This window comes from Bradyrhizobium sp. UFLA05-153 (genome assembly GCF_054185185.1).
Window position 1 is genome coordinate 1 of the sequence record NZ_JBBIAM010000082.1, and the last position, 44,021, is coordinate 44,021.

Genomic DNA, 44,021 nt, shown 5'->3' on the forward strand with positions numbered 1-44,021 from the left:
ATGGATACTCTGTCGCCACCTATCGCAACCACACCTTGCGTAAAACGGTGCTCAGAAACGTTCTTCACAAACGACGAGTTAATAGATGGTAAATGGCCGGCGGATCATCTGCATCGGCCCATATCCCCGCAGGCTCGCATGCCCAGCTCGGTCGACAATGATGTGGTCGTGCACGGCGACCCTGACGACTTTGCGACGAGGTTCTATGCCCCCACCTTCGCCAGAACGTCCGCGCGCAGAAAGCGCTCGATGAAGAGCATGAACAGCACGGATGGCACCAGGAGGATCAGTGCCGTGATCGAGGCGACCTGGTAGTTTCCGCCCATCGCCGCATTGTAGAGCAAAAGCGGCAGCGTCGTGACTTGCGGAACGCCGACGAAGAACGTGCCGGTGAACTCGTCCAGTGATTCCAGGAAGACGAAGATGCCGCTGGCGATGACACCCGGCGCGGCCAGGGGGAGCGTCACCGTGAAGAAGGTGCGCAGCGGCGAGGCGCCGATGTTCCGGGCCGCGAGTTCGAGATCCCTGTCGACTGCCGCGAAAGCCGCGGCCGCGATCCACACGGAATAGACCAGGCCGTGAGCGGCGTGGACCAGCACGACGCCGAGCACCGTGCCGTTGATGCCGAGGCCATAGAAGATCCGCGCCACGTTGATGTAGATCGCCACCGAGGGAAAGGCCTGGGGCAGCAGGAACACGATCATGAACAGCGAACGCACCGGCAGCCTCAGGCGCGCCAGCGCGTAGCCGGCCGGCACGGAGAGCGCGAGCGCGACGACGACCGTCAACACCGCAATCGAGACCGAGGTCGCGAGCGAGGCCATAGCATCGCCGGTCGGGCGGAACACCTGCTCCCAGTAGCGGGTGCCGTAGGTGACCGGCAGCTTGTAGGGCGTATACCATCGCTCGGCCACCGACCACAGCGCCAGATTGGTGAGCGGACCGATCAGCGCAAAGGCGAAGGCCGCAAGAAGAACGGCCGCCAGCGCAGCGCGCAGCAAGGATGCGACGCGGCTCATGGCGCGCCCTCCTTCGCCATGCCGTGCCGGAGATAGAGGATCGCAGCGCCGGCGCTGATCAGGTAGGTGATGACGCCGAGTGCATTCGCCGTGGCATAGTCGCCATAGGCGTTGATGCGGAAGGCCATGTCGACGGTCAGCATGGTCGGTTGCGAGCCGGCCACCATCATCGGCACCGAGAGCACCGAGAGCATCGTCACGAACGACAGGACGAGCGCGACGAGCAGCGTCGGCATCGCCTGCGGCAGCGCCAGCTCGATCAGAACCCTGAGCCGCGAGGCGCCGAGATTGCGCCCGGCCTCGAGGGTCGCGCGGTCGAGCGAGGCCAGCGCGCCGGCCAGCAGCAGGGCGACGAACGGGGTCTGCTTCCACACGAAGGTGACGATGATCCCGCGCCAGTCGAGATAGCTCACTGCCTGCAACGGCTCCAGCAGGCCGAGCGAGACGAAGGTATTGTTCATCAACCCGTTTTTGGCGAGGAAGGTGCGCATGCACTGCGCGGCCACGATGAAGGGAATGAACAGGGGCCAGCGGTAGAGCGCGCGCAGCGTTCCGACGACCCATGGGTTCTCGCCGAGCGTCAGCGTGCCGGCGATGGCGATCGCCGCCAGCGCCGTCAACGCGCAGGAGCTCACCACGATGACGATCGTGAAGAGGATGTCGCCGGAATAGAGTTCGAAGGCCTTGCCGAAGGCCTGCAGGGAGAACCCTCCCTCAGGAGCGGTGAAGGCCGTGACGAGAGAGAAGCAGAGCGGATAGAGGAACAGCGCCGCGACGAGCGCGAGTCCCGGCGCGATCAGCAGCAAGGCGAGCTGGCGCTGGGACAGGCTCATGATATGGCGCGGCGTTCCGGACGCCATTCCGCAACGCGTCTCCTCAGTTCGCGACCTTCTTCTCGTAGCCCTCGAGAATGTCGTTGAAATAGGGCGCGATCGGGAAGGGTTTCGCGTTCTTGGACAGGTCGGCCGGGGTGATGTCGGTGAAGAGCTTGTCCCACGCCGCCTTGTCGAGCTTGCCTTCGAGGTTCTTGGCGTCGATGCCCGGATACCAGTTGAACTTCTTGACGATGCCGTCCGCCTGGACCTGCGGGCTGGTGGCGAGCGCGATGAACTCCTCTGCGAGCTTCGGCTGCGCCGCCTTCTCCGGCACGGCGTAGTACATCGGCTGCCCGGGCATGCCGGGCGAGGCGAGCTTGAGCTTCATGTTGGGCGGCAGCTTGCCGTCAGCCTGCCAGGAATAGAACATGTCGACCCAGACCGGGCCCATCGCGATCTCGCCGCGGTTGAGCATGTCGAGCGTGCCGGCATTGCCGGGCGTGATGACGATGTTCTTGTTGAAGTCCTTCAGCTCGCTGAAGGCTGTGTCCCACTTGGCCTTCTCGGCCGGGTCATACGGCCCCTCGATCAGTTTGCCGGCGTCGCCGCCGAAGGCATAGATCCAGCCGGCGACGAAAGCCACGCCGGACATGCCGCCCTTGATGCCATTGTAGCCGAACTGCTTGGGGTTCTTTTTCACCCACTCCTTGAGCTCGGCGAAGTTGTCGGGCGGGGTCTTGAGCATATCGGCATTGTAGGCGAGCGCGGTCTGCGACTGGAACATCGGGATGACGTAGCCCGAGACGTCGGCGCCGAGCGAGTTCTTGGCGGTCTCGCTGGAAACCAGTTTCGCGGTGTCGACCTTGTCCGTGTATTTCGCGAGCAGCCCTTGCTTCACCATCGTCCCGGCGGCCTTCTGGTGGATCACGACCACGTCGAAATCGGTGGTCGCGGCGCCTTTCTGCGCGTCGAGCTTCTCAAAGATCTTCTGGGAGCCGGCATCGCCGGGACCGGTGCCGACGGAGACGACCTTCACGCCGGGATGGCTCTTCTCGAACATCGGGCCGAGATAGTCCTTGACGTAGTCGACCATATTCTGGTCGCCGGCCGAGGCGACATTGAGGGTCTGTGCGGCGAGAGGCGACGCTGAGAGCAGCGCCGCAAGGGAGCAGGCTAGGTTGAGAATGCGCATGGGTCTGGCTCCTGGTCAGGCGGCGGTGGCGGCTTCGGCCGCGGGAAAGATGTGAAGACGTCGCAACGGGATGCGCAGGCCGACGGCGGCGCCCGGTTCATGGCGTGCTGCGTCGTCGACCGTGATCTGTCGCCCGACCGCCTCGACGCGATAGCGATAGAGGCCGCCGGGATAGCTGCGCGCGGCGATGCGCCCGGGCACGAGGAGATCGCCCTGTGGCATCGCATCGGGCGCCGCGAGGCTTGCGACGTCGTCGCGGAAATAGGCTACGGCCTCGCCCGTGGGCAGCGCCGTGGCATCGTCGTGCGCGAGCCGGGCGACCGCGTGTCCGGCACTGACGGCCGTCCCGTCCTCGTTGCGCACGACATGCACGGGCAGGACGTTCTCCGCACCCATGAAATTGGCGATAAAGGCGCTCGCCGGCCGATCGTAGACCTCCTCGGGTGTGCCGACCTGGGCGATCCGGCCCGCCTGCATGATGACGAGCCGGTCCGCCATGGTCATGGCTTCCTCGCGATCATGCGTGACGTGGATGGCCGTGACGCCGAGCCGCTGCTGAATCGCGCGGATCTCGTGGCGCATCGCCATCCGGATCTTGGCGTCGAGATTGGACAGCGGCTCGTCGAGCAGCAGGATGCGGGGGTCGACCGCAAGCGCCCGGCCGAGCGCGACGCGCTGCCGCTGCCCGCCCGACAGCGCCGTGACCTTGCGCTGCTCGTAGCCGCCCAGGCCCAGCATCGTGAGCAGCGAGGCCACCTTGGCAGCGATCTCGGCCTTGGCGGTGCCCCGTAGCTTCAGCCCGTAGCCGATGTTCTGCAGCACGGTCATATGCGGCCACAGCGCGTAGGATTGAAACACCATCGCCATGTCGCGCTTCTCCGGTGGCAGCAGAGCGACGTCACGGTCACCGACCACGATCGAGCCGGAGCGCACCGGCACGAAGCCGCACAATGCGCGAAGAAGGGTGGTCTTGCCGCAGCCGGAGGAGCCCAGGAGAGCGGTGAAGCTGCCGGGGGCAAAGTCGAGGCTGACGCCGTGCAGCACTGGCGTGCCGCCATAGGCAACGTGCAGGTCCCGCACCTGGATAGCCGCGCCGGCGCTCGACACGCCATGCGTTTCCGCCTGCACGATTCGTTCCCTCCACGCCGATGTCATTCTGCCAGAATGGAATTGTCCTTCCATTCCGCGACCGGCTTGGAATAAACGTATCGATCCGTAGCGTGCTGATGCAACAGATTTGTGAAACCCAAGATTTGTGAAGCCAGGATTTGTGAAACCATGCCTGCCAACGCGCAATCGACCTGGCTCATGCCAAACAGCGACGACGAAGTCTTGCTCCCGTGGTTGATCCCTGATCTTGCGGAGCGCTTTGGCACCCCGGTCCCCACCGAGGTTGTTGGACGATGACGCCGGCGGATCTTGCAATGCGGCGTTATGCCGTCCAGGGCCTTGTCGCCGAGGCCGGGCGACTGGCGCTGGACTATTTCGGCAAGCAGGACAGCCTCGGCGTCACCCTGAAGGGCGCTCAGGACTGGCTGACGGTTGCCGACGGAGCCGTCGAGGATTTCCTGCGGCAGCGGCTGGCCGTGCTCTTCCCGACCGATACGGTGATCGGCGAGGAGGGCGGCGGCGCAGCAAGCGATGCGGTCTGGATCATCGATCCGATCGATGGCACCGCGAACTTCGCCCGCGGCGACCGCAACTGGTGCATCTCGATCGGATTCCTGCACAATCACGTTCCCACCATCGGAATCGTGGCCGCACCGGCGCTGGACGAGCTCTACGTTGCCCGGCGCGGACAGGGCGCAACGCTGAACGGGCGGCCGATCACCGTCTCGGGCACCGAGGACCTCAAGCGCGCCTATGTCGAGCTCGGCTGGTCGACCCGCATTCCCTTCGAGCGCTACCTCGCCGTCCTCCAGCGCGGCAACGCCGCCGGCTGCGCGGTGAAGCGCTCCGGCTCGGGTGCGCTCGGGCTCTGCCATGTCGCGAATGGGCGCACCGACGCCTATCTCGAGCTGCACATCAATGCATGGGACGTCGCGGCGGGCATCGTCATCGCCGGCGAGGCGGGCGCATCGATCAATGATTTCTTCGCTGGCGACGGCATCAGCAAAGGAAATCCTATTCTCTGCTCCACTCCCGCGCTTGCTCCGCAGCTACGCGAAATCGTGGGGATTTCGTAAAGCAGGATCCAGAAAGCGCGATAAAATAAGGTGCGGCCGGCTGCCCGCTTCACCTCTCCCCAGCGGGGAGAGGTCGGATTGCGAAGCAATCCGGGTGAGGGTCCGCAGCGCTCAGTAGGACCGTAACCCCTCACCCAGATCGCATCTTGCGATGCGATCTGACCTCTCCCTTCGGGAGAGGTGAACTGTGTCCTCGGCTCGCACCCTCTCAAGGCTGCTTGTCCGGCTTCTCCGGCATGATCTGGAGCAGCGGCTCGGGTCCGATCGAGATCTGGCCTGCGAATGGCCGGTCGTGCGCGGCGATCAGGAGCACGGATGCCGAAACGCCGGTCGCAAACAGGCCCATCGCGATTGTCGCCGCGAGGCGGTTGTCGCAATGGACGAGGCCTATCACCACAAGCGCACACGCCGCCTGCAAATAAAGACACCACCATTTGACGGCATTCACCGCGGTAAGGCTGATGATGATGCGCTGCCGGCGCGCATCCAGCGCCTGCTCCAGCGCGTTGATGAGCTCGCGCTGCACGGTCGCCTGACCCGTGCCCTGCGGCGTCATCGCGACGACGAGCTGCAAGGCTTCGGCAAGCGCCGACGGCGTCGCTTTCAGGGAGACCTCCCGCTGCGCCATCATCGGCCACTCCACGGTGGCGGCCTGCCCGACATAGTCTCGCACCAGTCCGCGCAGGTGCGCGTCCTGCTCCGCTGGCAGGCCGGCGGCGAGCAGCTGACGCTCCTCAAGGCACTGGCCTCGCGGCTCACCGCGGCGCTGGCGCGATCGCTGTCGCCCCACACCTGCGCCGCCGTGAAGGCAACGAACAGGCCGAAGATGATGCCGAGCACCGGCAACATGCCCGGCGAGATCGTCTTCAGCGATTTCGTCCGCGCCTCCGTCGCGAACACCATGACCGCCGCGAACACCGTCGCGGCCAGAAAATAGGTGAAGCCGAAAATCACCAGCGCCATCCACGGCACCGGCAGGTTATGCAGCCAGTCGCTCATTTCATCTCATCACTTGTTTGGAAGGTCTTCAGATCAAGCGCAAGCCGCGCAGGCTCGCATGCCCGCCTTTGCCTACGATGATGTGGTCGTGCACGGCAATCCCCAGCGGCTTTGCGATCTCGATGATCGCCTTGGTCATCTGGATATCGGCCTGCGAGGGTGACGGATCGCCGCTCGGGTGATTGTGGACCAGGATCAGCGCAGTCGCCGATAATTCCAGCGCGCGCTTGATCACCTCGCGCGGATAGACCGGGGTGTGGTCGACGGTGCCGGTCTGCTGCACTTCATCAGCGATGAGCTGGTTGCGCTTGTCGAGAAAGAGCAAGCGAAACTGCTCCTTGTCGGCGAAGGCCATGCTGGAGCGGCAATAGTCGATCACCTCGTTCCAGGACGACAGCGCATTGCGGCTCTTTACCTCGCCCTTGGTCACGCGGCTTGCCGCTGCCGCGATCAGCTTGAGCTGGTTGATCGCGGCCTCGCCGACGCCCTCGACCTTGCGCAGCCGCGCCACCGGTGCGTGGATGACCTCGGCGAACGAGCCAAACGTCTTGATCAGCGTCTTCGCAAGCGGTTTTGTGTCGCGTCGCGGCAGCGCCGGAAACAGCGCCATCTCCAGCAGCTCGTAGTCGCTCAGCGCATCCGCGCCGGCGCTGTAAAAGCGCTCGCGCAGCCGCTCGCGATGGCCGTGATAGTGCGGCGGCTCTGGCGGTTCGGGCTTCTCGGAGGGGTCGCTGGACTTCGCGGGCATCGCACGCAGCTTCGCCGCGGAACCGCGATTTTGCAACCGTCAATTGCGATCGCGTTCAGCGGCCCGGCTTCAGCCCCGGCACCAGCGCGGCAAGCCGGTCCTTGATCTGACGGCCGAACATCGGCCCGCCTGACGGCGGAGGTCCGCCGCGTGCTCCCGGTGGAGGCGTCGGGCCGGCGCGCCCCATCAGCGAAGCGCTGGGCGAGTCTTCGTGATAGAAGCTCCGCGTAGTTCTTCTTTGGCTCGTGCGTGAGTACCTTTGCTCGGTCTCCGGCAGCGATTAGTTCGGTTGCGATGTCGTCAGGAAGTGAGAGCGCGTTGCGTCGAGCTATGAATTCCGCCGCTCGTGCGAATCGCCACGAGCAACGCAATTTTAGGACAGTGTGTCAGGGAGGAATACAAGCCAGACGAGAGTTTTTCACCGTCGATAGGGCCGACTCACGTTATGCTACGATCAGCCCTGCGCCTAAATTTTCTCCATTTTCCAGTTGCCACAATGAACTACGACGAATTCATACGTGATGGTCGCTCGCGTTACGATCTCTTCGCTAAAATGGTCGTCTCCATCCTCCGATCAGCAATAGATGCCGAGACGCGCACCTTCAGGGTGCAGCAGATTACCTCCCGTGCCAGGGACCCTGTATCGCTTAGGCGTAAGCTCACTGAGCGGGGACTACTAGCTAGCAACGGTATTGAAGAGGAGCTGAAGGATCTCGCGGGATGCAGAGTGATTTTTTACACCAATACCGACGTCGATCGGTTTCTTAACTCTCGATTGGTTCACGAGAATTTCGTTATCGATTTTGATGGTTCGAAAATCCACCATGCCGTGGGAAAAGAACGCTCGGCCGATCAGCTCTACTTCGGAATTCACTACCTGGTCTCATTGACTGAAACGCGCCTCGCGCTGCCAGAATATGCCCAATTCCGTGGTATGCGATGTGAGATACAGTTTCAGACGATTTTGAACCATGCATGGGCCGAAACGTCACACGATATCATTTATCACCCCGCTCCAATGCGGGGCTTTGGTACCGAGCACTTTGCTGACATCAAGAAGCGCTTGGAAAGGATTATGAACCAGTACCTTCTGCCTGCGGGATACGAGTTTCAGAAAGTACAGCATGACTACGAGCGCTTGCTTGCAGGGAAAGCATTGATTGATCGCGGCACATTCGAAGTGCTGGAGAATGCCAAAGACAATAATGAGCGCTACGAGCAGCTTTCACGGATTCGAAAGGATCTTCTCCCGCTCTACGACGATGTGCCCGCCATCACTCCCGAACTAATCCGTTTGGCGGCCGTCGCGATCAAAGCAGCCAGAGATACGCCTACAATCAAGATAGAGACTGAATTCGGTAGTTTCGACGGACGAACTGCCGAGCAAGTGGCCAATGAGGCCCTGCAGCTGATCGACAATGTCCGGTACGTTGATATCGACCTGACATTTGGTACGCTCTGCGATCTCTATATCACCGCGAGCTCAGATGAAGAGCGTAAGCGGATCCTCGAGTCGGTCGAAACGCTCGCCAAACACGATCTCAATGCATGGAGGCAGGTCGGTTTTGGTGTGCAGAAGGTGCTCTACGACGCTATTTGCGGGCTGCCTGACCCGCAGAAGCATGCGCTGCGGCCCGTGATAACCGCGGTGTGTCGTCAGTTCCTGGATACCGATCTGCAGGGTACAACATGGCACTTCAATTCCGTTAGCCTGGAGCGGGCGGCCGTACCTGCATCAACTGCGTACACGGACTTTCGCGCGGGTGTTTTGGCGCTCCTTTTCGACCAATACCGAACGGCAGACTCGCCCGTCGACAAGATGCAGATAGAGCAAGCTCTCAGCACGGCCACACGTTTCCCAATGGACGGTGGAAGTGATGATTTGATCGCAATGGTGTTCGACAACACCAAGGAGGTAATCGAGTTCTTCCTTGATCGCGTTAACGATGAGTCGTTCGAAATGCTGCAGCATATCGAGCATCAGTTCCTGTGGTTGTATCGACGCAGCAAGGAAATGGCGGCCGGCGAGCTTGGAAGTGGTATTCCGGCGAAAGCGCAGGCGCTCGTCGCGGCGATTGAGTGCTTCCGCGACCGCGTGAATGCGATAGACAAATTCGTGAAATTCAAAACGCTTGTTGGATATCAATCCGTGTTTCCGCTGGAATGGACCGGAGACGGAATGGATATTGAAGGTGCGCAGAAGTACCGAGCAGGTAAGATCACCGAATATGCAAACTCGGTCACGGCCGAAAATGCAGATGAGTGGTTCGAGGTCATTGAGTTCTGTGCGGCGGTCAAATCGAACGATGCTGCGACCTTCCCCAGCTTCGGAGAGTTTTTGAAGCAGGTTGCAGCTCGAAATCCCGACGTAATGGTCAGCTATCTCACACAGCATGAAGCGGTGGTGGGCAATTTTATACCTGGAATATTAGCCGGATTTGCCGAGAGTGACCGACCCCAGATTGCACTCTCGTTTATTGATCAGTGGATCGATCAAGGGCGCCACCTTCATGCCGTTGCTCGTTATCTTCAGTATGCGACAAATACTGCGGAAGAGTTGGTGGCGAAGGTCGGCGAGCAGGCCATCCAACAAAGAGATGCGATTGCGACTATCGGTGTGATCGTCGCGATAGTAGCGCGGCAGCTGACTTCTCTTGTTGATGTCACCTTTATTCCGTCCATCCAGAGGCTGACTGACATGAAGGATGCGCGATGGGTAAACGGCGTTTGGTATTTGCCAGCTCTCAGGCCCTTCCTTGAAGCCTTGGCCGAGGAGCAATGCAAAGTCTTGACTGAGAACTTAGTTCTGCGGGATCGAGTCGATCATCATGATGAACGTGTGCTCAGTGCGATTGCGCGCAGATATCCGCAGCTCGTTCTGAATTTCCTCAAAGCTCGATTGGATCGCGAGGAAAGAGGCGAGGGCGAGGGGCGCTATGAGGCGGTGCCCTACCACATGGTAGACTTGGGCAAGTTGCTTGCTCAAGAACCCAAGCAAGTCGTTCAAGCCGCGCAAAGCTGGTATTCTTCAGTTCACTTACACGGGTGGACGACTACTGCAGAACATCTTCCCCGGGATTACAAAAGACTACGAAGCAGAGTTGCTCGCGCTCGTTGAACGTGGTGTCGACGATGATATAAATTTTGTCTTGAGCCTTCTTCGGGCCTACAGCGGCGGAACGTTTTTGCACGACTTATGCAAATCTTTGATAGGCGTGCTTCCCGATGGCGACAAGAGAATTGGCCAAGTCCAGATGATACTCGATAGCACGGGCGTGGTAAGAGGCGAGTTCGGTATGGTTCAAGCTTACCAGCGCAAGAAAGACGAGATCCAGCCGTGGCTTTCTGACTCGCGGCCGAAGGTCAGGGCTTTTGCTGAAGCCCACATTCGCGCGCTGGATCGTGAAATCGCATCTGAGCAACGACGTTCCGAAGCCGAGTACGAACTTAGGCGCAGAGACTGGCCAGAAGACGAGAGTTGATCAGTTAAACCAATTGCGATCGCGTTCAGCGGCCCGGCTTCAGCCCCGGCACCAGCGCGGCAAGCCGGTCCTTGATCTGACGGCCGAACATCGGCCCGCCCGCGGGCGGAGGTCCGCCGCGCGAACCGGGTGGCGGCGGTGGCGGGCCGGCGCGCCCGACCGTCGCGTCGACGCGGCGGTCGACGCCGAGCGTCAAGCTCGCCACGTAACGGTCGCGCTCCTCCTTCACCGCGCAGAAGGCGCGATGCTCGGGATCGGAGCGCTCGATCACCATGTCGTTGGCGTTGATGATCGTGCGTTGCCGCGCGCGGTCCTTGTAGGCGGGCACGTTGGTGTAGATGAACTCGTTCAGCGCGTCGGGCAGGAAGGTCTGCCCGGTCAGCACGTTTTTCTCGTCGAGGAAAACCTTGAAATGGATATGCGTGGTGCGGCCGTCATACCAGCCGGGATAGATCGTGTTGAACGTGACCCAGCCGGCGTAGTCAGTCGCTTGAGTGCCGCGCAAAAACGTCTTGCCGGTCGCGTCCACGTTGTGGCTATCACTCTGGCCCGGAAACGCCGAATAGAGGCCCTTTGCGTCGCAATGCCAGATGTCGACGCGGGCGCCCCTGATCGCTGTGCAGGGCCCGGCCTCGATCACACGCAGCCGCAGCGTGAGGGGAATGCCTTGCTTGCCCTCGGTGATGTCTGTCCGCAGCAGCTTTGGATCGGCATAGAACGGCCCTTCCTCTGCCTGCGGCGTCAGGATGCAGGCCGGCTCATCCGAGGCCGCGGCGGGCTCGGACGCCGCCTGCGCGCGGGTTGGCAGCAGGCCTGCGGCACTGGCCGATACAAATCCGAGAAAGCCACGGCGCGTCGACGTGCTCACTTCGTTTCTCCTGTTGCGTTGACGGGCACTTCAACAATTCTGTTTTCGAGTTCGGTATTGTAGCCCATCTGCTTTTCTCCTTCGCATAGCCTTGAATATCTGGTTGCCAGCGCGAACGAAACGAAATCTGGCGGCTTGCAAGCGGCCCCCAGCCGTTTCGATGGACGATGCGTCTGATGTTGACCGAGAAAGCTCTACACGTCGCTCGTCACTTCACGCGCAAGGTCGTGATGCCGGATCACTTCTTTGATAATAAACGCGAGGAACTTCTGGGCAAAATCAGGGTCAAGATTAGCGTCTTGCGCTAGCGCACGCAGTCTTTCGATCTGCTGTTCCTCGCGAACTGGATCTGCGGCGGGCAATTGAAGCTGTGCTTTTAGTTCTCCGACCCGCCGAGTACACCTAAAGCGTTCCGCGAGGATGTGAACCAGCGCTGCGTCCAGATTGTCGATGCTGCTCCGAAGAGCGCTCAATTCAGATGGAGTAGTTTCCAAATCCTCATCTCCTTGCGATGCGAAGTATTCAGTCTCTCTCGGTCCACGACCTACTCACCAAAATCTCTCCTGTTGCTCTGACGACAGATTGTCATCGGCGAACGGAATGGCAAGATCAGGCTTCGAAGATGGCGATAATCAGCCCGGAGGTTTCCCGCTGTTTCGCGCCGGCAGGGGCACCGTGACGGCAACGACGCCGGTGAGAATGAGCGCCATTCCGGCAGCAATTGACCATGTAAAGCGCTCGCCGAGCCATGCGGTGCCGAGCGCCACCGCAAAGCCTGCGCGCAGGTAGCTCCCGCTGGTCGTGCCGAGCGGGCCGATCGTGTGGATCAGGTGGAAATAGATCACCATCGCGAAGGCCGTGCAGACCACCGCGAGCGCGATCACCGCCGCGATCGCCTGCGCCGGCGGCGACGCCAGCGTCCAGGGCCGTTCGAGGATGGCTGCGACGGGGAGCATCAGGAGCGCGGCGCAGCTCATGGCGCCGGCCGCGGTGACGATTGCGGGGAGGTTCGAGAATCGCTGGCCCCATATTGGCGCGAGTGCGTAGCAGAAGCTCGCGCCGAGCACGGCCATCTGCGCCAGTGGCGCCGCCGTGCCGATCCCGGACAGCGCATCGATGCCCATCGTCATGGCGACACCGGCGAGGCCGAGGCCGACGCCGATGATCTTCTGGCCGCTGATCGCCAGTCGTCCGCGCCCGGTCATTAGCGCGATCGCGAGCACGAACATCGGCGGGGTCGCATTGAGCACGCCGGCGAGACCGCTCGCGATGTGCAGCTCGCCCCAACTGATCAGGGTGAACGGCAGCGCGCTTTGCAGCAGCCCCTGCACGAAAAAAGCCGCCCACACCGATAGCTGGCGAGGAAGGGCGTGTCTCTGCGCGCGAGCGATCAGGACCAGGAGAATGGCCGCGATCGCCACGCGAACGGCAACCATCGTGAATGGCGGAATCGTGGGGATCGCGACCTTGATCAGCGTAAACGAGCTGCCCCAGATCAGTGAGAGAAGCAGCAGGAGCCCGATCTCGAACGCGAGAGAGGTTTGCCCCGACGTTGCCTGTTGCGCCTGTGTGCTCATGCCATTTGCTCCGGGATGTTTCGGCACCATGATCCCCAAGCGGCGGCGCAGGCTGGCTGGATTCGGACCTCATCGACCGATCGAGTCCGATTTCAGCTACTCGGCGGGCTGTGCTGAAACTATTATCCCGCCATGGCGAAGGCTTTGGTGCACCGGCAGACACTGCCACCGCATCTCGACTGGGAGACCTGCGATCGGGCGCGGCTGGCGCGTGCCCGCGCCTTCGACGGGTTGTTCTTTTCCGGCGTTCGCTCGACGCGCATCTACTGCCGGCCGGTCTGCCCGGTTCGTCCGGCGCGCTCCGAGAACGTCACCTTCTATGCGACCGCAGCCGCCGCCGAGCGAGCCGGCTTTCGCCCGTGCCTGCGCTGCCGGTCGGAAACGGCGCCGGGCTCGCCGGCCTGGATGGGAACAGCCACCACCGTGGCGCGCGGGATGCGCCTGATCAATGACGGCTTTCTGGATCGGGCGTCGATGACGGAGCTTGCCGAAGCCCTTGGCGTCGGGCCGCGCCATCTCCTGCGCCTGTTCATGCGCCATGCCGGCGCGAGCCCGAGCGAGATCGCAGCAACGCGCCGCGTGCAGGAAGCCAAGCGCCTGATCGACCAGACCGACATGAATTTGGCGGAGATTGCCTTCGCTGCCGGCTTCGGCAGCGTTCGGCGGTTCAACGATGCCTTTGCCGCGACCTACAAGCGGCCGCCATCGTCATTTCGTCGGCGATAGGCGATGCGGCGGAGGCGGTGGCGGGAGATCAGCCAATTTGCTTCTCGCCGTGTCGTTACCGCTCAAGACGTTGCCGGCTTTTGGGTCGCGATTGACTTGGTGGCCTCGATGCCTGGCTCGAAGTCCAGATATTCCGGCGGGCGCCGGGCGAGGCGCGCCCGCTTGATGCCGGCCTTTACGAATTCCTCGATATGCGCGGGAACGAGGTGCAGCCGCCCCAGGTCGCGGGTCAGGGTCTGTTGCAGTCGGCGTCTCGTCAATTCGTCGTTGACGTCGAATCGGTCCAGATAAAGGTCGAGGATGCGTTGCTTGTCGGCGTCGCTGGGATAGCCCATCCGGATATGCGCATCGAAGCGCCCGGCTCGCTTTGCCAGCGCTTCGTCGATTGCTTCCGGATGATTCGTCGTGGCGATTGTAACGATGTCGTCATACGCAGAGCCTCCGGACAGAACCTGAAGCAGCTCACCGGTGACGTCGTCCTTGTTGGTACCCGCAAGAGCATAGGGATTTTGCCGGCTCTTGGTCATGAGATCGAGGTCTTCGAGGATGACGACGGCCGGGGCCAGCGCTTGGGCCAGATGGTAAATCGCGCGGATGTGTTCGACCGCTTCGACGACCAGAATCGTGGCCTCGCCGGCGACGTCGTTGACGAAGCACTCGATCGCCGTCGACTTTCCATCGCCGGGCGGGCCCGAGAGAAGAAGTCCGCGCCTGATGCTGAGACCTTCCGTTTTCAACATGTCGCGGTTGCGGATCGACGCGGCGATGAAGTCGAGTTCACGACGGGCGTGCTCATGGGGGATCACATCGTTCCAGGAGCGGTCTGACATGCGCGAGCGGACAGTCCGAAGGTCGCGGTTGATGAGCACCACCCGGCCTTTGAATGGGTTCGACTCGCGCAGCAGCTGACGTACCAGCGACACGACGGCCGCCTCGTCCTGTTCGCGATAGATCAATCCGACGCTATCAAGGGGGGACTGGCCGTATACATGGCGGTCTGCCATCTGAACCACGAGCATGAACTGCGCGCCCGTTTCCGGGACCGTGCCCCGAAAAACGCTGCGCGGCCGTATCACCTGCAACTCGCCGTCGATGGTGAGGGTGATCTTGTTCGCGCGCCGGCCCGGGATGACGGCGTTGCGATCGGCAGAGCCGAAACCGGGAAGGTCGCTCAGCCACATCCAGCCAGGAAGATCTCCCAGTTTCCGGGTCAGGATTGCGATCGTGGCGTCGTCGGCGGGCAGCGACAGCGTGCTCGGGTCTTTGCCGCCGCAGAAGATGCGGAACAGGGCCGAATAGCCGATCTGCGGCGTCGCCGAGCGTTTGATCTGCTTATGCTGAGCCACGATGTAACCAAGGGCGGCGGACATTGTCGCAAAGCCCTTGATGGTGTCTTCCGGTATCTCGGTGAGTAGCTGGTCCTTCAGCGTCAACGATGCTGCGGCGGATTCGGCGTAGAGCCGCTTGATGAGCGGGTCGCTGGCTACAGCGGCGCCTTCGCTGACCTCGTAGACGCCATGAACGAACTCGCCGTCGGCATCGGTGCCATACACTGTTGCCGTCACGTTGAGCGACGATGCGAGAATTTCAGCGGCCTTGCGGGCCTCGGCCATCCCTTTGACCGATCGCTCCTCGATCACCGGCTTGCCGGCAACTTCGGAGTTGCAACGAACCACATATTTCTGGCCGACCGACGAGCGGTTCTGCTCGACCTTGAACCACATTCACCATGAACCCCAGCCGCGCCGCTAGCTCGCGGCGCCAGCGCTGCCGATCTCTATCAGACGACTTCCGCGCGTTCCAGGGTGCCTCGCGACACGATCAGCGGGCGATCACGCCACCTGCTTCTCGCCGTGCCGCTCCGACAGCGTGAAGATCTCGACGCCGGTGGCGGTCACGCCGACGGAGTGCTCGAACTGCGCCGACAGCGAGCGGTCGCGGGTGACCGCGGTCCAGCCGTCGGACAGAATCTTCACGTGGGGCTTGCCGAGATTGATCATCGGCTCGATGGTGAAGAACATGCCGGGCTTGAGCTGCACGCCTTCGCCGGGCCGGCCGATATGGATGATGTTCGGCTCGTCATGGAACATGCGGCCGAGACCATGGCCGCAGAAATCACGCACCACACTCATGCCCTGCGGCTCGACGAAGCTCTGGATGGCGTGGCCGATGTCGCCGGTCGTGGCGCCGGGCTTCACGGCGGCGATGCCGCGCATCATCGCCTCATAGGTCACTTCGATCAGTCGCTCGGCCTTCCGCGCGATCGGGCCGATCGCATACATGCGGCTCGAGTCGCCGTACCAGCCATCGACGATGAAGGTGACGTCGATGTTGACGATGTCGCCTTCCTTCAGCGGCCGGTCGCCGGGCATGCCGTGGCAGACCACATGGTTGAGCGAGGTGCAGGTCGAGTAGCGATAGCCGCGATACATCAGCGTCGCCGGATAGGCACCATGGCTGAAGGCGAACTCGCGGACGAACTCGTCGATGCGCGATGTCGGCACGCCCGGGCCGACGATGTCGGTGAGCTCATCAAGACACTTGGCCACCAGCGCGCCTGCCTTGCGCATGCCGACGAACGCGTTCGGGCCATGCAGCTTGATCTGTCCGGTCTTGCGCAAGGAAGTATCGGTGGCTTCGACGTAGCTCATGAAAGGTAATCTTTTCGGCGGAAGCGTTTGATTTCTGGCCCTAATTTAATGATCGCGGGCCTTCATGCAAGCCAAGCTTGGCCGCCTTGCGGCGAAAAGCTGCCTCAACTCGGGACTTCTACGGTGGTTTCGACCGGCAGTGCGCCGCCGCGGACCCGGATTTCCCGCACCGGGTAGGGAACCCGGATGCCCTCGCGCTTGAAGGCGTCCCATAGCGCCAGCATCACGTCGCTCTTGACGTTGTCCATGCCGTCGGGGTCGGCGATCCAGAAGGTCAGCGAGAACTTCATCCCGGCCTCCGCGAATTCGGTCAGGATGCAATTCGGCGGCTTGCCCTTCTGCGCACGCGGATGTGCTGTGGCGGTTTCGGCGGCGAGCTTGCAGACGAGCCGCGGATCGGCGTCGTAATTGGTGCCGAAGGCGATCTTCACCAGCGTGTTCTTGTCGGTGTAGGTCCAGTTGACGACCTTCTGCGTCACCAGATCTTCGTTCGGCACCAGGAATTCGCGGCCGTCGCCAGCAGCGACGGAAATATAGCGCGTCTTCATCGCGCTGATGCGCCCGGTATTGTCGCCGATCGTGACGAGGTCGCCGGGCTTCACCGACTTGTCCGCGAGCAGGATGATGCCGGAGATGAAGTTCGCGACGATCTTTTGGAGGCCGATACCGATACCGACGCCGACAGCGCCGGAGAACACCGCGAGCGCCGACAGGTTGATGCCGACGGCGTCGAGCGCGATTACGACGGCCACCGTCAAAAGCCCGATGCGGATGATCTTGATCAGCAGCACCTGGACCGACGGGGTCAGGTCGGCCGTAGAGTTGATCCGGCTCTCGGCGAAATTGCTGGCGATGTTGGTGAGCCAGAGCGCGATGATCAGGAGCGCGCCTGCCTTGATCAGCAGCAGCGGCGTCAGCCGCAAGCCGCCGAGCACGATCGCGAAGGAGTCGAGCAGATCGACCGTCGCATCCAGCTGGCCGATGATGGAAAGGGCCGCGACGAACCACGCCGTGACCGACACCAGCTTGACGATGAAGGCGTTGCGCAGCACCGAGGTCACAAGCCGGATCACGAGCCAGGCGAGGCCGAGCTTTGCGGCGACCATCAACAGATAGCTGCGGCTCGGCCAGGTTGCGTGGGACATCACCACGCGCTCGACGATGACCAGGAAGGTGAAGACCGCCGTGGATGCGCTGCCGACCAGCACGCGGATGAAGTGGCGCAGCGGCAGCGGCCAACGCATCGCCAGCGACGTCATGTCGATGCGGTTGCGGATGGCCGCCTCGGAGGCCCAGGCGATCCCGGCCGCTCCCAGCATCAGGCCGAATTGCAGGTAGAACCAGGGCGAGGCGATCTCGGCGCCGACGCTGCGCGCCGTCGTCTGCAAGAACTCCATGAGGTCTTTGAGGTCCATGTCAGTGGCGAGGTTTCGTTGGCAGATCGGGCGGGTTTGATTCGCGGCAGCGGCAGATTCCCACAAAGGGTGCGGCCGGGCCATCGATACACCGGCACGCGATGCGAGTTAAGGCCGTAAAATGCGGGCAGATTGCCGCGAGCGGCAGAAATGGGTTGGCGGGCAAGTGTGGCGACGATAAGGATGGTTTTACAATGATTTCCTCTCCCACGTGACGACGGATGGCGTCCCTCGACTCGGTCAGCATCGCGATCCTGCTCGGCGCCGTCCTGGTGATGGCGGGCATCCTGTCGAGCTTGCTCGCGTTGCGCTTCGGCGCGCCCCTGCTGCTGGTCTTCCTCGTCATCGGCATGCTGGCCGGCGATTCCGGCCCCGGGCAGCTCCAGTTCGACGACGTGCGGACGACCTACCTGGTCGGCTCGGTGGCCCTCGCGCTGATTCTGTTCGACGGCGGCCTGCGTACGCGCTTCCAGAGCATCCGCACGGTGCTGGCGCCGTCCGTGGTGCTCGCGACCGTCGGGGTGCTGCTGACCGCGCTGATCACGGCGCCGTTCGCAAAATATGCGCTCGATCTCAACTGGGCCGAGTCGCTGCTGGTCGGCGCCGTCGTCGCCTCGACCGATGCCGCCGCGGTGTTCCTGCTGGTGCACACGCAAGGCCTGCGCCTGCGTCCGCGCGTCGGCGCGACGCTGGAGGCGGAATCCGGCACCAACGATCCCTTTGCGATCTTCCTCACCCTGATGCTGGTCGAATATATCTCGCTGGGATCGAGCTCGCCTGGGCACGTCTTGATGGAGTTCGTCCAGGAGGCCGTGCTGGGCGCGATCGTCGGCGTGATCGGCGGCCGGCTGGTGGTGATCGCGCTCAATCAGGTGGCGCTGCCGCAGGGCCTGCATGCGCCGTTCGTGACCACAGCCGCGCTCGTCATCTTCGGCGGCTCGCAGATCATGCACGCCTCGGGGTTCCTCGCGGTCTATCTCGCCGGCATCATCATCGGCAACCGGCCGACCCGCGCACATAATTCGGTGGTGACGTTCCTGGACGCCGCGACCTGGCTCGCACAGATCGTGATGTTCGTTTTGTTGGGCCTGCTGGTCTCGCCGCAGCGGCTCGGTTCCAGCGCCGTGCCCGCGATCGCCGTCGCGCTGGTCCTGATGCTGGTCGCACGGCCGCTCGCGGTGTTCCTGTGCCTTGCGCCGTTCCGCTTCAACTGGCGGGAAAAGGTCTTCATCGCCTGGACCGGCCTGCGCGGCGCGGTCGCGATCTTCCTGGCCTCGATCCCGATGCTGGTCGGGCTGTCGAAGGCCTATCTCTATTTCGACGTCGCCTTCGTGGTCGTCATCATCTCGCTGCTCTTGCAAGGCTGGACGCTGGCGCCCGCTGCGCGGCAGCTGCATGTCGCGCTGCCGCGCAGCGAACGCGGCCCACGCCGCGTGGAATTGGACCTGCCCGGGCAGCTCGAGCAGCAACTCGTCGGCTATGCCGTGCGGCCCAAGAGCCTGTATTTCCGCCGCGGCCTGATCCCGTCCTGGTCGAAGCCGACGCTTGTCATCCGCAACGAGAACATTTTGACTCCGACGGAGGCCGACCCGATCGCGCCGGGCGACTACATCTACCTGCTGGCGCCGCCGGAAAAGGCCGAGTCGCTGGACCGCTTCTTCGTCGACATGCAGCCGAGCACCGCGCCCGATCCGCATCTGCTCGGCGACTTCATGGTTTCCGCCGAGCATACGCTGGCCGAGCTCGCCGCGATCTACGGCGTCAAGGTGAGCGAGGACGAGGGCAAGCTGACACTCGCCGACTATTTCGACATCCATCTCGACCGCGCGCCGAAGGAAGGCGCCGAGCTCGCGCTCGACGAGATCGTGCTGGTCGCCCGCTCGATCTCCGGCGGCCGCGTCAACGTGGTCGGCCTGCGCCTGCCCGAGGACGAGGAGACGCCCGAGCCGGTGACGCGGATGAAGGCGCTGCGCCGCAAGCTCGCGGATTTGTGGATTTCGGTGGCGGGGATTTAGTGCCTACCTGCGCGCGACGGCGCGTGATGCCGACGTGCTTCTCCGGTGTCGTCCTGGCGAAAGCCAGGACCCATAACCACTGTCGGCAGTTTTACGAGGACTCGGAGTTACCATCTCCCGCTGCGACTTCTCCCTTGGGTAATGGGTCCTGGCTTTCGCCAGGACGACGACGGAGCGTGACAGCGTGCGGAACCGCCACCAATCCGCCGCGACTTGCCGAACATTCGCGCACCGCATCGTGATCGGAACACGGAACGCTCGCCTGTGCCCCTTGTTAGCCGCGTGGCAACTCAACAGGAGTGGTTCCATGCGAAAGTTCATCATCCCGATCGTCACGGTCCTTGCGCTCGGCGCGTCGGCGCCTGCCTTGGCCTTCGATTCCGGTGACCAGGTCTCGATGGAGGCCGCGCTCGGCATCGCTACCAACATCGGCATCAGGACCGTCTCGAACACCCAGTTCCTCGGCGACGAATGGCAAATCCAGGGCCGTGACCGCGCGGGCCGCTGGATGGAGGTCTATGTCGATGCCAACACCGGCGACGTGCGCAATGTTGAGAGAGGGTGGTAAGCGTTACGCAATCTCGCTGTCATTGCCCGCGAAAGCGGGCAATCCAGTATTCCAGAGGCGCCAGTTATTTTATTGAGAGGCCGCGGCGTACCGGATTCCCCGCTTTCGCGGGGAATGACAGCGGAAGTTGAGGCAGGTGAGGTGCCTCAAGCAAGATCGCCTTCTCACGTCAGCACCTTCACCCCGCCGGACGATGTCACGCGGCCCTGGCGCAGCATCACGATCTGGGTGGCGAGTTGGCGAAGTTCGGTGGCGTCGTGGCTGACATAGACCATGGGCACGTTGGCCTCGTCGCGCAGCCGCACCAGATAGGGCAGGATCTCGAGCTTGCGGCCCTCGTCGAGCGCTCCGAGCGGCTCATCCAGCAGCAGCAGCCGCGGCCTGGACAACAGCGCGCGTCCGAGCGCGACGCGCTGGCGCTCGCCGCCGGAGAGCTTTCCGGGCCGGCGGTCGAGCAGGGCGCCGATGTCGAGCAGATCGACGATGCGTTTCTCCTGCGCCGGATCATGCGCGAGGCGGTTCATGCGCCGGCCATAGTCGAGGTTCTGCGCGACGTTCAGATGCGGAAACAACCGCGCATCCTGAAACACGTAACCGATGCGCCGGCGGTAGGCCGGCACGTGGATGCCGGCGGCGGTGTCGTCGACGACGTCACCGTCGATGACGATGCTGCCGCGGTCAGGCCGCAGCAGGCCTGCGATCATGTTGACCAGCGAGGTCTTGCCGGCGCCGGACGCGCCGAACAGGCCGGTGACGCGGCCTTCGCTGGCGAAGGATGCCTGAAGCGAGAATTCACCGAGCTGTTTTTCGACGTCGACGCGCAGCATGGTCAATTCCCGTGCAGCCGCGCGGTCGCGCGTCGCGCGAACCATTCGGCCGCAATCAGCGCGCCGAGCGCGAGCACGATCGAGATGATCACGAGCCGTCCCGCCGCGGCGTCGCCGTCCGGTGTCTGGATCAGCGAATAGATGGCGCTGGAGATCGTCTGGGTCTCGCCGGGGATGTTGGAGACGAAGGTGATGGTCGCGCCGAATTCGCCGATGGCCTTGGCAAAGCCGAGCACCATGCCGGCGAGCACACCAGGCAAAGCAAGAGGCAGCGTGACCGTCAAAAACACCTTCCATGGTGCCGCACCCAGCGTCTCCGCGGCCTGCTCGAGCCTGCGGTCGATCGCCTCGATCGAGAGCCGGATCGGTCGCACCAGGAGCGGAAACGACATGATACCGCAAGCGAGCGCGGCGCCGGTCCAGCGAAACGCGAAGACGATGCCGAGATAATCCGCAAGCAAGCCGCCGACGAGGCCGCGCCGGCCGAACGTCAGCAGGAGCAGATAGCCCGTGACGACCGGCGGCAGCACCAGGGGCAGGTGCACCAGAGCGTCGAGCAGCGACTTGCCCCAGAAATCACGCCGCGCGAGCAGCCACGCCAGCGCGATGCCGAACGGCGTCGCCACCAGCGTCGCGACGACCGCGACCCGCAGGGAAAGCAGGATCGCGGTCCATTCGGTCGGCGAGATCTCAAGCATCAAGTCGTGGGGCTGATCAGGAACTTGAAGCCGTACTTCTCGAGGATCGTCTTGGCCGTCGTCGAGCGCAGGAAGGTGAGATAGTCAGAGGTCTCGCCCTTCGCGCTCGTGGTGGCGGCGACCGGATAGATGATCGCGGGATGCGAATCGGCCGGGAAGGTACCGACGATCTTGACGCCGGGCTCGACCTTGGCGTCGGTCGAATAGACGATGCCGAGCGCGGCCTCACCACGCGCAACAAGCGTCAACGCAGCACGCACGCTCTCGGCCATGGCGAATTTCGGCTCGGCGGCCTGCCATGCACCGAGCTTCTCCAGCGCGGCCTTGGCGTATTTTCCGACCGGCACCGACCTCACGTCGCCGGTCGCGATCTTGCCGTCGCCGGCGAGCTTTGCGAGATCGAAACCCTGGGCGATCGTGACGTTGTCGATTTTCGAATCCTTCGGCGCGATCAGCACGATGCTGTTGCCGAGCAAATTGACGCGGGTCGGCTCGTTGATGGTCTTTTTGGAGATCGCATAGTCCATCCAGTCGGTGTCGGCGGAGACGAACACGTCGGCCGGCGCGCCCTGCTCGATCTGCTTGGCCAACACCGAGCTCGCCGCATAGCTCACCGTGAACTTGACGCCGGTTTTGGCGGTGTAGGCCGCGTCGATCTCGTCGAGCGCGTTCTTCATCGAGGCGGCGGCGAAGACGGTGATGGTCTTGTCCTCGGCCTGAGCCGGCGCGAAGGCCGCGAGCAGAATGACAAAAGCAGAGACAAGGGCGGGAAGGCGTGACATCGGAAGCGCTCCATGCGCGCGTGCAGGCGCGCCCAAATGGCGCGCGCAGGACGGCGTTGGTTGAGTTAGGGCTGCGACCGGCGGAAGCGCTGTTCCGACAACCCCGACCGACTTACGGTCCGTCGGGATATCGCGGGCGGACCATAACAGGCTGGTGGAACAGGTCAAAGGCGGCTTTTAGCCCGCGTGACCGCCTATTCGCTCGGCAGGATCGCGATCGACACCGAATTCTCCTTGGCGCCGCTGACCTGGAGCAGGAAAGGCTTGGCCGAAAGCTCATATTTCATGGTCTTGCGGATGCCGTCGCAATCGGTCGCGCCGCTGAAGGCCACGGGCTTGAGGAAATGGCCGTCCTGGACCACGTCGACCCAGGCGCCGGCCGACAGGCTGATCGTGTAGAGCCCCGCCTTGGGCGCCGTCTTGAAGCTCGCAAAGCCGGCAAAGGTGCCGTCCTTCGGCGCACGCTCAGGCGGGGAGGGCAACCTGGCTTCGCCAGGCGTCACCAGCGCCAGCGTGACGGCGGATGCCGGCACGGCCGCCTGCTCGCTCCCCGATGCGAGCTTGGTGTGATCAGGCGCGTTGAGCGCAGCGCGCTCCCGCTCGATCGGCCATTTGAACTTATCGCAGCCGCTCGGCTCTTCCGCCGCGAAAGCGGGGGTGGCACCAAGCAGCAGTAACGCAACAACCAGCGGCCTGTGCATCTCAATCCACCGCGATCATGACGTCGGACGCCTTGATCACGACCGTGACCTGACCCTTCGCCTTGATGCCGAGATCATCGACGGCCTCATTGGTGATCGAGGACGTCACCATCGTGCCGTTGCCGATATCGACGCGGACATGGGACGTCGTCGCGCCTTTGGTGACCTCGACGACGGTACCTTTGATCTGATTGCGTGCACTGATGCGCATGGGGTTCTCACAATTGCTCTCGGCGCGCCGGCGTCGCCGCGCGCATACGAATGGGGCGGTAGGTGAGGCGGGATGCGGCATCCCGGCATGCCGCCCGCTTACGGCAGGGCAGCGACGTATTCTAACGCATTCGGGAGGCGATCGACCAGCCGGCTGACGAACTTGTTACGGCTTCGCGTCCGGCGCGCGCAGCACGGCTTTGCAGGCGGCGGGCATTTGCGCCAGCGTCATCGGCGGCTTCGGCTTGGGTGGGGTCGGCGGCGGCTTCGGATGCAGCACGCCTTCGCTGAACCAGTAGGCGAGATCGGACGGCTTGCAGCCTTCGTCCTCGGATTGCGAGGGCTGGCTCTGGCATTCGCCGGCGCCCGGCGGGCAGCGCATGCGGATGTGGAAGTGATAGTCGTGGCCCCACCACGGCCGGATTTTCGACAGCCAGGAGCGGTCGCCCTTGGCCTCGCGGCAGAGCGCCTTCTTGATCGCGGGATTGACGAAGATGCGCTGCACCGCCGGCTCCTGCGCCGCATCGCGCAGCACCAGCACGTGGCCAGGGGTGAACACGTTTGGATCGATGTCGAGCCGGTCCTCACGCACCATCATCACGGCGGACGTCTCTTCGCGCTCCTCTCGCGAGAGGCGATGGTCCGGCATCGGCGTCAGCCAGATGTCGGCATCGAGGCCGATCTGATGGCTGGCATGGCCCGACAGCGCGGGCCCGCCGCGCGGCTGGCCGATGTCGCCGACCAGGATGCCCGGCCAGCCGGCATCCTTGTGTGCCTTGGCCGCGAGGCGCTTGATCAGTGCGATCATGTCCGGGTGGCCCCAGTTGCGATTGCGCGACAGCCGCATCACCTGCCAGTTCTCGCCGTTGAGCGGCATCTGCGCCGCGCCGCCGATGCAGCCCTTGACGTAGGAGCCGATGACATGCGCCGGCCCCGTCGAGGGCAGCAGCTTTCGCGCGAACAACTCCTTGGCGCCGAGCTTGGGGTCGTTGGGATTGGCGAGCGGCGGCAGCGGTTTTGGGTTAACGCTGCCCTTGTCCTGAGCCAGCGCGCTGCCGGCGTTCAGGAGGACAAGCAAAAGCAGGAGGGGGGTGAGGCGGCAGGGACTCATGCTGCGCCCCTTATACCCCAATGCGACCTCGGGGTTAACTCGCGCCAGCTGAATGTGAACCGGAACAACAAAAACTGATACAAACTCGGGGATATCTGAGGTCAGCCAAGGACATTGCATGAGCCCCGCGGATTGGAGATATTGGAGCGCGCTTTTTGCCGCCACGATATTCTTGAGCCACTCAGCCGCCGCCACTGGCGAGTGTGACAGTCAAGACCCCGAGGCTGCGATCATAGACTGCACGCAGAGCATCGATTCTGGGAAATGGAAAGGCTCCCATCTGGCGGCTTTCTACACCAATCGAGCTGCCGCCTATCAAGCCAAGGGCGACCTCGACCGCGCCATGGACGACTTGAATGAGGCGATCCGTCTCGATCCCAAATTGGCCATGGCCCTCAACAATCGCGGCGCCGCCTATAACGAGCAGGGCGACAACGACCGCGCCATCGCCGACTACGATGCGGCGATCCGCATCGATCCCAAATTCGCCATGGCCTTCCAAAATCGAGGTAACGCTTACCACGACAAGGGCGACAACGACCGCGCCATCGCCGACTACAATGTGGCGATCCGGCTCGATCCCAAATTCGCCACGGCCTTCCAAAATCGAGCTGGCGCCTACCACGACAAGGGCGACAACGACCGCGCTATCGCCGACTACAGCGAGGCAATCCGGCTCGATCCCAAATCCGCCATGGCCTTCGTCAATCGAGGTAATGCCTTCAACGACAAGGGTGACACCGACCGCGCCATCGCCGACTTCAACGAGGCGATCCGTCTCGATCCCAAACGCGCCAAGGCCTTCATCAATCGAGGTAAGGCCTTCAGCGACAAGGGCGATAACGACCGTGCCATCGCCGACTACAGTGAGGCGATCCGACTCGATCCCACATTCGCCATTGCCTTCCAAAATCGAGGGAGTGCCTACCACGACAAGGGCGACAACGACCGCGCCGTCGCCGACTACGGCGAGGCGATCCGTCTCGATCCCAAACGCGTCAAAGCCTTCGTCGGTCGCGGTATGGCGTTTCGCGCCAAGGGCGACAACGACCGCGCCATCACCGACTACAGCGAGGCGCTCCGGCTCGATCCCAAACGCGTCGGCGCCTTCCTCGGTCGAGGTCTGGCGTATCGCGCCAAGGGCGACAGCGGCCGCGCCATCGCGGATTTCAATGAGGCGATCCGGCTCGACCCCAAGGAGGCCAACGCCTTCGTCATTCGAGGCATCGCTTATCACGCCAAGGGCGATGACGACCGCGCGATGGCCGACTACAATGAGGCGATCCGGCTCGATCCGAAATCCTACGTGGCCTACGTTCTCCGAGGGCGCTCATATTTCTTTGCCGGCTCAGCCGAAAAGGCGCTGGCCGATTTAAGCCGGGCAAGCGCGAATGCTCCGGAGGATGGCTATTCGGCGTTGTGGCTCGACATCGTCAGTCGGCGGAACAATCTCCCGAGCCGTCTGGCGCAAGCCAGCTCCAAGGTCAACATGACCGTCTGGCCGGCGCCTGTCATCAGATTGTTCATGGACCAGATGACGCCTGCTGACGTCCTTGCTGCCATAGACGATCCCGACGCCGCCAAGAAGAAGGACAAAGCCTGCGAGGTGCATTTTTACAGCGGGGAGCTTGCGCTGACGAAGGGGTCCAAGGATGAAGCAACCCGCCTTTTCCGTCTGGTCGTGAGCGATTGCCCGCAAGATTTCGACGAGCGGGATGGCGCCATTGCCGAACTGAAGGCGCTTGGCGCAGCGCCGTGAGCGCAAGTTTCTTGTTCGCGCCCGACGCCGTTGCCGGCGCAGTCTGCAAGACGTCGGATCACTTCACCGCTTGAAGCGCGGTCGTGAAGACGGCGAGATCGGTTCGCGCCGTCTCGTCCGGCACCAGCTTGGGAAGGTCGGCGAGCTGTTCGATGACGCGCGCCCGATCCTGCGGCAGGAAAAAGTCTGCCCAGACCTCGCGCGTGTCGCGGATAGCGGCCGCCACCAGACGGGCGTTGGCGGGCTTGCCGCCGCTCTCGATCACCGAGCAGATGGCCTCGAGGATGTACTCGGCCATGTTTTTGCGGATGCCCGCGTACGCCTGCTCGCGCACGCGCGTGAGCTGTTCCGGCGCGAGCCCCGCCCGTGACATCTTCATCGAAACCGCCATGCGCGCCTGACCGCGGATCATGAAGTTCATAGCCGCCGCGTACTGGTCGCCATACTCGGTCATGTTGCGCTGGAGCGCCGCGAAATCGGGCTGCGGCCCCGGCTTCGAGCCGTAGAGGGTGAACAATTTGCTGGTCGCGTTTACGGCGTCCATCCAGTGGGGCAGCCAGTCAAGATCGCTCGCCTGCGCGGGGGGCAGCGCGTTGAAGGCGTCGAGATCGAAGATGCGGCCGAGAAGGGCTGCGACCTCCGGCCGGGTCAGGTCAGGCCGCTCATCCTTTTTCGTCACCCCATCGACATAGACCCGGAAGGCCTGCGCGGCCTCCTTCGCGGCGGCGACATCGCGCGCGCCGTCCTGCGCGAGCGCCGGCGAGGCGAGTGCGAGAAGGATGAGGAGGATTCTGACGATCGGCATGGGGAATCTCAATGGGCACGCGCCGCTGACCGCCACGATGGCCGTCGTTTGTCGCGGACCGCGCCGCAAAGGTTCACTGCCGATGGCCCGCTTGCGGCGGCGAAAACCGCCGCCAGTGCGCCCATAACGAACTAGATCGGGACTTGCGCGACCAATCGCATGACCGGATCAAAGGAGCCAGGAAATGAAGGACAGGACATTTTGCATCGGGACATCTTGGATCGGCCTGCTCGTTGCCTTGAGTATCGGCATCTGCAGTGCGGCGGCCGCCACGCCGCCGATAGCTCCGCCCTCGGGTTACAACATCGAAGACGAATACACCCGGAAATCGCCGGATGGCGCGGTGACGATCGAGCAATATCTGAACAAGGAGACGGACGACTGGAAATGGCAGTTCTGGGCGCGCCGGCAGGGCGCATTCACGCTGCTTGATCCGGAGCCGGCCGGCTATCCCGCGGGATTTGTCTTCACCAGCGATCTGAAATGGATCGTTCGCGGACAGAAGACCGGCTCGGGCGAGTCGACGCTCTATCTGTATCGCCTAACGCCGCAGGGCTATGTGCGCGCGAGCAAGAAGCCGCTCGGCGATCTCGCGTGGGACTATATGAAGTCTCGACCCGACTGGCGAAAGATCAAGAAGGCGCCGGAGTATCACGAGGCGGCGTATCTGCTGGAGGGGCTTGAGGACAACTATCGCGGGCTCGGCGTCGATTGGCCGGCGAACCGCTACCTTCTGATCGGCCTGTCGGGGGATGCCGACGTCAAGGGTCGCAAACACGAGCAGACCGGCGTGGTGAACGGCTGGCACTGCAGATATGACCTGGAGACCGGCAAGTTCGACGTGCCGCCAGTGTTTTCACGCGACAATGCGAAAGCTGTTGTGCCCAAATAGCCAGGCGCTGATTAGGGGGGCGATTAGGGTTCTCTGCGAAAACTCAGCCCCGACGGGGCTGACGGCGGCCTCTCTTAACGCCGCAATAACCGTATGTTGGATTGATCAAAATTCGTGCGATGACGTCAGGAACGGCGCTGCCCTGCATACAAACGGACACGTATTCGGAATCGATTCATAGGAAGCGCGCATTTTTGCGCCACCCCTCCTTCCAATAGCGACCACCGTATTCGCCTATCGCGACGGCCAACACGCGGTCGCCCCGCAAGCGAGCACGAAAGTACGATTCGCGCGGACGCAGAGCGGTGCGCTCGGCCGGCGGCGCGCTCAAGATTACTTTCTTTTCAGACACTTGTCGGACAACTTGCGACTGCTAAGCGCGAGTGGGACGGGCGAAGTTGAGTTTGGGCTCTCGAAAAGCAAGAAAGCGAAAGCGGACGGCGCTCACCTGGGCAGCCCGACGATCGCGCAAGCCCGCGTCGAAGCGCGCTGAGTTTCATGATGCGCCGGTCGAGATCGATGCCCTCGTGCAGAGCCGCGCGGAAGCCGAAGCTGCGATCGCGGATGCGCGCAAATCGCATGAGCGGCTGCGCCAGGCCATCGACATACTGCCGCAAGGCATCGTGTTTCTCGACCCCGAGGGGCGCTACGTCCTCTGGAACAAGAAATACGCCGAGATCTACGACAGGACCGCCGATCTGTTCGCGGAAGGCGCGCGGCTGGAGGATACGCTGCGCATCGGCGTTGCGCGCGGCGAATATCCTGACGCAGCCGGCCATGAAGAGGAATGGCTCGCCGAGCGGTTGCAAAAACTCTATCAGCCCGGCGGGCGTCACGAGCAGAAGCTTGCCGACGGCCGTGTCATCCTGATCGAGGAGCGCCTGACCGATGATGGCGGCCTCATTGGCCTGCGCGTCGACATCACCGAATTGAAGCAGCGCGAGGCTTCGTTCCGCCTGCTGTTCGACGGCAACCCTGTGCCCATGATCGTCTGCGCGTTGGACGACGAGCGCATCCTCGGCGTCAACGATGCCGCGGTCGCGCACTACGGCCACAGCCGTGCCGAATTCGAGAAGCTGACGATCCGCTCGTTGCAGGCCTTCGACAGCGAGCCGCCCTGGACAAGTGGCCGGAGCAGCGAGGAGCAGGCCGCGCGCACCTGGAAGCATGTGAAGGCCGACGGCGCGCTGATTGATCTCGCAATCTATTCGCGCGAATTGACCTACGCCGATCGGCCGGCGGTGCTGCTGGCGCTGATGGACATCACCGAACGCAAGCGCGCCGAGGCGCGGCTTGCCTTCATGGCCGAGCACGACGGTCTGACCGGGCTGCCGAACCGCAATCTGCTGCGTCAGCAGATCGACGAGATGCTACTGCATACGCGCCGCAACGCGGAGAAGGTCGCGGTGCTGATGCTGGGCCTCGACAATTTCAAGGCGGTCAACGACACGCTCGGCCACGCGATCGGCGACAAGCTCCTGCGCGGCGTCGCCAAGCGCCTGCGCTCGACCCTGCGCGAGGAGGACGCGCTGGCGCGGCTCAATTCGGATGAATTCGTCGTCGTCCAGAGCGGCCTGACCCGCCCGGAAGATGCGGTGGGGCTCGCAAAACGGCTGCTGGAAGCCATCGCCGATCCCTATCTGCTCGACGGCCATTCCGTCGTGATCGGCGCTTCCATCGGCATCGCCATGGCGCCCGGCGACGGCGATGACTCCGAGAAGCTCTTGAAGAGCGCCGACATGGCGCTGTCGCGCGCCAAGCTAGATGCGCGCGGCACGTTCGCCTTCTTCGAGGCGGCGCTGCATGCGAAGGCGCAGAGCCGCCGCAAGATCGAGGTCGAGCTCCGCGACGCGATCCAGAACGACGTGCTGCGGCCGTTCTATCAGCCGCTAATCGACCTTTCGAGCGGCCGCATCACCGGCTTCGAGGCGCTGGTGCGCTGGCCGCATGCCGAGCGCGGCATGGTCTCGCCGGCCGAGTTCATTCCGGTCGCCGAGGACACGGGGCTGATCAACCCGCTCGGCGGGTTGATGCTGCGCCGGGCCTGCGCGGATGCTGCGACCTGGCCGGACGACGTCCGCGTCGCCGTCAACCTGTCGCCGCTGCAATTCCGCAGCGGCAATCTGCTCTCGATGGTCACCGAGGCGCTGAAGCATTCCGGCCTGCCGCCGCGCCGGCTCGAGCTCGAGATCACCGAGACGCTGCTGCTGGAGAAGAGCGCCCAGGTGCTGGCGACGCTGCATGCCCTGCGCGCGCTTGGCGTGCGGATCTCCATGGACGATTTCGGCACCGGCTATTCCAGCCTCAGCTACTTGCGCAGCTTCCCCTTCGACAAGATCAAGATCGACCAGTCGTTCGTGCGCGATCTCGGCGCCAACCGCGAATCGCAAGCGATCATCCGCTCCATCGTCAGCCTCGGCAAAGGCCTGGGCGTCACCATCACCGCCGAGGGTGTCGAGACCGAAGCCGAGCTGAGCTGCCTGCGCGCCGAAGGCTGTCATGAGGGGCAGGGCTTCCTGTTCAGCAAGGCGCGTCCCAATACCGAGATCGTCAGCCTGCTCGCGGCGCAGCGCGGGGCGGACGTGCCGGGCGACGCGGGCGCCGCGCTGGTCGCCTGATTGAACCTGTGGTCGTCGTCCGGCGTCTGATCATTGGATCAGCATCGGAACGGACCCATGAGCCTCAATGACCAAGCCCTAACGGATGGGCCGCGTTATGCCCGCTTCTCGCGGCGGCTGAAGGCTATCCTGCTCGACTGGATGCTGGCGATGGCCCTGCTGTTCGGGGCCGTGGCGCTGGCGAGCAACGCGCAGAGCGATACGCTGGCCCGAATCCTCGGTGTGTCGGTCGTCGTAATTCTGCTGCTTTACGAGCCGGTGCTGGTCTGGTGGACCGGCGGTACGCTCGGGCACTTCTGGGCCAATTTGCGCGTTGTCGACGACCACGGCGGCAACCTGAGCTTGGCAAAGGCGCTGGCTCGCTTCGCCGTCAAGAGCGTGCTGGGCTGGTACTCCTTCCTGACCATGACCGCCACCCGACGCAACCAGGCGGTTCACGATCTCCTGACCCATTCCACCGTGCAGATACGCAATCCGCTCAAGGCCAAGCCGGGACAATTCGTTACCGAACGAAGCGAGGACGACCCGGCGATGCCTTCTCGATTGCGGCGTGCGCTCGTGACGGCGGTCTATCTCGTCCTCGCCGTCCTGTTCTATTTCGGCGTGCTCGCGGCCCTGCTTCGGGCTGGCCTCTTGTCCCGCGCCTGCCTCGATCGTGATGTCTGCTCGGGAGGCGACCGCATCGTCGACTTCGCCACGGCCGTTGCCTTCCTTCTGATGATTGCTCTCATCATCGGCATGGGCTGGCGAGGCAGGCTGCCCGGCGCGCGCAAGGCGTAAACAAGATTCAGTAGCTGGTTTCGACGCCGGCCGACAAAATCGCGTTACCCACATCCTCGTAATGCGTGTCGCGCGCCTGGATCTGCTGGGCGATCGCATGCATGTCGCGAAAGCGCCGCTCGAACGGATTGTTGCGGAACACCGCGGTCGCACCCGCCATGTGATAGGCGGCGTCGACCACCTTCGACGACTGATGGATGGTCCAGGTCGCGGCCAGCCGCACGGCGGTACGATGCGGCTCCCTGAATTCGCCTGACGCGGTCAGCTCGCGCCACATCGCGCCCGCCGTCGCATAGAGATAGGCGCGCGCCGCACGCAGGTCGCCTTCGGTGCGGCCGATCAGGCCTTGCACGGCGGCATTGTCGCGCATCGCTTTCGTCGCGAGTGATTGGTGCTTGCCGCGCGCGAGCGTGATTGCCGCATCCAGCGTCGCCCGCGCGACGCCGAGCGAGACCGCGGCAAAGCCGAGGCTGAAAGCCGAGCCGGTGCCGAGCCCGTAGAGCGGTCCGGTTTCGCGCAACGCAGACGGCACGTCGCGGAACGTCGCGAACCGCTCGGGGATGAAGAGATCGCTGACCTCATAGGAATCGGTGCCGGTGCCGGCGAGGCCGATCGCATGCCAAACGTCATGCAGCGTGGCGCTTGCGACCGGAAACAGGATGGTGCGCGCCTCCGGCGAGCCATCGGCATTTTTGCGCGGCACGCCGTCAGTGCCGACGATGCGGACATGCGCGCCCAGCCAGCTTGCCTGCCGCGAGCCCGAGGCAAAATCCCAGCGTGCCGTGACGCGGTAGCCGCCCTCGACCGCGCGCGCCTCATGCGCAACCGCGCCCCAGGCGAGGATGCCGGGCGGCGTGTTGAAGATCTCGCGCGCCGTGTCGTGGTCGAGCGAGGCCGCGATCATCGCGCAGACGCCGCACTGTCCGAGGCACCAGGCGACCGACGCGTCGGCCTTGGCGACCTCTTCCAGCATCTGCATGAAGACTTCGGGCGCGGCCTCGGCGCCGCCAAGGCCCTGCGGCAGCAGCGCGCGGTAAAGCCCGTTCTCGATCAGAGCTGCGACGACGGGCTGCGTCAGCCTCCGCTCGCGCTCGATTGCGTCCGCCTCGCGTCCAATCAGCGGCGCAAGCGCCCGTGCCCGTTCGGCCAGGCCAAATCCGGGAAGTTGGGTCATCCGCGTTTCCTCGCCCATTCTTGTCGTGAGCTGTGAGGACGGGGATGGTGGTCTATTTGGCGGGTAGGATCAAGGCGAGAGACCCCTCGTTCCGGGGCAACGCATCGGCGTCGAGCCCGGCATTCCGCTTACGGGACAGAAGCGGACATCAACCGGCCGACGACCCAGCCGAATCCGTCGAGAACGATCCAACTCAGACATCCAAGGCAGATAAGGAAGGAGCATGGCACTCTGGCGGACGGCGGGGGTCCAGGTGATGATGCACTAGAGGAGGCAGCAGACATCTGCCCGCCTCGCCGAAGTGGGTACTACTTTAGAGTGTCAACGAAATATGTGATTGCGGCAAACTGCCCTCTTCACCGCTTCCGCCGAAAAACTGATTGTACAGCTCCGCCGGGGAAAAGTGGCATTGGCTGCTTTTGAAACCTGCGATTTTGTTTTCGTTGGAGGTGATTAATGTCGCTCGCGTTGGTTGAAGCTGCGCATTCCGGGTTGGAGCTCGATCTGTCGCCGATTGAGCCATCCTGGATCATTGAAGGCAATCCGGAAGCTCGCTCGCGCCTGCTGTCGACGAGCGCATGCAACACTGCCAAGACCCTCATCTGGTCCTGCACTGGAGGCAAGTTCAACTGGTACTACGACCTCGACGAGACCATCATAATCCTCGAAGGCTCGATCGTGCTTGAGAGCGAGGGTATGCCGCCGAAGCGCTATGGCGTTGGTGACGTGATTTATTTTCGCAGGGGTGCGCGCGTCAAATGGCACGTCGAGGGTTATGTGAGGAAGCTCGCCTTCCTCCGGCTGAATAATCCGTTCCCCTTCGGCATCGCCATCCGCGCAGTCAACAAGCTCAAGTCCTTAATCGCGCGGAACAGCCCGGTGATTGCGGCGGCTGGCATCGTCATTCCGGAGTAGGATCGCACTTCCGGTTGGTTCGTCGCGACATATCGCGCGGCGGTGCCGGCTTGATCGAAAGCGGGGCAAAGCGGACGGAGCCTCACGCCAACGGCTTTATCGGTACACGGCTTGGTCAGGCCGGTACCTTGCGGTCGATCAGGCTGCTTGCCGTTTGCGGCCTGTCGCAAATCCGGCGGCGTCTCACTCACGCTGGAACGCTCCTACGGCTGGATGATCCTGTCGCGCATCGCAATCATCACAGCCTGCGTGCGGGTTACCGCACCCAATTTTTTGCAACAGTTCTTGATGTGCTCCTTCACCGTCCGCTCGGTTATATTCATCGCCTCTGCGATCTGATCGCTCGTCCGGCCGAGGGCCGCCAGCGTCAGCACCTCGCGCTCGCGCTCCGATAGGATGATGTGCGGCGCGTCAGGCGTGCCGCGCAACCTGAGCACCTGATCAAACGCGTACAGCGCCATGAAATGCAGCGCAGGCAGGTCATGCTCCGGCAGCTCGTCCTCGTGGCCGCCGAACCATACCTGGCCCAGCCGGCCAGCGGGTGAGGCGACCGGGACCACGTATCCATCCTGCAGGCCCCAGTCCCGTGCCCGCTGCACCATCTCGTAAGGCCAAGTCCTACAGCCAAGTGTCGGGTTGTGCACTGCGTGACCCAAACACTCGGCCAACGCTCGATCCGCCGCGAGTCTCGCAGCTCGGTCGTCATGCAGTTCGTCCAAATTTTTCAAGTAAGCGACTGCCGCTATCTGCAAGAGATCGAAATCAGATTGGCCGGTATCACGCAGATTGGTGACGTAGCGACGGAGGGCGGAACGCCTGTTGTCGTTCTCGCTGACACCGCTGTGGAGCAGCAGGTAGTTCCGCCACGCGAACGCACACGCACCTTCTATGGCCTGAGAAGTCATGGGCACCTCCCAAAGGCCAGAGAAAGACTGACGACCCGTTTCGTTCCGCGGATCTTTCAGATGTAACGTTGTTCCGTAGCTGCGCCGCAAGGTGGTTGCACGCGGTCGATGTCGATACGGCAGTCGGCAGCTGTCCATTACACAATCGGTCAATACGATTGGCTGTTCAAACGGCGTCGGGCCGGGCCTTTCGAGTGACGGGCTTACCCGAATGACCGAGCGCGTGTTCCCTAGAAAAGACGCTGCAGAACATGCGAGACTTCCGGTTCAGGCTCTTCGTTTCGCAAGGGCTGAAGGCGAGGGCGCTGGCGCCTTGATTGTGCATGGCGATGCTGTATTCTCGTGGGGCTCGCGCAGCAAATGCCGCTTGAAGCAAAAGCCTCTTTTTTCTGCCGCACAACCCCAAGGTGCTAGTCTCGTTATCCATTAGCGTGGCCCTTATTCTTGGCCGCCGCCAATGAGGTCGCGGAATGAGGAGCGTTTTCTCGACAAGTGCTGCCGTGCGGCTGACGATACTCGCAGTTTCGGCTCAAAAAGCGAGCGCCGATCGGACGCCGATCAGACAAGGTGATCGAATGAGGCGGCTAGAGCTTCTGATTGCGCTCGTCGGTAGCGCAGCGCTGTCGCCGTTCGTGGCACGCGCGCAGTCGCGTGCGCCGATGGCGCGGATTGCGATGTACAGTGCCACCGAACCTTTGGCCTCGATGTCTTCCATCTTGCGGGCCATCAGCGAACCCGCGGGACGAGCTTTCCTTCAGGGTTCTCCATGTCCCGTCCGCCTCGAGGTTTGGGTTCTGGTCGCCTCAAATACTGCAATACGGTGATCAAGACACCATAGCTCGATGGCGTTGGTGTCAACCAATTGCCGGGCGCGCTCTCTTGCTTCCTGCTCGTCGGCGCAGTTCAGATTGGCCACGCTTATAACGTGGCGGTCCTGATCCAAAAGGTAAGCTCGGTAGTGTGCCATCCCCACGCTCCCAGCTGAGAAAACAGTACTCCACGGCGCAAAGGGAGACTACGGTGATCTGATGCTCGCGTGTTCACGCTTGATGTCTATCCATCTCAAGGCCGCTCTGACGGAGGAGCCTGACCGCGCGCGAATACCGCTGTGAGCTGATCCTGCCGGATCAATGCCCGCGACGCCACAGGCAAAATGTCAACGTGTCGTTGAAGTGGCGGCCGTTCTCATTGATCCAGCGGGAAGGATCAAGGTGAGAGGCTCCTCGCTCAGGGCGACGTATCAGCGTCGAGTTTGGCATCTCGCTTACAGGATAGAAGCAGCATCAACCGGCCGATGGCCCCGAGAAATTCGTTGAAAATGACCCAGCTGGGACATTGGGCCGCGGCCTGTGGATCTTGGATCAAAGCTGATTCCACCCATCTGACGGGGTGCTCGTTTGAGCCAATAAGATGCTTCATCAAGAGCTTGCGAAGATGCGACGACGTGAGCTCATAGCAGCGATTGCTACCACCGTAGCAGCCTGGTCGCTGGCCGTGCGGGCGCAGCAAGGTGGGCAAAAACTTCGTCGTATCGGACACTTAATCGGAGGAACGCAGGCAGGAACGTTGCGGGTTAGCGTCGGGCTAATCGAGGGTCTGCGCGATTTGGGATATATTGAGGGCCGCGACTACATCGTCGAGTATCGGTACGCCGAAGGGCACTACGACAGATTTCCTGATCTTGCGGCCGAACTGGTTCGTTTGAACGTTGACGTCATCGTATTGGGCACGCCTGCAGCCATTCCCGCGATGCGGAAGGCAACGAGTACAATCCCGATTATCATGGCTGTCGTGAGCGATCCGGTCGGTAATGACTTCGTCTCGAGCCTCGCGAGGCCGGGCGGCAATATCACTGGCCTCGCGACCTCCCATGAGAGCACGACCGCAAAGCAGATTGAACTGTTGTCCGAGATTCTGCCGAAGCTTTCGCGCGTCGGGATTCTTGCCAACCCGGACAGCCCTACTGTCCCGAACCTGGTAGCGGCTCGGGAAGCGGCTCGGCAAGCCGTTGTTGAACTCGTTCAGGCGGACGCGCGAAACGCAGACGAAATCGACGTCGCATTCGTCAAGTTTTCCCATGAGCGGATCGAAGCGGCTGTCGTTATCCCTGACTCCGTCTTTGCCTTGCATCGCAGGCGCATTGCGGAGCTGGCGATGAAGGCCCGGCTGCCGACGATGTTCGGTCACCGCGAATACGTGGTTGATGGGGGAACTTTCAGCTATGGCGAGGATATTAAGGATTTCCTCCGCCGGTCGGCGGTTCTCGTCGACAAGATTTTCAAGGGCGCTAAGCCCGCCGATTTGCCGATCGAGCAACCCAACCGGTTTTTTCTGACTGTCAATCTCACCACAGCGAAGTTGATCGGATTAAACCTCCCCGAATCATTCCTGTTGCGCGCCGACGAGGTGATCGAATAGGAGGCAAGGAATGATCTTGCAGAAATGTCGCAGTTTGGCCCTTCGCGACATACTACGCCGTCGCGCGCACTTGACCGCTAACGGGGCAATGCGGACGGAGCCTTCGTCGCGTCACGCCAACGGGTTTTTGGGTACGCAGCCTATCAGGCCGGCGCTTTTCGGCCGATCAACCCGAACACGATCATCACGATGCTGATGCCGCCGACGACGCCTGAGGCTTCGCCGACCGTGCGCATCAGGGCGACGGGATCGTTGGACCACGGCGTCATGTCCCGCATGAACAGGAAGAACAAGGCGGCCAGAGCCAAGAGCACGACGCCTACGGCAATCAATCGCCAGTTTCGCTTCCGCATGACAGCCTCTCCCCTGTGCCGCCCCCAGGCGGACGCGGCAGATCACTCAGCAGAAGATAGTGTCGTTGATTTCGGTTCGGGTTCGATCAGCCCACGAAATAAAGCTGGGCTCGGCGATCCATCTTCACCGACGCAAGTAACGTCGAACGCTATTTGCTGTCGGCTTCCCGCCAGAGTGTCCAGATCCAGCCGGCGAAGGTCGCGACCAGCACGGGATAAGCGTAGGTCGGCAACGGTGTGGACGTTGGCGCTAGCGGCTCACCCCAGAAAATTCTCGCCGCGGTGACGATGAACAGGACCGCGCTAACGATGCCCAGGATTCGGATTGGCGTGGCGAACAGCCCGGGGATGCTGATGAGGAGAAGTGCTGTCCCCCAAAGAGCGCTGCCGGCGGCAAATGCCGGGATGCTGCCTGCAAGACCCGCGGCCGGGCCTGACAGCATGACGACACTCTCGCCGATGGCAAAAACCAGAAAGCCGCCGGCGACAACGTCATGTCCTGCGCGAAAGTATTTTGTCGCGAGCAATGCTGCGGCCATCACAAGTCCCGAGCCGTCGATCGCCCACAGAATCGCCTGCAGGTTCTGTTGCGTGACCATGGCCCCCGCCATTCCCAGGGCGCCACCAAGTGCAAGGCCTACGGCCGCGATAAGGTTGATCGAACGATGCATCTTCGTCCCCCAGCAGGACTGTACCGGTCCCACGGGCTGCGATGATGCCATCATGCCGGTGATTTGCCCGGCGTGTCAAATGGATTTCGTAAAACCAGAAGGCGCCGTGCCGGCAGTCGCCGGCTACTTTGCATGGGGTTGTTTTCGAGCTTTTTGTTTGCCCGGCCGCGGCAGCCTCAGGCCAGCCCCGGTCTCTCCCGCCTCAGCTCTCCACCTTCAGCGTGGAATGACGATAGAGCTCAGCTATCGACCTTCAGCGCGGCAATGAAAGCTTCCTGCGGGATGTCGACCTTGCCGAACTGCCGCATCTTCTTCTTGCCTTCCTTCTGCTTCTCCAGAAGCTTGCGCTTACGCGTGATGTCGCCGCCGTAGCACTTCGCGGTGACGTCCTTGCGCAGCGCGCGCACGGTTTCGCGGGCGATCACCTTGCCGCCGATCGCTGCCTGGATCGGGATCTGGAACATGTGCGGCGGGATCAGCTCCTTCATCTTCTCGACCATGGCGCGGCCGCGGCCCTCCGCCCGGGTGCGATGCACGAGCATCGAGAGCGCGTCGACCGGCTCGGCGTTGACCAGGATCTGCATCTTGACGAGATCGGCCGGCTTGTAGTCGGTGAGATGATAGTCGAACGAGGCGTAGCCCTTGGAGACTGACTTCAGGCGGTCGTAGAAGTCGAACACGACCTCGTTGAGCGGCAAATCGTATTTCACCATCGCACGGGAGCCGACATAGGTGAGCTCCTTCTGCGAGCCGCGGCGGTCCTGGCAAAGCTTCAGCACACTGCCGAGATATTCGTCGGGGGTGAGGATCGTGGCCTCGATCCAGGGCTCGTCGATCTCGGCGATCTTGACCACGTCGGGCATGTCGACGGGATTGTGGATCTCGATCTCCTGGCCGTCGGTGAGCTTCATCTTGTAGATGACGCTCGGCGCGGTCGCGATCAGATTGAGATCGAACTCGCGCGACAGCCGTTCCTGGATGATCTCCAGGTGCAACAGTCCGAGGAAGCCGCAGCGGAAGCCGAAGCCGAGCGCGGCCGAGGTCTCCATCTCGAAGGAGAAGCTGGCATCGTTGAGGCGCAGCTTGCCCATCGCGGCGCGCAGTGTCTCGAAGTCGTCGGCGTCGACCGGGAACAGGCCGCAGAACACGACCGGAATTGCCGGCTTGAAGCCCGGCAGCATTTCCGCGACCGGCTTCTTGTCGTCGGTGATGGTATCGCCGACACGGGTGTCCGCGACTTCCTTGATCGCGGCGGTGATGAAGCCGATCTCGCCGGGGCCGAGCTCGTCGACCTGCTGCATCTTCGGCGTGAAGAAGCCGACGCGCTCGATGTCATAGGCCGCGCCCGTGCCCATCATCCGGACGCGGCTGCCCTTCTTCATGACGCCGTCGACGACACGGATCAGCACGACGACGCCGAGATAGACGTCGTACCAGCTGTCGACCAGCAGCGCCTTCAAGGTGGCGTCGCGGTCGCCCTTCGGCGGCGGCAGGCGGGTGACGATGGCTTCGAGCACATCGGGGACGCCGAGGCCGGTCTTGGCCGAGATCATCACCGCGTCCGACGCATCGATGCCGATCACGTCCTCGATCTGCTGCTTGATCTTCTCCGGCTCGGCGGCCGGAAGGTCGACCTTGTTCAAGACCGGGACGATCTCGTGGTTGTTGTCGAGCGCCTGGTAGACATTGGCGAGCGTCTGCGCCTCGACGCCCTGGCTGGCGTCGACCACGAGCAGGGAACCCTCGCAGGCCGCCAGCGACCGCGAGACCTCGTAGGCGAAGTCGACATGGCCGGGCGTGTCCATCAGGTTGAAGATGTAATCCTTGCCATCCTTGGCGCGGTACGAGAGCCGGACGGTCTGCGCCTTGATGGTGATGCCGCGCTCGCGCTCGATATCCATGGAATCGAGCACCTGTTCCTTGCCGGCCATTTCGCGCTCGGACAGGCCGCCCGTCATCTGGATCAGGCGGTCGGCCAGCGTCGATTTGCCATGGTCGATATGGGCGACGATGGAGAAATTGCGGATGTTGGAAATGGGGGCGGTCGTCATGGGGCGCGGGATACCACTCACATCCCCGTGCGGCAACCATTCCCTTGATCTCCCGGGGATCGCCCCGGGGCTTCCCAAACCTTCCACCCATCGATTTCAGGCGGCGCCTCTGCTATTTTTGCGGCTTTCGATGGTGGAAGCGGGCCATGCGTTGGAAAATTCTTTGCATTGTCCTAGTTGCCGCATTTTTTACCTCCCCAGCCACGGCGGAGAAGCGCGTAGCCCTCGTCATCGGTAACTCCGCCTACCACAGCGTGCGGCGGCTGGAAAATCCGAAGAACGACGCGCAGCTGGTGGCCAGTACGTTGCAGCGGCTCGGCTTCACGCTGGTCGGCGGCGCCGCCCAGGTCGAGCTGGACAAGGCGGGCTTCGACAATGCGGTCCAGCACTTCGGTAGCCAATTGATCGGCGCCGACGTCGCCTTGTTCTACTACGCCGGGCACGGCATCCAGATTCGGGGAACGAACTACCTCGTGCCGGTTACGGCGAACCCGACCCGCGAGACGGACGTCGATTTCCAGATGGTCGATGTCGCGCTGGTGCTTCGACAGATGGACGGAGCAGGTACCAAGCTGAACATCGTCATCCTTGATGCCTGCAGGAACAATCCGTTTGGCGGACGAGGACTCCGCGCTTCCGACGGCGGCCTGGCGCAAATCCGCGCACCGGAGGGAACGCTGCTCTCCTATGCGACACAGCCTGGAAACGTTGCGCTCGACGGGGATGACGGGCATAGCCCCTACACGCGGGCGCTGGTCGAAGCGATACAACGGCCCGGGCTCGATGTGCTTCAGACGTTCAATCAGGTGGGACTCTCCGTGAAGCGTGCGACCGGCAGCGCGCAGCAACCCTGGGTTTCCACCTCCCCGATCGATGGCTCGTTCTACTTCTCCGGCGGCCCAGCAGCCCAGGTCGCGACGGTCGACGTGCCGGCAACGGTCGTGCCGCCCACCTCCAACCTTCCTTCTTCCGCGCCTTCCGTGACGAGGACTCAATCGGATTTCCTTTTTCCGGAATCGGATACACGCCTGCTTGCCGATAGCGATCTGAGGACGTTGAGCAAGGATGAGCTGCGCCTTGCCCGCAACGAAATCTTTGCGCGGCGAGGGCGCTACTTCAACTCGCCAGATCTGACGGCCAGGTTTTCAAGATTTGCCTGGTACGTGCCCCACACCTGGAACCCCGAACTGAACGCCGTCGAGAAAGCAAATGTCGCATTGATCGAGCATTACGAATCCGGCGGTTCGCCTCAAAGCGGATTCATCTTTCCCGATTCGGATTGGCGCCTGCTCACGCCCGCCGATCTGCGCGGGCTTTCGAACGACGAGCTCCGCATCGCGCGCAACGAGATCTTTGCGCGTCGCGGACGCTATTTCGAATCGGCGGATCTGAAAGCCCGCTTCGAGCGCTTCCCGTGGTATTCGCCCAACACATGGAATCCGAAGCTCAATTCCATCGAGGAGGCCAACGTCGCGCTGCTCGATCAGGCCGGCAAGCACCGATGATCGCGTCGCGGGCGGCCCGCGTCCTCATCGTTCTCCTGCTTGCACCCGCGCTCGCGAAGGCCCAAACCAGGACCGAATTGCTCGATCGGCTGGTTCGTGCCTATCCCGAAGCTCTGTCGAGCCACGACGGCAAGCACATTCTTTGGCGCGATGGCTCTGTCATGCCCGTGGACGACGGCGTCGACGACAAGTCTTTTGATCAGCGCCTACGCAATGCCTCCATTCTCGACCAGCTGCGTTTGCTCTATCCTGTCGGCGCTTCCGCGCCCCCTGCATTGAACGCTGATCCCGGAAGGTTCCGGAACGAGGCGTTCTTCAGGAAGATGTATGGCGACTGCCACAATGGAGAGATCCAGCGGAATCTCGTCACCGTCGTCTGGCTACCCCGGTCATGGGGGAAGGCGATCCAGGTGACGCGGATAAATGGCGTCGCAGATCGGCTCAGGGAAGTGTCAGCGGAAATCGATAAGCTCGATCCCGCGCTGAAGGCTGCTGCCTTTCCAATTGCGGGCGTTCTGTCGTGCCGGCCCGTCGCCGACACGGGAAGAATGAGCATGCATGGCTATGCCGCCGCGATCGATCTGAACTTGCGATACTCCGACTATTGGTTGTGGGCGGGTCGGAGCAAGTCCATCCCCTACAAGAACAGGATGCCGCGGGAGATCGTCGACATCTTCGAACGCCACGGATTCATCTGGGGCGGCAAATGGTATCACTACGACTCCATGCACTTCGAATATCGCCCGGAACTCCTGGCTGGCGATTCTCGATAACTCTTCCGCGCCGGAGGAGTGTTCAGCGATTCTCATTCACGCCAAGCTGATTTCACTAAAGCGCAAAACGCGCTAGGCAACGGCTTATGTCGACGACCTCAATCCCTTCACCCGGAACGCACGCGAAACGCGCTTTGAACCCCAGGCGGCTCGTGGCCCGGCTGGTCGCCAGCGCCACCGATCCCAGAACCCGCCTGTGGCTGGTGATCCAGCTCGCCGTCCTCCATGCAGTGATCTGGACCTTCATCCTGATCAATCTTAAGGCTGCACAGGACGTTCATATGGACGTCGCAGAAGCCTATGCCTGGGGCCAGAAATTGCTGCTCGGCTATGGCAAGCACCCGCCGCTGTCGGGCTGGATCGCCGGCCTCTGGTTCATGGTCCTCCCGCCGAAGGACTGGGCCACCTATGCGCTCGCGATGGCGACCGTCAGCGTCGGCATGGTGATCTGCTGGCTGATCGCGCTGCGCGTGGTCGATGCCCGGCGCGCGTTCCTCGTCCTGGTGATGGTCGCGCTCTACCCGATCTTCAATTTCAAGGGTTTCAAGTACAACCCGGATCTGTTGCAGCTCGTCACGCTCCCGCTTCTCATGCTCGCCTATCTCAACGCGTTCGAGAAGCGGAGCTGGCAATCCGGCGTCCTGCTCGGGCTCGCCGGTGCGCTCGCGCTGATGACGAAATACTGGGTGCTGACCATGATCGGCGCCGTCGGCCTTGCCGCGCTGATTCATCCGGATCGCGTCAGGTTCCTGGCCTCGCCGGCGCCGTGGGTTGCGATCGCAACGCTCATCGTCGCGATGATCCCGCATGGCATCTGGCTCGCTGATGCGCATTTCGTGCCGCTGACCTATGCCGGCGACACCTATAGCCTCGCCGATCAGTCGCAGATCAACGAGCTCGTACGCGGCTACGCTCTGCACAATTTCGCGCTGCTCGCGCTTCCCGTGGCGCTGGCGGCCCTCGCAATGGCGCTGGTGCCGCCGTGGTGGAGATTGCTCATGCGCGATCCGCTGGCGATCGTCACCCGCGCCTGGGCGCGCGGCGACAATCCCGGCGTCAACATCTCGCAGGCGCTGAATATCTGGATCATCCAGATCATCGTCGCGGTCGGCCCACCGCTCGGCGCGCTCGCCTTCAGCGTCTATCTGAAGACCGACTGGGGTATCTCGCTGTTCTTCCTGGTGCCCTTGGCGCTGGTCTCGATCCCGGCGCTGCGCGTGCAGCGCGCGAGCCTGTTCAACATCACCGCGATCTGGCTCGTGCTGTCGCTGGCAACGCTCGCCGCCTCGCCCTGGATCGCCGCGCGCGAGATGGCAGCGAATGCCGGCAACACCGCGACCTATGGCGCGCGCTCGGAGCTTGCGCGCGAATTGACGCAGGCGTGGCGCAGCCGCTTCGGCTCACGCTGGCCGATCGTCGCCGGCACCATGGAAACCATCCAGCCGATGGCGTTCTACAGCCCCGATCATCCGAGCCCGTTCACGCCGCACGAGGCCTGGAGCTCCGGCCTGACCGCCGCGGAGGACGTCAAGCGCCTCGGCTTCATCGGCGTGTTCGATCCGACCGACGGCCGCGCGGGCGATTTCGACAAATGGGTCAAGGAAACCGCGCCGAACGCCGAGCGGATCGTGATGACGACACGCCGCTTCACCCATGGCAAGGCAGGCCCTGCGATGACGTGGAACGTCTACATCGCGCCGCCGGGAGGGTGATCCTGATCGCAGCAAGCTGTAGCTGTAGATTCCATGGGGCGGTGAGCGAGCCCTATCCGGTAGGTTTGGGTTACCACACTCGAACCATCGGAGAGTCTGA

At 62.8% G+C, this 44,021-nt stretch carries 38 protein-coding genes and 1 pseudogene; 15 read left to right on the forward strand and 24 right to left on the reverse strand.

Translation table 11 applies throughout. The features are described 5' to 3' along the window. Positions 1 to 203 precede the first annotated feature (203 nt). From Q2941_RS34860 to Q2941_RS34875, 4 genes are read right to left on the reverse strand one after another with little or no spacing between them, the layout of a single operon-like run. Positions 204 to 1,019: an ABC transporter permease gene (locus tag Q2941_RS34860; protein WP_458195281.1), complete on the reverse strand. Its 816-nt coding sequence runs from the start codon at positions 1,017 to 1,019 to the stop codon at positions 204 to 206. Next, the gene (locus tag Q2941_RS34865) at positions 1,016 to 1,879 is read right to left on the reverse strand and encodes an ABC transporter permease (protein WP_458195282.1); all 864 of its coding nucleotides are present in this window, start codon (positions 1,877 to 1,879) and stop codon (positions 1,016 to 1,018) included. The genes Q2941_RS34860 and Q2941_RS34865 overlap by 4 nt, the downstream gene beginning before the upstream one ends. A 16-nt stretch (positions 1,880 to 1,895) precedes the next feature. Continuing rightward, positions 1,896 to 3,026, reverse strand: a complete 1,131-nt coding sequence (locus tag Q2941_RS34870) for an ABC transporter substrate-binding protein (protein WP_458195283.1) — start codon at positions 3,024 to 3,026, stop codon at positions 1,896 to 1,898. A 15-nt stretch (positions 3,027 to 3,041) separates the two neighbouring features. Next, positions 3,042 to 4,154: an ABC transporter ATP-binding protein gene (locus Q2941_RS34875; RefSeq protein ID WP_458195284.1), complete on the reverse strand. Its 1,113-nt coding sequence runs from the start codon at positions 4,152 to 4,154 to the stop codon at positions 3,042 to 3,044. A gap of 296 nt (positions 4,155 to 4,450) precedes the next feature. Between Q2941_RS34875 and Q2941_RS34880 the strand changes: the two genes are divergently transcribed. After that, positions 4,451 to 5,212 (forward strand): inositol monophosphatase family protein, encoded by a 762-nt coding sequence (locus Q2941_RS34880; protein WP_458195285.1) that lies wholly within the window; start codon positions 4,451 to 4,453, stop codon positions 5,210 to 5,212. Positions 5,213 to 5,420: 208 nt separating this feature from the next. On the opposite strand, the pseudogene Q2941_RS34885 reads toward Q2941_RS34880, so the two are convergent. Both Q2941_RS34885 and radC read right to left on the reverse strand, forming a co-directional pair. Continuing rightward, positions 5,421 to 6,211, reverse strand: a pseudogene (locus Q2941_RS34885) (bestrophin-like domain). Between the two features lie 28 nt (positions 6,212 to 6,239). Continuing rightward, positions 6,240 to 6,959 carry a RadC family protein gene (gene radC / locus Q2941_RS34890; protein WP_027520880.1) on the reverse strand — a complete coding sequence of 240 codons (720 nt, stop codon included), beginning with the start codon at positions 6,957 to 6,959 and terminating at the stop codon, positions 6,240 to 6,242. A gap of 496 nt (positions 6,960 to 7,455) precedes the next feature. Between radC and Q2941_RS34895 the strand changes: the two genes are divergently transcribed. Both Q2941_RS34895 and Q2941_RS34900 read left to right on the forward strand, forming a co-directional pair. Beyond that, positions 7,456 to 10,077, forward strand: a complete 2,622-nt coding sequence (locus tag Q2941_RS34895; protein ID WP_458195286.1) for a hypothetical protein — start codon at positions 7,456 to 7,458, stop codon at positions 10,075 to 10,077. After that, entirely contained in the window at positions 10,061 to 10,441 is a 381-nt protein-coding gene (locus tag Q2941_RS34900) for a hypothetical protein (protein ID WP_458195288.1), read from the forward strand. The genes Q2941_RS34895 and Q2941_RS34900 overlap by 17 nt, the downstream gene beginning before the upstream one ends. Positions 10,442 to 10,466: 25 nt before the next feature. On the opposite strand, the gene Q2941_RS34905 is transcribed toward Q2941_RS34900, so the two are convergent. From Q2941_RS34905 to Q2941_RS34915, 3 genes are all read right to left on the reverse strand, one after another. After that, on the reverse strand, positions 10,467 to 11,309 hold the full coding sequence (locus Q2941_RS34905) for an intradiol ring-cleavage dioxygenase (protein ID WP_458195289.1): 843 nt from the start codon (positions 11,307 to 11,309) through the stop codon (positions 10,467 to 10,469). A gap of 194 nt (positions 11,310 to 11,503) precedes the next feature. Next, entirely contained in the window at positions 11,504 to 11,803 is a 300-nt protein-coding gene (locus Q2941_RS34910) for a chorismate mutase (protein WP_458195290.1), read from the reverse strand. Positions 11,804 to 11,941: 138 nt separating this feature from the next. After that, the gene (locus Q2941_RS34915; RefSeq protein WP_458195291.1) at positions 11,942 to 12,886 is read right to left on the reverse strand and encodes a DMT family transporter; all 945 of its coding nucleotides are present in this window, start codon (positions 12,884 to 12,886) and stop codon (positions 11,942 to 11,944) included. Positions 12,887 to 13,018: 132 nt separating this feature from the next. Here Q2941_RS34915 and Q2941_RS34920 point away from each other — a divergent pair, with 132 nt between their 5' ends. Continuing rightward, a complete protein-coding gene (locus Q2941_RS34920) occupies positions 13,019 to 13,612 on the forward strand; it encodes a bifunctional transcriptional activator/DNA repair enzyme AdaA (protein WP_458195292.1) in 594 nt (197 codons plus the stop codon). 62 nt (positions 13,613 to 13,674) lie between these two features. Here the strand turns inward: Q2941_RS34920 and Q2941_RS34925 are convergent, their stop codons facing one another. From Q2941_RS34925 to Q2941_RS34935, 3 genes are all read right to left on the reverse strand, one after another. After that, on the reverse strand, positions 13,675 to 15,045 hold the full coding sequence (locus tag Q2941_RS34925; protein WP_198031683.1) for an ATP-binding protein: 1,371 nt from the start codon (positions 15,043 to 15,045) through the stop codon (positions 13,675 to 13,677). Positions 15,046 to 15,444: 399 nt separating this feature from the next. Continuing rightward, entirely contained in the window at positions 15,445 to 16,263 is an 819-nt protein-coding gene (gene map / locus Q2941_RS34930) for a type I methionyl aminopeptidase (protein ID WP_027520875.1), read from the reverse strand. Between the two features lie 104 nt (positions 16,264 to 16,367). Beyond that, positions 16,368 to 17,678, reverse strand: coding sequence for a mechanosensitive ion channel family protein (locus Q2941_RS34935; protein ID WP_027520874.1), 1,311 nt, complete (start codon positions 17,676 to 17,678; stop codon positions 16,368 to 16,370). 221 nt (positions 17,679 to 17,899) lie between these two features. Here Q2941_RS34935 and Q2941_RS34940 point away from each other — a divergent pair, with 221 nt between their 5' ends. After that, positions 17,900 to 19,693 (forward strand): potassium/proton antiporter, encoded by a 1,794-nt coding sequence (locus tag Q2941_RS34940; protein WP_254109976.1) that lies wholly within the window; start codon positions 17,900 to 17,902, stop codon positions 19,691 to 19,693. A 307-nt stretch (positions 19,694 to 20,000) separates the two neighbouring features. Continuing rightward, positions 20,001 to 20,261: a PepSY domain-containing protein gene (locus Q2941_RS34945; RefSeq protein ID WP_027520872.1), complete on the forward strand. Its 261-nt coding sequence runs from the start codon at positions 20,001 to 20,003 to the stop codon at positions 20,259 to 20,261. A 164-nt stretch (positions 20,262 to 20,425) separates the two neighbouring features. Here Q2941_RS34945 and modC read toward each other — a convergent pair whose 3' ends face one another. From modC to mepA, 6 genes are all read right to left on the reverse strand, one after another. Then, positions 20,426 to 21,088: a molybdenum ABC transporter ATP-binding protein gene (gene modC, locus Q2941_RS34950; RefSeq protein WP_458195294.1), complete on the reverse strand. Its 663-nt coding sequence runs from the start codon at positions 21,086 to 21,088 to the stop codon at positions 20,426 to 20,428. A gap of 2 nt (positions 21,089 to 21,090) precedes the next feature. Further along, positions 21,091 to 21,786, reverse strand: coding sequence for a molybdate ABC transporter permease subunit (modB, locus tag Q2941_RS34955; RefSeq protein WP_458195295.1), 696 nt, complete (start codon positions 21,784 to 21,786; stop codon positions 21,091 to 21,093). After that, positions 21,786 to 22,568 carry a molybdate ABC transporter substrate-binding protein gene (modA, locus tag Q2941_RS34960; protein WP_458195297.1) on the reverse strand — a complete coding sequence of 261 codons (783 nt, stop codon included), beginning with the start codon at positions 22,566 to 22,568 and terminating at the stop codon, positions 21,786 to 21,788. Before modA ends, modB begins: the two co-directional genes overlap by 1 nt. Before the next feature lie 194 nt (positions 22,569 to 22,762). Continuing rightward, positions 22,763 to 23,269, reverse strand: a complete 507-nt coding sequence (locus tag Q2941_RS34965) for a hypothetical protein (RefSeq protein ID WP_458195298.1) — start codon at positions 23,267 to 23,269, stop codon at positions 22,763 to 22,765. Position 23,270: 1 nt separating this feature from the next. Then, on the reverse strand, positions 23,271 to 23,480 hold the full coding sequence (locus Q2941_RS34970) for a TOBE domain-containing protein (RefSeq protein WP_027520867.1): 210 nt from the start codon (positions 23,478 to 23,480) through the stop codon (positions 23,271 to 23,273). A gap of 165 nt (positions 23,481 to 23,645) precedes the next feature. Continuing rightward, positions 23,646 to 24,590, reverse strand: coding sequence for a penicillin-insensitive murein endopeptidase (gene mepA / locus Q2941_RS34975; protein ID WP_458195300.1), 945 nt, complete (start codon positions 24,588 to 24,590; stop codon positions 23,646 to 23,648). A gap of 118 nt (positions 24,591 to 24,708) precedes the next feature. Here mepA and Q2941_RS34980 point away from each other — a divergent pair, with 118 nt between their 5' ends. Continuing rightward, positions 24,709 to 26,349, forward strand: coding sequence for a tetratricopeptide repeat protein (locus Q2941_RS34980; RefSeq protein ID WP_458195301.1), 1,641 nt, complete (start codon positions 24,709 to 24,711; stop codon positions 26,347 to 26,349). A 58-nt stretch (positions 26,350 to 26,407) separates the two neighbouring features. On the opposite strand, the gene Q2941_RS34985 is transcribed toward Q2941_RS34980, so the two are convergent. Then, complete coding sequence (locus tag Q2941_RS34985; protein WP_458195302.1) at positions 26,408 to 27,190, reverse strand: hypothetical protein; 783 nt, start codon at positions 27,188 to 27,190, stop codon at positions 26,408 to 26,410. Positions 27,191 to 27,338: 148 nt separating this feature from the next. On the opposite strand from Q2941_RS34985, the gene Q2941_RS34990 reads away from it, so the two are divergent. The 3 genes from Q2941_RS34990 to Q2941_RS35000 all read left to right on the forward strand — a co-directional run bounded on the left by Q2941_RS34990 (position 27,339) and on the right by Q2941_RS35000 (position 31,444). After that, positions 27,339 to 28,046: a hypothetical protein gene (locus tag Q2941_RS34990; protein ID WP_458195304.1), complete on the forward strand. Its 708-nt coding sequence runs from the start codon at positions 27,339 to 27,341 to the stop codon at positions 28,044 to 28,046. Positions 28,047 to 28,573: 527 nt separating this feature from the next. Beyond that, positions 28,574 to 30,664 carry a putative bifunctional diguanylate cyclase/phosphodiesterase gene (locus Q2941_RS34995; protein WP_156944041.1) on the forward strand — a complete coding sequence of 697 codons (2,091 nt, stop codon included), beginning with the start codon at positions 28,574 to 28,576 and terminating at the stop codon, positions 30,662 to 30,664. A 57-nt stretch (positions 30,665 to 30,721) separates the two neighbouring features. Continuing rightward, the gene (locus Q2941_RS35000) at positions 30,722 to 31,444 is read left to right on the forward strand and encodes an RDD family protein (RefSeq protein ID WP_458195305.1); all 723 of its coding nucleotides are present in this window, start codon (positions 30,722 to 30,724) and stop codon (positions 31,442 to 31,444) included. 7 nt (positions 31,445 to 31,451) lie between these two features. On the opposite strand, the gene Q2941_RS35005 is transcribed toward Q2941_RS35000, so the two are convergent. Then, a complete protein-coding gene (locus tag Q2941_RS35005) occupies positions 31,452 to 32,618 on the reverse strand; it encodes an acyl-CoA dehydrogenase family protein (RefSeq protein WP_458195306.1) in 1,167 nt (388 codons plus the stop codon). A 456-nt stretch (positions 32,619 to 33,074) separates the two neighbouring features. Here Q2941_RS35005 and Q2941_RS35010 point away from each other — a divergent pair, with 456 nt between their 5' ends. Beyond that, a complete protein-coding gene (locus Q2941_RS35010) occupies positions 33,075 to 33,533 on the forward strand; it encodes a cupin domain-containing protein (RefSeq protein ID WP_027520860.1) in 459 nt (152 codons plus the stop codon). A gap of 203 nt (positions 33,534 to 33,736) precedes the next feature. Here the strand turns inward: Q2941_RS35010 and Q2941_RS35015 are convergent, their stop codons facing one another. Beyond that, positions 33,737 to 34,438, reverse strand: coding sequence for a helix-turn-helix transcriptional regulator (locus tag Q2941_RS35015; RefSeq protein ID WP_458195307.1), 702 nt, complete (start codon positions 34,436 to 34,438; stop codon positions 33,737 to 33,739). Between the two features lie 1,410 nt (positions 34,439 to 35,848). Between Q2941_RS35015 and Q2941_RS35020 the strand changes: the two genes are divergently transcribed. Beyond that, positions 35,849 to 36,856 carry an ABC transporter substrate-binding protein gene (locus Q2941_RS35020; RefSeq protein WP_051389579.1) on the forward strand — a complete coding sequence of 336 codons (1,008 nt, stop codon included), beginning with the start codon at positions 35,849 to 35,851 and terminating at the stop codon, positions 36,854 to 36,856. Between the two features lie 143 nt (positions 36,857 to 36,999). Here the strand turns inward: Q2941_RS35020 and Q2941_RS35025 are convergent, their stop codons facing one another. The 3 genes from Q2941_RS35025 to lepA all read right to left on the reverse strand — a co-directional run bounded on the left by Q2941_RS35025 (position 37,000) and on the right by lepA (position 39,931). Beyond that, positions 37,000 to 37,209, reverse strand: a complete 210-nt coding sequence (locus Q2941_RS35025; RefSeq protein WP_458195308.1) for a hypothetical protein — start codon at positions 37,207 to 37,209, stop codon at positions 37,000 to 37,002. Between the two features lie 149 nt (positions 37,210 to 37,358). Then, complete coding sequence (locus Q2941_RS35030; protein WP_458195309.1) at positions 37,359 to 37,880, reverse strand: hypothetical protein; 522 nt, start codon at positions 37,878 to 37,880, stop codon at positions 37,359 to 37,361. 239 nt (positions 37,881 to 38,119) lie between these two features. Continuing rightward, entirely contained in the window at positions 38,120 to 39,931 is a 1,812-nt protein-coding gene (gene lepA / locus Q2941_RS35035; RefSeq protein WP_254109990.1) for a translation elongation factor 4, read from the reverse strand. A gap of 146 nt (positions 39,932 to 40,077) precedes the next feature. On the opposite strand from lepA, the gene Q2941_RS35040 reads away from it, so the two are divergent. The 3 genes from Q2941_RS35040 (at position 40,078) to Q2941_RS35050 (ending at position 43,921) form a co-directional block, all read left to right on the forward strand. Next, the gene (locus Q2941_RS35040; RefSeq protein ID WP_458195310.1) at positions 40,078 to 41,436 is read left to right on the forward strand and encodes a YARHG domain-containing protein; all 1,359 of its coding nucleotides are present in this window, start codon (positions 40,078 to 40,080) and stop codon (positions 41,434 to 41,436) included. Beyond that, entirely contained in the window at positions 41,433 to 42,209 is a 777-nt protein-coding gene (locus tag Q2941_RS35045) for a M15 family metallopeptidase (RefSeq protein WP_458195311.1), read from the forward strand. The genes Q2941_RS35040 and Q2941_RS35045 overlap by 4 nt, the downstream gene beginning before the upstream one ends. Positions 42,210 to 42,295: 86 nt before the next feature. Continuing rightward, positions 42,296 to 43,921: a glycosyltransferase family 39 protein gene (locus Q2941_RS35050; RefSeq protein ID WP_458195312.1), complete on the forward strand. Its 1,626-nt coding sequence runs from the start codon at positions 42,296 to 42,298 to the stop codon at positions 43,919 to 43,921. Positions 43,922 to 44,021 lie beyond the last annotated feature (100 nt).

Bases quoted from the DNA above. Each gene is read 5' to 3' on its own strand.
- Q2941_RS35005 (WP_458195306.1), bottom strand. From the start codon at position 32,618: ATGACCCAACTTCCCGGATTTGGCCTGGCCGAACGGGCACGGGCGCTT.
- Q2941_RS34940 (WP_254109976.1), top strand. From the start codon at position 17,900: ATGGCGTCCCTCGACTCGGTCAGCATCGCGATCCTGCTCGGCGCCGTC.
- Q2941_RS34860 (WP_458195281.1), bottom strand. From the start codon at position 1,019: ATGAGCCGCGTCGCATCCTTGCTGCGCGCTGCGCTGGCGGCCGTTCTT.
- Q2941_RS34945 (WP_027520872.1), top strand. From the start codon at position 20,001: ATGCGAAAGTTCATCATCCCGATCGTCACGGTCCTTGCGCTCGGCGCG.
- Q2941_RS34980 (WP_458195301.1), top strand. From the start codon at position 24,709: ATGAGCCCCGCGGATTGGAGATATTGGAGCGCGCTTTTTGCCGCCACG.
- Q2941_RS35025 (WP_458195308.1), bottom strand. From the start codon at position 37,209: ATGCGGAAGCGAAACTGGCGATTGATTGCCGTAGGCGTCGTGCTCTTG.
- Q2941_RS35000 (WP_458195305.1), top strand. From the start codon at position 30,722: ATGAGCCTCAATGACCAAGCCCTAACGGATGGGCCGCGTTATGCCCGC.
- Q2941_RS35050 (WP_458195312.1), top strand. From the start codon at position 42,296: ATGTCGACGACCTCAATCCCTTCACCCGGAACGCACGCGAAACGCGCT.
- Q2941_RS35030 (WP_458195309.1), bottom strand. From the start codon at position 37,880: ATGCATCGTTCGATCAACCTTATCGCGGCCGTAGGCCTTGCACTTGGT.
- Q2941_RS34920 (WP_458195292.1), top strand. From the start codon at position 13,019: ATGGCGAAGGCTTTGGTGCACCGGCAGACACTGCCACCGCATCTCGAC.
- Q2941_RS34965 (WP_458195298.1), bottom strand. From the start codon at position 23,269: ATGCACAGGCCGCTGGTTGTTGCGTTACTGCTGCTTGGTGCCACCCCC.
- Q2941_RS34895 (WP_458195286.1), top strand. From the start codon at position 7,456: ATGAACTACGACGAATTCATACGTGATGGTCGCTCGCGTTACGATCTC.
- Q2941_RS34865 (WP_458195282.1), bottom strand. From the start codon at position 1,879: ATGGCGTCCGGAACGCCGCGCCATATCATGAGCCTGTCCCAGCGCCAG.
- Q2941_RS35010 (WP_027520860.1), top strand. From the start codon at position 33,075: ATGTCGCTCGCGTTGGTTGAAGCTGCGCATTCCGGGTTGGAGCTCGAT.
- map (WP_027520875.1), bottom strand. From the start codon at position 16,263: ATGAGCTACGTCGAAGCCACCGATACTTCCTTGCGCAAGACCGGACAG.
- Q2941_RS34915 (WP_458195291.1), bottom strand. From the start codon at position 12,886: ATGAGCACACAGGCGCAACAGGCAACGTCGGGGCAAACCTCTCTCGCG.
- lepA (WP_254109990.1), bottom strand. From the start codon at position 39,931: ATGACGACCGCCCCCATTTCCAACATCCGCAATTTCTCCATCGTCGCC.
- modB (WP_458195295.1), bottom strand. From the start codon at position 21,786: ATGCTTGAGATCTCGCCGACCGAATGGACCGCGATCCTGCTTTCCCTG.
- radC (WP_027520880.1), bottom strand. From the start codon at position 6,959: ATGCCCGCGAAGTCCAGCGACCCCTCCGAGAAGCCCGAACCGCCAGAG.
- Q2941_RS34990 (WP_458195304.1), top strand. From the start codon at position 27,339: ATGAAGGACAGGACATTTTGCATCGGGACATCTTGGATCGGCCTGCTC.
- Q2941_RS35015 (WP_458195307.1), bottom strand. From the start codon at position 34,438: ATGACTTCTCAGGCCATAGAAGGTGCGTGTGCGTTCGCGTGGCGGAAC.
- Q2941_RS35045 (WP_458195311.1), top strand. From the start codon at position 41,433: ATGATCGCGTCGCGGGCGGCCCGCGTCCTCATCGTTCTCCTGCTTGCA.
- Q2941_RS34970 (WP_027520867.1), bottom strand. From the start codon at position 23,480: ATGCGCATCAGTGCACGCAATCAGATCAAAGGTACCGTCGTCGAGGTC.
- modC (WP_458195294.1), bottom strand. From the start codon at position 21,088: ATGCTGCGCGTCGACGTCGAAAAACAGCTCGGTGAATTCTCGCTTCAG.
- Q2941_RS34870 (WP_458195283.1), bottom strand. From the start codon at position 3,026: ATGCGCATTCTCAACCTAGCCTGCTCCCTTGCGGCGCTGCTCTCAGCG.
- modA (WP_458195297.1), bottom strand. From the start codon at position 22,568: ATGTCACGCCTTCCCGCCCTTGTCTCTGCTTTTGTCATTCTGCTCGCG.
- Q2941_RS35040 (WP_458195310.1), top strand. From the start codon at position 40,078: ATGCGTTGGAAAATTCTTTGCATTGTCCTAGTTGCCGCATTTTTTACC.
- mepA (WP_458195300.1), bottom strand. From the start codon at position 24,590: ATGAGTCCCTGCCGCCTCACCCCCCTCCTGCTTTTGCTTGTCCTCCTG.
- Q2941_RS34935 (WP_027520874.1), bottom strand. From the start codon at position 17,678: ATGGACCTCAAAGACCTCATGGAGTTCTTGCAGACGACGGCGCGCAGC.
- Q2941_RS35020 (WP_051389579.1), top strand. From the start codon at position 35,849: ATGCTTCATCAAGAGCTTGCGAAGATGCGACGACGTGAGCTCATAGCA.
- Q2941_RS34880 (WP_458195285.1), top strand. From the start codon at position 4,451: ATGCGGCGTTATGCCGTCCAGGGCCTTGTCGCCGAGGCCGGGCGACTG.